This is a genomic window from Chloracidobacterium sp. (assembly GCA_015075585.1).
In the GTDB taxonomy this organism is placed as follows: Bacteria; Acidobacteriota; Blastocatellia; order Pyrinomonadales; family Pyrinomonadaceae; genus OLB17.
Genome location: JABTUB010000001.1, coordinates 1794556 through 1852226, shown reverse-complemented (window position 1 = coordinate 1852226; position 57671 = coordinate 1794556). Strand labels below are relative to the sequence as shown.

Sequence of the window (57671 nt, the reverse complement as noted above, 5' to 3'; positions counted from 1 at the left end):
GGCCAAATAACGATCTGATCACTTGAAATGCCGCGTAATCATCGAGCCAAAAGCTGTTATCGTGAACAAAGGCCTCGAACGCGTGGCGGATGCCGCTGTCAGGAAGGTCCCGGAAATTGTAGTAGGCCTTTGAAAGGACTTGTCCTTTGAATTTGAGTGCGGCATCAAAATCGACCTTGTCTGCTGTATATTGCGCCGTGTCGCTTAGGTCGGATCCGTCGAGCAGGCCGTCATCAACAAGCCTTTCCGGCGATATCAAGAGAGTATTTCCCGCAAACGCCGAGAAGCACTGATACGGCGAATTTCCCTCACCTGTCGGGCCGAGCGGCAGCATTTGCCAATACATTTGACCCGCAGCGTCAAGCAGATCGACAAAGCGAAATGCGGCGTCACCGACATCACCTATGCCAAATCGATTCGGCAGCGATGTCGGGTGAAGCAGCAACCCGGAAGCTCTCGGAAAGGTCATTTGTTACGGTGCGGCCGATCTCCTATTTTGACGGCGACGGCGACGGTTTTGCCTGAGTTGCTCCGACGATATAGCTGTCGCGTGAACGGACGACCAAATTCGGCCTCCGAACGCGTACACGGATCTGCTTTCGCTGGCCGGCGCGTCCTTCTTCTTTCGGAATATAGCCGATGTTATATTGTCGCCTGAGCTCTTCCGCGATGCCTTCGAACGCCCTCTGAAGGCCACCCGGCGTTGCTTCGGGGCGAAAGACGCGCCCGCCGGTATAGGTAGCAAGGTCTTCCAGATATTTGCGGCCGAGTGCGTATTCTTCGGCTGATTGGCCGCGAGCAGAGCGGCCCAGAATATTCGGCCAAGGCAGGCCGATGCTGCCGCTATTCAGCGGCTGTTGCCCGAAAGTATTGTAATAGATCGGAAAGATCGGTGCGTCGGCCTCCTCGGCAATGTCCAGGCTGCTTTCGTAGGTAGCTTTGCGTGATGTAGTGTCAACGCCGTCGGTGAAAAGGACCACCGCCTTCCGGCCTTCGATCTTGCCCAGCCTCTTCCGCAGCGTTTGATCGACCGCATCATAGAGTGACGTGCCGTTGCCGAAGCTTGCCTTCTTGATCGCCTTGTAAATACGTGATCTGTCCGTCGTGACGTCAGTAAGGACATGAACGCTGCCTGCGAACTCGATGACAATGACGCTGTCAACGGGTTTAAGGTTATCTACGAACGCGATGGCTGCATTCTGTATGTCATCGATCCGGTATTCGGTCGATGGGCTGGTGTCAAGCAGAAGGACAATGGTGAACGGCTTATCAGTGGTAGCGAAGTAGGCGATCTCTTGCTCAACCCCATCCTCGAAAATGCTGAAGTCATCCTCGTCGAGGCCCGACACATAAAGGCCGTTCCGGTCAAAGACCGAGACAGGGATGGTTATCAGATCCGTTTCGACCTTTACAATGTCATCGTCGCCGCCCGCCGTCGCCGCAGTTGTCGGCGTCGGAGTGCCCGTAGCGTCGCCAATACCGGGAAATTTATCCGCCGCGGAGCGACGCCGCGGCGGATTCGGCTTTGATTCGGAATACTGCGGCTGCGCAGGCTTTACAACAGTCGGCGTAGGCGTCGGGGTCGGTACTGTCCGGCGCCCTGATTGAGCCGATATCTCGCCCGCTGCTGCAAGAAGCAAGCAAAACACGGGAACGAGCGACAGACATATTCGATAGCGGTTCATTAGCGTTTTGATGCGGGAAAACAAAAAATGTTCGCCGGCCTCCATTGCCTTACAGCATAAATCCACATCATCTTGCACGCTGCTTCGGGTCGAGGTATTCACGAAGTCCGTCACCGATGAAATTGAATGCAAGCACCGTCAACGCGATCGCAACTGCGGGAAAGAACATCACGTGCGGGGCGATAGCAAGAATATCAAATCCTCTCGACTCGTCGATCATCGTTCCCCAGCTTGGCGCCGGCGGCGGAATTCCAAGGCCCAAAAAAGACAGCGACGCCTCGGACAGCACTGCTCCTGCCATTGCCAATGATGCCTGCACGATCAGCGGTTGGATCGAATTCGGCAGAATATGCGTGAATAGTATCCGCATATCTCCCGCACCAAGTGCACGCGCCGCCTGCACAAAATCATATTCCCGAACCTTTAGCACCTGCCCCCGCATAACTCGTGCATACCCGACCCACCCGATAATGCAGAGTGCGAGGATCAGCTTGCCGAGGCCCGCACCAAGGAAGGCCACGAGTGCGATCGCAAGGAGAAGGCCGGGAAACGCCAGAAACACGTTGAATACATAGCCCGACAAGATGCGGTCAACGATGCCGCCGTAGTATCCGGCGACAGCGCCGATCAGCACACCGACGATGCCGGAAACGAGCACTACCGTGATCCCGACCTCAAGTGAGATCCGTGCCCCGTAAACAACGCGGGAAAACAGATCGCGGCCCAGCGCGTCCGTACCGAACCAATGAGCCGCGCTCATCGGTGCATAGCGGAGGTCGAGGTTCTGAAGCGTCGGGTCATGCGTTGCGATGAACGGAGCAAAGATCGCCGCAAGAATGAACAATCCGGCGATAATGATCCCAATGTACGCAAGTCTCGGCATATCAACATTCAGAATAATTGGCCTAACTCAACCTGATCCTGGGGTCGAGCTTGCTGTAAACAAGATCGGTGAGCGTATTTGCGATTATAAACGTAACGCTTATTACAAGCACACAACCCTGGACGAGCCTATAATCGCGCTTGCCGATACCGTCATCGAGGAGCAAAAGGCCGAGGCCCTGCCAATTGAATATCTTTTCGGTGATTATTGAGCCCGCGAGCAGCACGCCAAGCTGGAGTCCCAGGATTGTAACGACCGGAATGAGGCCGTTCTTTAGGACGTGCTTAAGAAGCACGACGCGTTCGCTCAGTCCTTTTGCTCGAGCGGTGCGCACGTAATCTTCGCCAAGCTCTTCGATCACGCTCGAACGGATCATTCGAGTAAGTATCGCTGAAAGGGCCGCACCGAGCGTAACGGCCGGCAGCACAATGTCCTCAGCATACGCACTGCCGGTAGCCGCGAACCACCCAAGCTTGACCGAGAAAATGTAAACGAGGAACGGGCCTATCACGAAGGTCGGCAGTGAAATGCCCAAAAGGGCGATGAACGACGCAAGGTTGTCGATGATCGAATTCTTATGAGCGCCGGCTAATACACCAAGCGGCAGAGCAAGCCCGACAGCCACCAGCATCGCCGCGATCGCAAGTATTATCGTGAGCGGATAGCGTTCGACGATCATATCGAACACCGGCCGATCCGTTCTGAAAGATCGGCCCAGATCACCCGTCATCAATCCTCGCCAATAATCGAGATAGCGGTTATCAGTGCCGTTCCACCTGAAGCCCTGTTCTTTGTCGTACGAAAAGAAAAACGCAGGGCGGTCAAGCCCGTGCTTTTCGTTGAACAAGCGGATCTGCTCATACGTCGCCGTCTCGCCGAGTATCACGGTCGCAGGATCGCCCGGCACGATCTCTATAAGTAGTGTTACGAGCGATACGACCGTCCAAATGACGAGAAGCATTAACGCGAGCTGTCGAATGAAACTGATCAGCCGATATTTCATCAAGCCAAGGCGCGAAGCAAAATGATTTTACCAAACTTCAGGCCTTTGTGCCCGTATGAACGGCAGCGATGCCGCCTGTGAGATCAACGTAGTTGACATCGGAAAAGCCGCACTGCCCGACAAGTTCAGCGAGCGCCTGCTGGTCGGGAAATTTCGAGACCGAATCCGGCAGATATTCGTACGCACTTCGCGAACGGCTCACGGCACCGCCGATCCGCGGCAGGATGTGTGAAAAATAGAAGTTGAACATCGCGCCAAAACCCGGGAGCCATGTCTTTGAGAATTCGAGGATCACCAGACGGCCTCCGGGCCTGAGTATGCGGTGCATTTCTCTCAGCCCGTTCGCAAAATTTGGCAAATTTCGAAGCCCGAATGCGATCGTGACCGCATCGAAAGTGTTGTCAGCGAAAGGGAGAGCCATCGCGTCTGCCTCTACAAGGGCCACTTTTGGCAGCTTTTTTGCGGCGATCTCAAGCATCGGGCGGCAAAAATCGGTTCCGGTTACGGCCGCGTTGCCTTTGGATGCAAGCTCGATCGCAAGGTCGCCGGTTCCGCACGCGATATCGAGGATATCTGCGTCAGGGTTCGCGAGGATATCCTTCAAGATCGCAGAAACACGCCGCCGCCAACGCTTATCGATATTGAGCGAAAGCGTATGATTCAGCAGATCGTAGCGGTTAGCGATACCGGCGAACATATCGTGGATCGCCGCGCGCTGGGCCTTCTCTTTTTCGGAGAGCACTTGCAAATCAGTTGCCGCCTTTTACGATGACCGCTGCGACAGGTTCCTTCGCGACACGATCAGCGACCGCCCTGACATCTGCGAACGTAACGGCATCAGCGATCTTTGCCTGCGATGCTGCATCACCGGTTTTGAACGTATCGGAATCGAGCCACAGTGTTGCCGCGTCGTTCTTAGCCCATTCTTTTCGGAATTCATCCCTTGCCGCCGCAATTTCGGTATCCGTGATCGGTGCCGAAAGGAGGTCTTTAATAAAGTTCGTCATGTCGAGGCTGCTGTCTGCGATCCCGGCATTTGGCATTGTAAAACCAAGAAAGAACGCTCCGGGAAGCACATGAGGCTGCATTTCCGCGAATACTCGTTCAATTTTCGATCGTCCCGAGCGGGCTTCTGTCCGTTCCTTCATAATTCGGGCGAGAACCATCGCCGGGCCAAAGTCCTTATCCGATCGGCTGACCCCACGCAAACCATAGCGAACAAATTGGTTAGAGGCTCCCGCGACAGTAACGGTCTGCACCTCTTTCGGCGGATCGTCGGGCTGTTTGAAGGTTGGCGGCACGGTCTTGTCTGCCTTCGCCCATGACCCGAAGAGCCTTCTCGACGCTTTAACTGCAAATGAAGGGTCAAAATTGCCGCTTATCGCGAGTGTTGAATTATCCGCCGTCAGAAAGCGTAGTTTGGCATTGATCAGGTCTGCAAAGTCTATCTTCGCGATCGACTCGGGGCTGCCGTTCATCGGCCTGCCGTATGGAAAAGTGCCGAAAAGCCGTTTTCTCAGCTCGGCATCTGCAATTTTTGCCGGATCGGCCGCGGCGGCCGATACCTCGGCCGTGAGTTCCTGTTTCAGTTTGGATGTTACTTCTTTGTCGATGGACTGTGAGGAAACGGCGGCAGCTACCGTTTCAAGCAGCTGCAGAAGCGTATCAGACCGCCCTGAAGCATCGATCTCGATATAGTCGTAATTTGTGACGACATCAAGGCCGCCGCCGAGTTCGTCGCGAAAGTACTCCCGAGCTGCTTGGTTCGGAAAGATGCTGTCGGCTGTCAACCGCATAACCCCTTCTTTTCCTTGAGGATCGAAAGCCGCACCCGAATTTATTCGGAGGCGGATCGAAACATCCTTCGCGTTATAATCGCGCCACATCAGGATCTTAAGTCCGTTCAGGAGCCTCTCCTGACGCGGCTGAGCCGCAGCGGAGGCCCCAAAAATAAAGGCCCCGAAGATCACTGCGAAAGCGATAAGTTTCAAATCGAACAGATAGTGGACTTTCATCGTAATTAAAGCGGAATTCGTGTGCAGCCGGACATTTAGTTGCATTATAAGCGGTAATTGTTGTAAACACGCGAAAAATCCTTTGAATTATGACGCGGGAACTAAATTGAGATTCTAGTAACAGGCAGGCATCGCGTCAAACGTATGGCGCATCTATCAGTGCAGGAGCGGGCATTGCTTCACGCGTGTCCGCATAGCGTTTCACATTGCTTAACATACGTTAACGATTGGCGTTATAATCACACGGCATGTCTTCGGCGTACCGCTCGGACGCCGAGATAAGAATGAGGTTGAAGAAATGGGAAAGGTCGTAAAGTTTTGCACCTCGTGCGATGAAAGTTTTGCGGAGAAGTTCAGCTTTTGTCCGACATGCGGTACATCGCTTCAGGCTTTTGAGCTTAATCCGGTCGCTGCGGCCGAACGGGAAGCTGAACCGCTTTTGGAGGCTGCGCCGCCGGCAGAGCACGATGTGCCCGTTTTGAAGGAAACTATTTCGGAACCGACAGAGGACCCCGAAGCAGTGCTTGAACTCGAAGCGGCACATCCGGCGGAGCCTTCGGCCGAGGAGACCATCGAAGCTTTAGCTGCGGAGCCGACAAGAGAGGTTGTCGCCGAACCGGTCGCCGAATCTGAGCGATCCGTGCCGCCGGCACCGGTGTTCATCCGGCAGTCAGCGGTTGATGCGGATGCCGTTCGCCCTGCGGCCAACTCAGTTGCGGTGCCGCTCGCGGATGACGGATTTCACGTTACGGTGATCGAAGAGAAGAATAACGGCGTCCGCAACTCGCTTCTTCTCGGAGCTTTCGTGTTCATGGTCAGCGTAATGGTGCTCGGCCTTGTTATCAACATTTTTAGTATGGATGTGAGTGTCGGAGCGATCGACGACGGCATTTACACAGCTATGCTCCTTGATGATCCGACCACAATATTGGAAGAAAAGGAGCAGCCGAAGGATGGTAACAAAGGCGGCGGCGGAGGAGGCGGCGGTAAGAATGAGCCCGACCCCGCATCGCAAGGTGCACGTCCGCCAATGCTTCGCGAACCGCAGTTCGTTCCGTCCGCGCATATGGAGCGTTTGACGAATCCCGACATCCCGATCCAGATGGCGATAAAGGGTCCGGTGAATGAGACCTCAAAAGACCCTGATCAACGCTACGGTGTCGATACGACCAAATACGGCACGATCTCCGACGGTCCGGGTTCCGGCGGCGGCATCGGAACGGGTCGCGGTACTGGCGTGGGTTCGGGAAGCGGTTCGGGAGCAGGCAGCGGTTCGGGCAGCGGTTTAGGTAATGGGCGCGGCGACGGCATAGGCGACGGTGACGGGCCCGGAACCGGAAGCTCCGGACCTCCGCCCGCGGCCAGGACCGGCGTAACACAAGCATTGCGGATCATCTCGAAGCCGAAAGCGACATATACTGATGCAGCACGGCAGAATCAGATCCAAGGGAACGTTACCTTGAAGATCACGTTCAATGCGAATGGTTCTATCGGTTCGATAACACCGGTCAGCGGCCTCGGCTACGGTTTGACCGAGCAGGCGATCGCGGCCGCAAGGCGTATCGTATTCGAGCCGGCAAAGATAAACGGAGTTCCGCAAACGGTCTCAAAGACGTTCCAATATTCTTTCACGATCTATTGATCGGTCAAACAGAAAAACTGATGAGCGGGCGGGCGTAATGCCGGCCCGTTTTTTATATGAATACCACCGATTGGGATGACGGGATCTCGAAGCGCTTTCGGCAGCGTATGTTTTGGCAGGCGAGCATGTCGTCGATGCGAACCAAGTAATCGCGAGACTTCTCGAACTGTGAGCGGTCGCGATCATTCATTTTTGCGGCGACGTTCTTCTTTTTTGTACGCTTGAGCCAGCGCACATCGTAATCATACCGCTCACGGCAAAATGGACACGCGTACGATGCCCGTTTGGTTTCCTGTTTCTCGTTGAAAATATCGCACTCACGCATCTGTATGAGTTTATCACAATGAATTATGACAGCGATAAGAGATATTGAAAGCTGAAGATCCCTCCTTCGTGACCGTCCGAGAAGACAAAGTTCAGCGCATAACGGCCGACCAACGCGGTGGATCTGATCGTCAGGCCGTCGTCCACATTGTCATCATCAAGCAACTTCTTGCCGGTCCATTCATCACGGCAAAGGGCGCATGGGCAAGCGCGGCGAAGCTGTGCCGCATTGTATCGTGTTTCTTTCCCGTCAGACCATGCGATGGTCAATTCGGAATCAGATTCTTCGATGATCTGCGTAGGCTGTATCATTACCACCAAGTTTACGCGGCAACGGGCGGAACGTCGAGTTCGCCTGCCCCATCGAGGCGAGGAAATATCCTTCTGTAAATGACAAGCAGCAGAGCGGTCAAGATCGGGATGGTGAAGTAAACACCGACACAAAAAGCCATCATTCCGGCAAGCGAAATACCGATCTGCAACGCCATAAAGCCGCCGACACCGCGCAGATTCTTTATCACCGCACGAAAGCTGAGTTTTATCGCATCCCAATTTGAAAGGCCGCGGTCGATGACCAGCGGAAAGGCAAAGATCAGGACCGAGTGGATGCAGACCATTATTATCGCCACCACTAGCTCGACCGCGACGCCAAGAGCGAACGCTGCCAGAAGCTCTCCTCCGGAGACCCGTTGGCCTCGAACGGCTGAAATTATCAGCGGCAGATATACGGTGATCGTCATCGCAGCAACATAAGCGATGATCGGCACGACGAACAGTATGACAATCAAGATCGTTTGCTTAAAGTACTTGAAGCCTGCGAACAGGTCGTCGAAAACGACGCGTCCGCCATCGACCTTGCGCAGATAAGCCAAAAAGATGCCGCACACCATCGGCCCGAGGAGAATATACATGGAGATGCCGGCGATCGTCGCGCCGACGATCGAGAGGGCGAACAGTATCCAATACTCATCCTTGATCAGTGCCCAGCCTTCTTTCAAGCATTCGACGGGGCGGATCTGTCCGACCGTAAATTCAGTTCGCTCCATAAGTTATTCACTCGCCGTAAATATCATGAAGATATTGGCTCACCATTCGGTCGCTTGAGAATTGCGGCGTAAGCGTAGCGATTGCGTTCCGCATACGCTCGATCCAGCGGCGGTGCATACCTTTTTCATCTGTTGCGTAGTACTCGGGAATGATCACGTTCTCAAGCGTCGAGTACAAAGCCTCGGCATCTTCTGAGTCCATTTGATTCTCGGCATCGACCTCCGTATCGCCGATCTCAAAACCGTTCTCGCCGTTGTAGCCCTCGATCCACCAGCCGTCGAGGATCGAGAAGTTGAGGACGCCGTTCATTGCTGCCTTCATACCGCTCGTGCCGCTTGCCTCCATCGGACGCCTCGGCACGTTCATCCAAACATCGACGCCGTGGACCATATATCGTGCGATCTCTTGATCGTAATCTTCGAGGAAGACGGCCCGCCGCTGCCAGTTCGAGTCGTGGTCGATCGACATAAGCTTTTGGAGCATCGTCTTGGCTGTCGAATCCTGCGGATGCGCTTTGCCGGCAAAGACGAACTGCACGGGCCGCTCGACCGCATCAACTAGCCGGAGCAGCCGCGGCAGGTCGGTCAGGATAAGATCCCATCGTTTGTATGCAGCGATGCGGCGGGCGAAACCGATGGTAAGGATGTCTTGTGTGAACAGCCCTTGAATATTCTCGTGTTCGTGGATCGTTTCGATGCCGCCGGCGTCCTTCACGGCTGTTCGTTCGCGAATAAATGCTATTAGCAGGCCCTTCAATTTTTGATGCGTCTCCCAAAGGTCGCGATCTGAGATCCCTGCGACAGCGGCGGCCCATTCATCTTTTTGACGGATCAAATGATGCCAATCAGCACCGATCTCACGCTCGAAAAGCGAGCCGAACGCCGGTGCGATCCAGCTTGGCGGATGAACGCCGTTGGTAACCGACGTGATCGGTACGGCGGACGGATCGCTGAGGTCAGGGAACATCTTGAGCCACAGTTCACGTGAAACCTCACCGTGTTTTTCGCTCACACCGTTCGACGAGCGGCACATACGGATGGCGAGCGGCGTCATGCCGAAGAACTCTTTATCATCCGAAAGGTTGGCGCGGCCAAGCGCGATGAATTCGTTATCGGTAAGCTTTAGCGAACGAAGGAAATCTTTGCTGAAACAATCGAGCAAAAGCTTCGGGTCGAATGCGTCATTTCCGGCCGCGACCGGTGTATGTGTTGTGAATACACATTTTTGGCGAACTGCGGCAACTGCATCGGCAAAATTCGCGCTTGCATTATTTGCAAGATACTCGCTCGCAAGTTCAAGCGTACAGAATGCGGCGTGGCCTTCGTTCAAATGCAGAACATCCGGGTTGATGCCGAGCTTTCGCAAGAGACGAACTCCGCCGATGCCGAGCACCTTTTCCTGCACGATGCGCGTTTCGGCGTCGCCGCCGTACAGATGTCCCGTAATAAGGCGGTCAACCTCGGCATTTTGATAGATATTGGTGTCGAGAAGATAAAGTGAGATGCGGCCGACATTTGCTTTCCAGACGCGTGCGGTAACTTCTCGGCCGCGAATGTGTACGCAGACCGTAAGAAGCTCGCCGCCCGCATCTTTTACAGGCGTCAAGGCGAGCTGCGAATCGAAAACGTCCTGATAGCGCTCTTCCTGCCAGCCTTCGTGAGTTACGCTTTGCCGAAAATAGCCGTAACGATAGAGAAGGCCGATCGCAACGAGCGGAACGTCGAGGTCGCTCGCGGACTTGAGGTGATCGCCCGCGAGTATGCCGAGTCCGCCGGAGTAATTCGGCAGCGAATTGTGAATACCGTATTCCGCACAGAAGTAAGCGATACGCGGCGGATGATCCGCAACGTCGAGATACGCGGACATCTTTGCTGCAAACTGTTCCAGACGTTCCAGATACGGCGAATCTGCTGCGCGATGCCAGAGGCGGAAGTTCTTAACCTTTTGCAGGAAAAGCCGAGGGTTTTGTTCGCATTTTTCCCAGAGAGCCGCGTCGATGTCACGGAAAAGATCGGCTCCGTCGGCTTGCCAAGACCAATAAAAATTGCGCGAAATGCGTTCAAGAGCCTGCAGATCGGGCGGCAGATTGCGGGTCAATTCAAAATCAGCTCGGATATTAGGTGCGGGTCGCGGCTTAGTTGCGATGTCGTTCGATTCCTCCATGGTTTTGCGGGGAGCACCAACCGAATATAAACGATGAAACGGCTGACGGCAATTTCCGCTGCGATGTAGTTGAGCGGCGGCAATGTGTTCGTTCGACACCGGATGCCGCATTGAGATCGCTGCGGGCGGCGCCTACCGATTTCTGCCCGCGGCATTCATTCGCTATAATCTTTGCTTTCGCAAAGCTTTGCGCGATGCGTGTTCATTATGAAATTGGAGATCATTCCCGTGAAGTGGTCGGACGAAGGCGTGCTGATGCTCGATCAGCGGCTGCTGCCGACCGAAGAGAAATGGCTGACGCTCAAGAGTTACGGTGAAGTTGCGGCCGGCATCAAGGATATGGTCGTGCGCGGAGCTCCTGCGATCGGCGTCTCGGCTGCTTACGGCATCGCGCTTGCGGCAAAGCAGTTTGTCGGCACGACAGCGGATGACCTCGCGGATGATCTCGAATACGCATCGGAGGTTATAGGTGCGACGCGGCCGACCGCAGTTAACCTTTTTTGGGCGCTCGAACGTATGAAACGTGCGTTCGAGAAGGCACGCGGCGAAGGCCGTTCGGTGAGCGAGATCAAGACACTGCTAATTGACGAAGCAGAGGCCATCCACGACGAAGACATCGAAGCACAGCGGCTTATTGCGCAGTACGGCGGCGAATTGCTGCACGACAACGACACGGTTCTGACGCACTGTAATGCCGGAGCTTTGGCGACCGGCGGTGTTTGGGGCACGGCGCTCGGAGTGATACGCGGCGCGGTCGATCAGGGCAAGCACATAGCCGTTATCGCCGACGAGACGCGGCCGTACCTGCAGGGCGCGCGGCTTACGGCCTGGGAATTGATGGAAGACGGCATCCCCGTAACGCTTATAACAGACAATATGAGCGGCCACATAATGAAGCAGGGGAATGTGCAGGCGGTGGTCGTCGGGAGCGACCGCATCGCGGCGAACGGCGATGTCGCCAACAAGATCGGCACCTACATGGTCGCGGTGCTCGCAAAGCGCCACAACATTCCGTTCTATGTCGCGGCTCCTTTGTCCACGGTCGATCTAAATTGTCCTACGGGCGACGACATTCCCATCGAAGAACGCGACCGCACCGAAGTCACGCACGTCAAAGACATCCAGCTCGCGCCCGACAACGTCGGCATCACGAACTACGCCTTCGACGTAACGCCGAACGAACTCGTCACCGCGATCATTACCGAAAAAGGCGTCGCCCGTGCACCTTACACCGAAACCTTAAAGGCTCAGTTCAACAGTCACGCTATATGAATTGCCACGCTATTTAGAGCGTGGTCTGGATGCAAATAACTTCTCGGGGCTTTAGCCCAACAGACTGTTTGCACTATTGGGCTAAAGCCCAAAACATTTATTGCAATTTACCCACTAGCTGAAGCTAGTGGCAATTCTGTAGAAGTTTTAGAATTGCCACGAGCTTTAGCTAGTCGAGAGAGAATGGCTCAACTCACGAATTCTCTACAAACCGCTTAGATCACCTTGCTTCCATGCGGAGTTTTTGAAGTAGTAGATTCGGCGGCCGGGTTTCATTCCGTCTAGGAGGCCTTCGTCGAGCGAGATGCCGTAGCTGCCGCGGCAAAGCGGTTCGATCCAGTCGTTGCCGTTTCGCATATAGGTGCGGATCTTTTCGCTGTCCGCACCCATTTGGAACGCCATCGGCACGGCTTCGTCAACAGGGAAGTCATTGAACCATGCATCGCCGGTGCACCAAGAGGCGAGCGAGGTCATGGTCAGCGTGGGGTGAATGGCGGGTGGCGAGTGGTGAGTGTTGGTACGCTCGTTAACACTCTCATTTCCGTCCGTGTCTTCTGATCCGGCATTCTGACCGCCCGCTGACGCAGGCGGTTCTGACAAGAGCCGCCGCAGTTCGAACATCATTTTGCGATAGAAATCACGTTCCGAGACGACCGCATCGAAATCGACCTGAACGCCGCGCATGTTTGGCAGCGTTCGCGTCGCCGCGATGAGATCGGCGGTCTTGGCGGCCATCTCGTCGTCAAGTGTCGGCCGCTTTGCGGTGCTTTTGTTCGTCTCGATGCGTGTTACCGCGATGATATACGCGCCGTCCGCCGTTTCAAGCGGCTGCATTCGCGGCTTGCGGTTTATACTGCCGTTCTCGAGAAACAGCGTTTGTGCGAGGAACGCCACGCCGAATTCCTTCGCGTCAAACCCGCTCAGATCCTCGGGCCGCTCCCACGCCCAGATGATCCGCCGCGGCATCTCAGCGTCGAGCCGTGCGTTCACCGTGTTCTTTTGCACGGCGCAGGACGACAAGATCGCCGCCAAAATGAACGCCGGAATGATCCTTACGAACATGGTAAGCAGTTTAACAGCATAGCCGCGTTGTGTTTAGGCGGTTTTGCCCGCCGCCGTATCCGCGGCTTGCCGGACGATGCGTGCAAAGAGCCTTTTGCCGCATATTGATGTTTAGACACACGGCATTTAGCTGATATAATTGGCTGACTGAATGGTGATTCATTTATGAGCGAACGTGAACAAGTCCCGATGGATGTGGTCTTTGTCGGTGCCGGCCCCGCAAACCTCGCCGGTGCTTTGCATCTGAAACGCGAGGCAAAGCTGCACGATGAAATGATCGACAAAGGTTTCAAGACCGGCCGCAAGATCGGCGAACTCGAGATCGCGATCGTCGAAAAAGGGCCTTTCGTCGGTGCTCACATCCTCTCGGGTGCCGTTATGGATCCGCGTGCGATCCGTGAGCTGATGTCCGATTTTATCGCCGAAGGCTTTCCTGTCGATACGGTCGTTACCGAGGATGCCGCATGGTATTTGACCGAAAAAGGCGGCTTTAACGCACCGATCGTTCCGCCGCCGCTCAAGAATAAGGGCAAATATATCGTAAGCCTGAGCAAAGTTTGCGAGTGGCTTGCCGAGAAATGCGAGGCGGAGGGCATCAATATCTTTCCCGAATTTCCGGCAGCCGAAGTTTTGTATGACGAGAATGACGCCGTGATCGGCGTGCGTACCGGCGACAAGGGCATCGACAAAGACGGCAAGCGGAAGCCGAACTTCGAGCCGGGCGTCGATCTGCTCGCAAAGGTTACCGTTCTCGGCGAAGGTTCGCGCGGTTCGCTTGCCAAGCAGGTAATGGCAAGGTTCGGATTGTTGGAGGGCAAGGAGCCGCAGGTTTTCTCGCTTGGGGTCAAAGAGCTGTGGGAAGTGCCCGAAGGAAACTTTCCCGAAGGCAAGGTTGTCCACACGCTTGGTTTTCCCTCGGACACACGGACCTATGGCGGCGGCTGGATCTACGGATTTAAGAACAACATCGTAAGCATCGGTTACGTTACGGGCCTCGATTACGAGGACCCTATGATCGATCCGCACGCGGAGTTTCAGAAATTTAAGACGAATCCTAAGGTCGCCGCGATCCTTAAAGGCGGCAAACTCGTCAAGTATGGTGCGAAAACGCTCAATGCCGGCGGCTGTTACACGATGCCGAAGCTTTATGCGGACGGCGTCCTGCTCGTGGGCGATTCGGCTTCGTTCCTCAACGGCCAGCGTATTAAAGGCATCCATACCGCGATGAAGTCCGGCATGCTCGCAGCCGAGACCATAGTTTTTGCCCTTGCTCAGGAAGATTTTTCATCTGAAACACTGCGGCACTTTGAGGAAAAGGTCAACGTCAGTTGGATCCATGACGAGCTTTATAAGGTGCGGAATTTCCACGCCGCGTTCCAAAAAGGGCGTTGGGCCGCGCTCATCAATTCGGGCCTGCAGTACATTACCGGCGGCCTCGCATGGGGCTTTATGCCGAAAGAACATCACGTCGCGGGATACGAAAGAATGCTCAAGTTAACGGAAAACGGAAAGCGGAAAACGGAAAATGCCGGCCGTTATTCCGGCATTCCGTTTGATAAGGAACTCACGTTCGACAAGATGACCGACGTTTTTTACGGTGCGGTCGCACACGATGAGGATCAGCCTTCGCATCTTCACGTCCTCGATACCGAAATTTGCGCCACGCGTTGTGTCGAGGAATATGGCAATCCGTGCCAGCGTTTTTGCCCGGCAGGCGTTTATGAGATGGAGTATAGTGATTCGGCCGGCCGCAAGGAACTAAAGGTCAACTTTGCCAACTGCGTCCACTGCAAGACGTGCGATGTTGCCGATCCTTATCAAATAATCAATTGGGTAACGCCCGAAGGCGGCGGGCCGAACTATAAGGGAATGTAAAACAAAAAAAGGCTCGCACGACGCGGGCCTTTTTTGCGATCGCCGGTCTGAACGGCCTAGTGCTCAAGTATCTCGAAGTTGACCTTCCGCTCTTTGATCTCTTTGAGTGCGATCCGCGTCGGTTTTGTTCCCTGAACAGCAACATCAACCCTCGGTTTTGCACCGCGTTGAAGCTGCTTGCTGCGTTGTGCGGCCAGGATGATCATCCGGTATTTCGAATCGATCTCGGGCGGATCGATTATTTCTTCTTCCTCAACTTCATCGATCGGATCAATGTTCTCGTTCTCGTTTGCCATAATGTTCGGCTATTCTCCTTCAAAAAGATGCCTCGAGGCATCGAAACTATCAAGGATACTCTGAATCGCATCGTTTTGTCTATTCGTCGCCTGCCTTGAGGCCAGAATAACAGAGGCAAGTTGCCGAACCGCTGTGGACAGATCCTGGTTGACGATGACGTAATCGAAGTTCTTGTATTGCAGCACCTCGTCGAATGAGTTCTGAAGCCGCATATGCAGTTCGGCTGCATCTTCCGTCGCTCTGGCGGTCAGGCGGGCCCTCAGCACCTCGAAGGATGGCGGTAGAATAAAAATGCTGACGCTTGCGTCGGGCTGCCGCTTCATTATGCTCAATGCGCCTTGGACATCGACCTCTACGATCAGGTCCTTGCCGGTATTGACCGCCTTTCGGCTTTCCGCTATCGAAGTGCCGTAAAGATGGCCGTGCACTACCGCATATTCGAGAAAGTCGTTCGCCGCAATGCGGCGACGGAACTCATCTTCAGAGATGAAATAGTACTCGCGGCCTTCCTCTTCACCCGCACGCTTGGGCCGTGTGGTGTGCGAGCATGAATAGCCGAGATCGGGAAGCAGCTTGCGCACTTCCGTGATCAATGTACCCTTACCTCCGCCTGAGGGAGAGCTGATGATTATTAACTTTCCTGCCGCCATTATTCGATGTTCTGTACTTGTTCGCGCAACTTCTCGATCTCACTCTTTATAGCCAGCGCATTGTCTTTGACCGTCAAGTTGCCGGTCTTTGACGATATCGTGTTCGCCTCGCGGTTCAGCTCCTGCGTGAGAAAATCGAGACGCTTGCCGACGTCTTTTTCGTCAGCCATTATCATCTTGAAATGCTCGATATGAGCACTGAGTCGTGCTATCTCCTCCGAGATATCAGATCGATCGGCAAGATACGCGACTTCCTGAGCAAGCCGAGCCGGATCGACCTCGATCTTTGTGCCGGCTTTTGCAAGGATATCACCGATACGCTTTTCGAGCCGTTGACGGTATTCGTCGGTAATGTTCGCCGATTCGGCCGTTATCGCTGCAAGACGGACGGTGATCGTCTCCAATCGCGTATTTAGGTCATCAGCGAGCAGCGAACCTTCTTTTGCACGCATCGCGTCGAGGTCTTCAAGCGCGTGTTTGAGCGTCGCGGAAACAAGTTCGGCAAAAGCCGGCGAGACCTCAGCTCTCTTGACCGAGACCGCATTCGGAAGCCGGACGATGACATTCATATCAGGCTCGCCGCTAAGCCCAAAGGTGTCGCGGATCTCCTGCATGGCATTAACGTATGCCGTTATAACAGGCAGATCGATCTCATACGCCGAACTGCCGCTGCGGTCGTATTGGAAGCTGACCTCGATACGGCCGCGTGCAAGCCGATCGGTGACGCAGCGCTTCAATTCGGTTTCAAGCTGCTGAAGTTCGGAGGGCAGCTTCAGATTTATATCGAGATAGCGATTGTTTACAGTTTTTATCTCGACGGTAATGTCGCCTTCCTCGATGCTGCCTGAAGCACGGCCGAAGCCTGTCATTGATCTCATAAAATCGCATCCTCATCGAACTGCAGGCCGTAAAGCCGTGTATAAATACCGTCAAGGGCGAGCAGTTCGTCGTGTGTACCCGTCTCAACGATGTTTCCTTCCTTCATTACGACGATCTTGTCGGCTTTTCTGATGGTCGAAAGCCTGTGGGCGATCACGATCGAAGTGCGGTCTTTCATTAAGTTCGCTAATGCCTGCTGAACAAGATATTCGCTTTCGTTATCGAGTGCCGAGGTGGCCTCGTCAAGGATAAGCACCGGAGCATCGACAAGTATCGCACGCGCAATGGCGATACGCTGACGCTGGCCGCCGGAAAGGATCGTGCCGCGTTCGCCGACGATAGTTTCGTATCCGTGCGGCAGTCTGTCGATGAACTCATCGGCAAGTGCCACTGCGGCGGCTTCGGCAATGGCTTCAGGAGCAGCGTCGGGCCGGCCGTACGATATATTGTATGCGACCGTGTCGTTAAAAAGAACGGTCTCCTGACTGACAAGTGCGAGCTGCCGATGCAGGCTTTTCAGCCCTGCATCACGAAGATCGATGCCGTCCCAGCGAACATTGCCCGATGTCGGGTCATACAAACGCTGTACAAGCTTTACAAGCGTTGACTTACCGCCGCCGCTTTCCCCGACAAGCGCGACCATTGAGCCTTTTGGAATGGTCAGATCGACGTCCCGGAGGACTTGTTTATCGCTGTGCCGATAGTGAAAGCCGACCTTTTCTAGCGTGATCGCGTCCTTGAGCGGCGCGAGCTGAACGGCGTTCGGCTTTTCGATCACAGGCTCGTCGTCATCGAGTATTTGCCAAATATCCCTCGCAGACGCCAAGGCCCGCGTTATCTCGCTGTGCTGACGCGAGATCTTGCGCATCGGGTCATAACTGCGTAAGAGGAAAAAGACAAAGGCGAAGAACTGAGCGGCATCGAGGCGTCCGATATGCACCTCGCGAAGCCCGAAATAAAAGAGCAGGACGACGGCGAGTGTGCCGATGATATCGATCGTAGGCGGCGAAAAAGCAGCAAACTGCTGTGAGCGCAGATTCGCCTTCGCTATCACGCCCGCAACCTTTTCAAAGTGCTTCATTTCGCGTTCCTGCCCTTCATAGGCATTTACGACGGCGTAATTTGAAAGCGTTTCTTGCGTGCGGTCGCTCAACGCTTTACTGCCTTCGACGCTTATCTCACTTTGCTTGCGTATGCGGCGGCTGAACTCAGTCGTCAGATAGGCAATTATCGGTGCGAGCACGATCGCGCCGAGCATCAGCCGCCAACTGTAATAAAATGCGGCCGAAAAGAAAAAGATCAGCAGGATGGATTCGCGTAGAATATCGCGAAGATTGGCGGCAACTGCGAGTTCGATAGCCGCGCAGCTGACTACGATACGCGAGACGAGGAAATTCGTACGGTGGCGTTCAAAGAATGATGCCGACTGCCGCAGCAGATGCGAGTAAAGCTCCTTGCGCAGATCAAGAACTGCCGTTTGTCCGATCTTTGCCATCAAATATGATGAAAAGTATTCGGCGATCGCTTTTGCTGCCGTGAAGGACAACAGCATGATCGAGATGACGATCCATGCTTTGTACCAGTCGTCGAGCGGCACGATGCCCGAAAGATCGAAAGGCGTTTTCGACTTAACCGGGTTCGGCATGAACTGATTGAAGATCGGTACGAGCAAGGCCGTCGTGGCCGTTTCAAAGACGGCAACGCAGAACATGGCAAAGACAGCCACAACAAAGGTGACTCGGTGCGGCTTCAAATAGCCAAGCAGTCTTCGCAGATCGTTCATCGCGCGTCGTAAAGAGTTGAATATACTTTACTTGTGCTGCTTGTGTCCAAAAAGGTTATTTGCAACTTGTTAAACAGTTGTGGCATCTTTTCCTTGAGTATTATCGTACAGGAGTTATAAATGCCGATCACAATCTTTCGAGCGTTCTCATTCACTATACTTGCGGTCTTTCTGCTGTCGGCCGGCGTAGTTGCGCAAAGCGATATGGCACGCCGAACCACGGCGGTAACATATCCGTTGGACGAGACCGTGCAGCTTCAATTTCGCGGGACGACTCGGTTTCCGCGAATGAAGGGCGAGGCGCGGATCAAGCGCACAAGCCGAAACGGTACGGAAGTGGATGTTTCAGTGTCGAAGATGCCGCGTCCGTTTGAATTGGGTGCTGGATACGCTACCTATGTCCTTTGGGCGATCTCACCGGACGGCCAGGTCGATAATCTTGGCGAGATCAAACGTCGCGGTTTTTTTGAGTTCGACTCGAAGATAAGCGTTACGACGCGACTCCAAACCTTTGCGTTGATCATCACCGCGGAGCCTCATTTTCTTGTTCGCAGGCCCAGCCAGGCCATAATGCTTGAGAATCTGAATCCGTACACCCTTTCCGGCAAGCCGATCCAGACGACGACAGCGGTACAGTATTTCGGCAATTCGAGCGATTTCTTCCGCGACCCCAAAACGCCCGAGATCGCTGAATTGGATTACTCGCACACGCCGTCGGCAATATTGCAGGCAAAACAGGCTATCGCACTTGCCAGATTTGCGGGAGCAGAACGCGACGCGGCTCAGGAGCTTAATGCCGCAACGGTACTTTATGACAATGCGGAGAATGCATGGCGTGCCGGACGTAAGGAGGAGCAGGTCGATATCACGGCGCGGCAAGCGATCAGTGCGGCTGTTAAAGCCGAAGATCGGGCTATTGTCGAGCGGCAAAATCGGGAGAAGCGCAACGAAAAGACGATGGCGGACGCAGAGGTGCGGCGGGCCGAGCAGCGTTATGCCGACTCGCAGAACCGAATTTCCGATCTGGAAGATGAACTCAGCCGAGAGCGCCGAAGCCGTGAACTTGCCGAACGCGATGTTGCGAATTTTTCGAATCAGATCAAAGAACTGCGTGAAGAGAACGGCCGGCTTCGCGAGGAACTTGGCCGTGCAAAACTCGACGCAGAGAATGCAAATGCGAAAGTCCAGGCGATAGAGGCGCAAAAACAAGCAGCAGAGGAGGCTCAGGCAAAGGAGGCGAGGGCAGCGCGTATAAAGGCCGGCGAGAAGCAATTGATGACCGATCTCAGGCGTTTCGGGACGGTTTCCAAGATACAGAATTCGATAGTCCTCGTCTTGCCGGAGAGCTATTGGCAGGCGGCGCGTTCATCGACCTTTGCAATGCAGTCTGACGGTAAACTGACCTCGATCGCCGAGATCCTGGTAAATAATCCGGATTACAAGATCACCATTGAATCGCACACCGATGATGTCGGTGAGGCGGCGACGCTTGAGGCCCTCACTGATCAGCGGGCTGCCAGGATAAAAGCAAAATTTGAGTCGCTTGGTATCGGTACACAGCGGATCAGCGCAAAAGGATACGGCGGTACGATACCTGCCGTGCCGGGAGCGAAAGGCGCGGCTAAGGCGAAAAATCGGCGTGTCAATATAATTCTCGACGCCGACCTGAGTTAGCTTTTTAGAACATTAAGGCGATGCGGCGGCATCGCGATCATACATTCGTCGCCGACGTTCAGGCCAACCACGCGAAATACGCGTGCAAGCAGTTCCAAGCCGCTGCAATCGAGCGAAACGAGCGTAGTCGGTCCGTGAAATCGTATGTCGCGAACGATCCCGCGAATGACGTTATCCTCAGGAAAGGACGCTTCAAATGAGATCGAGACGTGTTCGGGGCGTATCGCAAGCGAAACGCTCTGATGTATGGCGCCGAGTTTTCCTTTTGCGGTAATGCGTGCCGTGAGGCGATGGCCGCCGTCGATGGTCTGAAACTCAGGCAGCTCTGCATTTGTCGAGGTCAAGCGGCGGGCCTCGATCAGATTACATTCACCGGTTAGTCTTGCGGCGGCAACATTTATCGGATTCTCATATACCTGTTGTGTAAAGCCAGCTTGTATCAGATAGCTTCGGTCGATGATAACTATCCGATCGCAGACCGCCGCCAAACGCTGAAAATCCGACGAGGCCATGACGATCGTCTTCCCTGAATCACGCAGTTTCTTTGCATAGAATGCCTGAATGAATGCATCGGCAGGGGCAAGCAGGTCGTCGAGCAGCAGGATAGGTGCGTCGGCTTCCAGAGCAGAATCGAGGGCTTGGCGGCGGGCCTCACAGTCGGAAAGCGATGTTTTGTCCGCACCGAATATACCGGTTTTGCGGATCGGCGTCGGAAATATAAAGTCCTCGGGCGAAAGCCCCTCGACCTTGCCTCCGTTCGAGCGATCCATGCCGGCAATAAGCCGGAGCAAGGTCGTCTTTCCGGCGCCTTCGCCGCCCAAAATGCCGATGCGCTCGCCGTCAGCCACCTCGAACGAGATATCACGGAGGACCCATTTTCCATCCGTTACTTTAGATAGTTCCTCAACCGTAAAGCCCATAAGAGTAAGCAATTACCGCAACTTTATTTCCGAAGTTTCGTGCAAAGAAAAGTATGCCGTTGTCATCGTATCATTGCAAGGGTAAACTCGAAGCGCGTGTGATGGCAAAAGGTGATTCGGTAAAACGCAAGATCGTAAGGGCCGGCGGATGGCAGGTCGCACGGCGTGCAGCACGGTCTGTACCGTTCGGCGGCACTGTCCTCGCTGTGGTACTCGTTGGCACCGATGTTCGTAAAAAAGGCCTTCTGCTCGGGCTGATCAATTCGGGGATCGATGCTATTCCGATAGTCGGATTGGCAAAGAATTCAATTGAACTGTTTCGCGGCGATCTGCTGCCGGACAAAGCGGACAGAAAGAAGAGGAAATGAGATCAAGCATTCTGTACACGTCATTATTGGCCGCACTGTTCGTTGTCCTGTCGATCGGGACAGCCTTTGCACAAACCAAGCAGCAAAAGAAGCCTATCAAGCGAACGGCTTCGAAAACGGCACCGACACGTACCCTTACGGGTGCCGAGATCATAAACCAAGGCGGCGTTCTGTATGACCCGGCAGATGTGCAGCAGCAGGCAGAAGAACCGCTGTCGGAACCTCCTTCAACAGATGACAGTGCCGCAAAGATCAAGGAGCTTAGCTCTCGCATCAAGAAACTCGAATCATCACGGCCCGATCCGTACGAAGAGCAGCAGAAGCGCCTTCTGACAAATTTGGATATTTTGACGCGTGCTGAGCAGCGTAGCGAGAGCCTCCGCCGCCAGATATTCGATCTCCTTGACCGCGAGAATAGTGTTAAGCTTCGGCTTGACCAAATATCAACTGCGATCTTGCCTGAGGCTATTGAGCGTGAGGTCGCAACTGCCGGTTCGCTGCGGCCTGAAGTGCTCCGTGAGCAGCGGCGCAAGTCCCTCGAAAGCGAGAGGCAGAACCTTCAGGCACTGCTCGCGGAGATCAGCGCGACAAAAGATAACCTGCAACAGAGCCTTCTCCGGTCAGACCAGCTTGTCGAAAAGCTTCGAAATCGCCTCGAAAAGGATATCGATACCGCGATCGCCGAACCTGACGAAAACTGAATTATTTTCTGCAAGGCAATGCAACCCGATCCGTTCTGATGGTGTCTCAAAGAGAGACCAAACCGGTAACGAGATCGTGGAGAGGATCGTCAAAATGAGAAGATATCTGTTTTTATTGCCCGCAGTTGCGAGTATTTTCGGCATATTTGGTGCAATGCGGACGCTGGCCCAGGGTGTGATCGTTCCGATCATTTGCGACGTAAGACCGTGTCGCCCTATGCCACGGCCGCCCGTGCCGCTCCCGAACGTCCTTCCCGTAAGCTCGGTTCGACTTGATACCAAGATCGTCGGGCAGGTAGCCACAACCCACGTCGAGCAGATATTCCGCAACGATACTGATATGAGGCTTGAAGGGACCTACTTTTTTCCCATACCTGAGGCAGCGTCGATCGTTGAGTTCGCTATTTGGGAGAACGGAAAGAAGCTTGTCGGCGAAGTTCGCTCACGCGAGGAGGCGCGGAGGATCTACAACGAGATAGTCCGCCGTCAACGTGATCCGGGGCTATTGGAATACGCAGGAAAGGATCTCTTCCAAGCATCGATCTTTCCGATCGAGCCGCGTTCGGATAAGAAATTAGAATTGACATACAGCGAGGTGCTTCGGGCTGACAGCGGAACGGTTGCGTATCGCTATCCGCTCGGCATGGGAAGGAATATATGGCGTCCGGCAAGCCCGGAGCCAGCGTTGAATTCGCAGTCGCCGCAGCAGGTTGGGACCTTTTCCGGCTCGATCGAGATCAATGCGAATGGACCTATCCGCAATATTTACTCGCCGACCCATCAGATCGACACGAAGCTGAAGGGCGATAAGAGTGCGAATGTTTCGTTCGAAGCAAAGAACAACACTTCCGACCTCCAGCTTTTTTACAGCCTTTCCGATAAAGACTTCGGAATGTCTTTGATAACGTATCGAGAACCGGGCAAGGACGGCTATTTTCTCCTCACATTGTCGCCTAAGGACAAGTTGACCGAGACCGAATACCTCAATAAAGACATCGTCTTCGTGATCGACACGAGCGGTTCGATGGCGGATGCGGGCAAGATGGAAAAGGCCCGAAAAGCGTTGCTGTTCGGCATCAAGACACTTCGTGACGGCGATCGCTTCAATGTCGTCAGTTTTGCGGGCGAAGAGCACTTGATGGAAGCAGGCCTCATCGCGGCAAATGACGAAGGCAAACGGCGCGGAACGTCCTTTGTCGAGCGTCTGAGGCCGTCAGGCGGCACTAATATAAATGACACACTTATTGCCTCGCTCAAGCTGTTCGAGAAGAACGACCGGCCGAAGATGCTGGTTTTTATGACCGACGGCCTGCCGAATATCAGCGAAACAAAGCCCGAGCGGATAATCGCTAATTTGCAGGCAGCGAAAGGTTCTGATATCCGCATATTTCCGTTCGGATTCGGTTACGACGTTAATACAATGCTCCTCGACCGCATCGGTTCGGAGAATTCGGGTATCTCGGATTATGTGCAGCCTACGGAAGATCTCGAGGTTAAGGTCTCGAATTTTTTCGCTCGAGTAAGTTCGCCGGTGCTGGCCGACCTGGATATTGACTTCGGCCCTGTGCTTCCGGAACTGATGTACCCGCGAAAGCCGACGGATATGTTTCGCGGCACTCAGATGACGATCATCGGACGTTACAGGAATACGAGCGATCTTCGCGGTGTCGTCCTTAAGTTGACCGGAAGGGTCGGCCGCGAAACGCGAAAGTTCGAATATCCAGGGCTCGATTTTCCGGCTCGTTCGGAGGCGAACGACTTTCTGCCGCGGCTTTGGGCGAGCAGGCGTGTCGGTTGGCTGCTCGAACAGATAAGGAACAACGGTGAGTCAAAAGAAACGCGCGATGAGGTCGTTGAACTTGCTTCGAAGTACGGACTTGTTACGCCTTACACCTCGTATCTGGCGACGGACGGCTCAATGGCGAACGTGCGGAGCTCAGCGCCGTCGGCTGCGGTCGCTATCGGCGGAGGCTCGCGAAAGGCCGCCGAGAAAAGCGGCGCAGACGCAGTAAAACTGAGCGTCCAGCAGAACACCATGCAGAACAGTGTCCAGGTATTTTCTGCCGATGGAGCCGGCGCAGATGAAAATACATTCCTGATCGGCAATACAGCGACGAACCGATTTATTGCCAACAAGAGCTTTGCGAATGAATCGGGTGTGTGGGTTGACGTTGAATTCAATGAGAATGCAAAACTACCGGTCGTTACGGTTAAATTCGGCAGCAATGAGTACTTTGATCTTGCCGCAAAGGAGACCGGGCTTGCACCGTATCTATCGCTCGGCGAGCAGGTTACGGTTGTCTATAAGGGTAAGGTTTTCCGCGTCATAAAGTAGAACGCTGCAAACTCTTAGCAAACGAACGGCATCGGAAAAGGTGATTTTTGGCAAAGGAAACCGTATCCTATTAACCAAAAGATCACCTTTTTCGACCTTTGTCTTATGCGTAATTCCATTTCAGCAGCTTTTATCGTCGGTCTTGTTTTGTTCTTCGCGAATGCGGGGCGTGCTCAGTCGGGCTGGTTTCGCCAAAGTCCCGAGACAACAAGCGATCTTGTTGCGGTCTATTTCACATCGGCTTCTCGGGGATTTATCGGCGGAGACAACGGCTATCTTGCATCGACCGATGACGGCGGCAGAACGTGGCAGAAGATAGCACTGAACACAAAGGAAGACATCAACGAAATATACTTTCGTAATGACAAGAACGGTTATCTCGTTGCGGGCCGGTTGATGTTCATCACGGAGGACGGCGGCCGCACTTGGGGCGAGACCCGTATCTATAGGACGTCGGATTTTCGCAGCGGAACGCCGGTATTCTCGAGTATCCGCTTTTCGGATAAGAAGCACGGCATCGCGATCGGCTCATTGGTGAACAAGGATGACGAGATCATCGATTCGCTGGTGATGCGCACGGAGGATGGCGGCGATACATGGCAGCGGGTTATTATCCCTACAAAAAATGAGCTGTTCCACTTGGATTTTAACGGAAATTCTCACGGCTGGATCGTTGGCGACAAAGGGCTTGTCCTCGCTTCGACCGATGCAGGCAAGACGTGGAGTACGCAGAATTCGGGTGTGCCGCGTGCGTTATTTGCAGTGAACTTCCGGGATGACAATAACGGCTTTGCGGTCGGCGGCGGCGGGACGATAATCCGTACGACTGACGGCGGCAATACATGGATAAAGGTCGAGAATGCCTTTCCTGATACGCTGAAACGCGTATCGTTCGCTGATGATAAGAACGGCTGGGCGGTGGGGCACAATGGTACGATCCTTTTGACGTCTGATAAAGGAAGAACTTGGGTGAAACAAAGTTCAGGCGTAAAAGGAGACTTTTACGGGCTTTTTATATCGAAGAAATACGGTTGTGCGGTCGGCGAAAAGGGAAATGTCGTAACATACAAGCGGTGATCTCGAAGCTGCCGTTACTTGTGCACGGCCGCGATGCGGGCCATCTCGGCCGCACGCGGCAGTAGTTCTAGGCCTTTTGCGGCAACGGGATCGCTCTCCAGAAGTATTCGATCGGCAGCAACCGTTCCTTTTCGCGAAAGTTCGAGGTTGTAGCGTATTCGATCTGCAATGAAGCCCCAATTCGCCGACAGTTCCACGTCACTCGGCATTGAAACCCTATTTTTCGTCAAATACTTCGAGAAAGCCGCGATCAGCGCCGCGCGATCCGCCGCATAAAGCTTTTGTGCGGGAGCCGCAACCGAAACGAACGGAGTTGACGACAGCAAAGGATCGTCTGCGCGGCCGTTGACCGCATCTTTTACAAAAAAGAATATCGGGTCGAGAAGCGCGGCCTGCGAATCGGTAAGATCTTTCGCATCGATTACCTCGTCGGGCAGTATTCCGTCGCCGCCGAGCACCTTTCGGTTGCCCAAGGTGCGGGCTTCTACGTGCGGCTGATCGATAGCGGCGGACTGGCCTGTGTGATTGTAATAATCATAAAGCCCTGTATGCGAATAATCGCGTTGTATCGAGCGTCCGGACGGCGTCAAATAACGCGCGGATGTGAGTGTAAGGCCTGTTCCGTAAGGCAACTCGATCACGCTTTGCACCAATCCCTTGCCGAATGTCTTTGCGCCGACGATAAAGGCCCTATCGCGGTCCTGCATCGCTCCCGCGAAGATCTCGGAAGCCGATGCAGTGTCACCATCAACAAGAAGCACGACCGGAAGGCGTTCCGGTGCCGCGTTGTTCGAGCGCCAGACGCGGTCATCGAGTTTTGTACGGCCGCGTTGGGTTACGATGACGGCGCCGGCCGGCAAAAATGTCTGCGCAACCTTTACTGATTGATCGACAATACCGCCGCCGTTGCCGCGAAGGTCAATAACCAGCGAGCGCATCCCTTGCTGCTTCAAACGTCGAAAGGCTGCGCCGAACTCATCTGCAGTTGTGTATGTGAATCCTTCCGTCAGAGCGATGTAACCAACGCCTGAGCGGAGCATATAAGCATCAGGCACGGACGGCTGCGGAACGATCGAGCGTTTTAGTGCAACTGTAACGACGCTGCCGTCAACTGCGCGTTCGACGGTGAGTTCCAGTGTCGTGCCGTCAGGGCCGCGCAGATGGTTTCGCACGTCTGTTGCAGCGCTTTCCGAAAGGTCTTCGCCGTTAACAGCGAGTATGCGGTCGCCGTAACGAAGTGAAGCACGCGCGGCCGCAGATCCTTTGAAAGCAGCTAGGATAAATGTGCTTGTGATACCGTCTTTCGTGTAGCTTGCGATCGATGCGCCGATACCGGAATAGCCGCTCATCTCTTCATCGAGCAGTTCTTTCCACTCGGCAGCGTTGTAGAAGGCGGAATGCGGATCAAGTGTGCCGAGGGCTCCTTCCAGAGCTGATTCGGTCAGTTTTTCGGCGGAAAGTCGTCTTCCGAAAACGTGATAACGACGGATAAGTTCTTCGGCATCCGAGATTTCGTTCGCGATACGCGGCGCCGCGCCTGTTTCTGCGGCCGGTGAAGCTTCGGATGACGGCGATGCAGCGAATGAAACTCCCGTTCGAAGTTGAAAAGGATCGGACGCGCTCTTAGATGAATGCTGTATCTGCGCAAGGGCCGCGGCCGCAAGCACGCAAGCTAGGATCGGAGCGACGAAAAACGATCGAAACGGCATCATCTTCACCAAAGAACAGGGCAATGGCCGCGTTGCAGCCGAATATCTCAAAACAACCGGCGTGGCGTTAGCGGCACCTTACGGCCACGCCGGTTCAATGTTCGTATGACGCGATGATACTCGCAATACGCTTGCAATTCCAGCAAAAGAATGTGGTTGATTCAAAAGTCATTTTGCTTCAGAATCAGCGTATGTCCGAAGTGAACAAAGAATTACCGGCAAGGCTGCGGCGCTTGATCGAGACGATCGACCTCGCGAACCTTTTGACGCAGCCGATCACGGCTTCGATCGATGAATTACTGACGTCGGCGGCGGCGCGACTTCATTCGGCGGACGCATCGGTGCTTGTGCGCGAAGGTGAAACGGGAGATCTGCGGTTCTTATGTGCGACGGGAAGCGTCGCAGATCAATTGATAGGGATGGACGTGCCTGCGGGTAAGGGAATAGCAGGCTTTGTGCTTATGTCAGGCCAGCCTGTTGCGGTTTCGGACGTCGGTGAAGACACGTCATTCTACGCTGAGGTCGATAAACGTACGGGTTTCTCGACGCAGACGCTCCTTGCGGTTCCGCTTCGATTCGGTGATGAGATAATTGGCGTCCTTGAATTCGTAAATCGTACGGGTGCGCCGCCGTTCGAGCCTTTTTCTGCAGAAGAGATGGATACTGCGGTGATCTATGCTGAAGCTGCCGCGGCGCTTGTCAACGCATACAACGCTGCGGTGCTTTTACGCGGATTGAGCAGCCGCATTATTGCGGATACGGATGAAACTGATCTCGCGGCGATACGAAGTTGGCTGAATGAGATACGCGGATCTGCGGCGCATCGCGAGCGTGCGGAGCTTGCACTGCTTATTCGCGAGATAGCAGATCGCGGTGAAGCCGAACGTCGCCTTTGTCGTGAGATATTAGAGGCTGTTGCGCGGCATACGGACGGTTTTGGCGGGATGAATATCGCGGATACGAGAGATGAGTTCTGAAGAGCGGCAATTTATGCAGACGATGTCGCAGCAGTTCAAGCCGCTGCACGATTGGCGGCAGGCGACGGGACGCGGCGTAACCGTTGCGGTGATAGACAGCGGCATAGATACGCGGCACCAGGAGCTTTCGGGACGCGTGATCGAGTCGGTAGAGGCACGCATTGCCGGAAATCGCGTAATATTCGAGCCATCGACGGCCGGCGACAGTGCAGGTCACGGAACCGCGTGTGCAGCGATAGCAGCGCGGATCGCACCGCATGCGAACTTCGCGTCAATAAAGGTACTCGGGGCCGGAGGTTTGGGCGACGCACAGGCATTCCTGGCGGGCCTCGAGTATGCGATAAAGAAGCGTTACAAAGTGATAAACCTCTCACTCGGGACTACGAAGCCGCAATTCTTCGCTCCGCTGCACGATATGCTCGATAGGGCATATCAGGCCGGCTGTGTCGTTGTCGCGGCAGCGAATAATCTGCCGCAGCCAAGCTTTCCGTCTGTATTTTCTTCCTCTTTGATATCAGTGATAAAGAGTGCCGAGACCGATCCTCTGAAATTCGGATTCCATTACGGCGAAGTTATCGAACTTACCGCTCCGGGCGTGAATATAAGAACGGCTTGGCTCGATAACGGCTACAAAACGCTCACCGGAAACAGCTTTGCGTGCCCGCATATTTCCGGTATCGTCGCGCGTATCGTCGAAGGATATCCCGATCTTACGCCTTTTCAGGTCAAGACCGCCTTATATGCCATCGCACGCGACAATGCGCAAAGCACTGACGCCGCCGAATAAACACATCACGCCATTGCGCGGATAATTCGTTCGAGTGCGCGGCGAGCAGAAGGCTCTTTCGATACGGTGAATTGTTTCGCGCGGCAGCAAAATGCGATAATCTGTGTGCAGATCAGCGGTTGTGAAGCCGCGCTTCAAAAATATGCCACATTCATTCTCTCTGCCGCCGTTAGAGATAAAAGAACACAAGTTGCAGAACGGATTGCGGGTGATCCTAAACCCTGATAATGCGATACCGGTCGTTTCGGTCGCGGTCTATTATAACGTGGGTTCGCGCAATGAGCGTCCTGACAGGACGGGCTTCGCACATCTGTTCGAACATATGATGTTTCAGGGAAGCGAGAACGTGCCGAAAGCCGGACATTTTCAGTATGTGATGAAAGCGGGCGGCACTATGAACGGCACGACCTCGACCGAACGCACAAATTATTACGAAACGCTCCCCGCAAGCCAGCTTCCGCTCGCACTTTGGCTCGAATCCGACAGGATGCGTTCGCTTGCGGTAACGCAGGAGAATCTTGATAACCAGCGTGAGGCCGTAAAGGAGGAGAAAAGGCTGCGTTATGACAATCAGCCTTACGGACAGATCTTCGATCTTATAAGTGAGATGATCTATCAGAACTTTGCGAACGCACATTCGACGATCGGCTCGATGGAACATCTCGACGCGGCCTCAGTAGAGGACGTGCGCGAATTCTTTCGTATCTATTACGCGCCGAATAACGCCGTTGTCGCTATATCGGGTGCGTTTGATGAGGACGAAGCCGTGAGTCTGGCAGAGAAATATTTTAGCGATATCGACGCACAGCCGCTGCCGCCGCCGCTTGATGTGAGCGAACCCGCTGAGGTCGCCAAAAATTACCGCGAATGGCAGGATGCACTCGCACCGTTTCCCGCTTTTCTCATCGGTTGGAAGATCCCGGAAAGGCGAACTCACGAATTTAACGCACTGTACCTCGCCGGAAAGATACTTTATGACGGTGAAAGTTCGCGGCTCTTTCAAAAACTCGTAAAGGGCGACGAATCAGTGATACAGCTCTTCGGTTTTACGGATGAAAGACGCGGGCCGTCGAGCATTTTCGTCGGTGCCATCCCGAAACCTGACGAAGATCTCAGCAAGATCCGCGAAGCTATAATGCACGAGATCAATGATCTCGCGATAAATGGCCCCACCAACGGAGAAATGGAAAAGATCGAGAATCAACTCGTAAATGACGCCGTGCGAATGCGCCAATCTTCGATGGCAAAGGCTCAGGCCATCGCGGAATTCGCATTGTATGACGGCAATGCGGCGTTGATAAACACCGAACTCGAAGAACTGCTGGCCATAACGGCAGAAGATATCCGAATGGCCGCCGCGCATTACTTGAATACCGAAAATCGGGCACTGCTCGATGTGGTTCCGGCATCATAATTTATATGACTATTGATGAGAAACGCTTCGCGCCCGCGCCGCTTGCCGCCGCGCCGTTCGATGTGCCGAAAGCTTCGCAGACAACGCTCGATAACGGCCTGCGTGTCGTCGTTTTTGAGAATAAACGCCTTCCGCTCGTAAATTATCGTCTCGGTTTTTCGTTCGGTGATGTCAATGATCCGGCGGATTCCCGCGGTATGACGTCGGCAATGGCTTCTATGCTCACCGAGGGCACCGAAAATTACAACAGTGCACAGTTCGCCGATAAAGTTGAACGCCTTGGCGCATCGCTTCACGCCGCTGCATCGGGTGATTTTTTCACTGTCGCAGCGTCGGCCCTTTCGTTGTACAGTTCATCCATCCTTGAACTGCTCGCAGAGGTCATTCAACAGGCGACATTTCCTGAAGCAGAACTCGACCTTTACAGAAGGAACACCGTTGAGCACTTGCGCTTTCAGCGTTCGCAGCCGCCGTTCCTCGCATCAGAGCAAGCTGCACGGCTGATCTATGGTGAACATCCGTATTCGCAGATCGCGCCAAGCCCTGCCGATGTTGAAAAACTCGATCGCGATGCAATGGCTGAGTTTCGCCGCAAAATGCTCGTGCCGAATAACGCGATCCTTATCGCGGTCGGCGATGTCGAACGCGATCAGTTCATCGCCGAGGTCAATGAGCGTTTCTGCAACTGGCGGCAAGGAAGCGCACCGGGCGATATCTTCAGCGCGCCGCCGGCACGCTCGAAACGCACTCTCACCATCGTTGACAGGCCCGGCTCAACGCAGTCGAATATCGTCATTGCCAACACTGCGATCGAACGCTGCAGCCCTGATTACTTTGCGGTGCTCGTTATGAATCAAGTGCTGGGAGCCGGCGCCTCGTCACGCGTTTTTATGAATCTGCGTGAGGAAAAAGGCTATACATACGGAGCCTATACACGGGTCGAAGCACGCAAATTGACCGGCGGCTTCGAGGGAACCGCCGAAGTGCGAAGCTCTGTTACGGGCGATTCGCTGAGGGAATTCTTCTATGAATTCGAGCGCATAAGGGAAACGAAAGCGTCTGCCGACGAGATCGCCGATGCCAAGAACTTCCTCACCGGTGTCTTCCCGATACGTGTCGAAACGCAGGAAGGATTGACCAATCTGCTGGTCAATCAGTTCCTTTACGGCCTGCCCGATGACTATCTGCAAACTTATCGAGCGAATGTCGAGGCCGTTACCGATGATCAGATACTCGATGCCGCCCGCAAATACGTCCGGCCTGACGAAGCTGCCATCGTTATCGTCGGTGATGCGAGCCAAATGATCAGTCAGGTCGAGAGCTACGCCGATGAGATCGAAGTGTTCGACACTAACGGCGCGAAGAAAAACTGATAGCTGAAACGTCTTTATTCTGAAAGGTTTCGGGCTGTGAGCGGGAGCGTTTCGCCTTTGTACGGGGAAAGGCTGAAGGGCGTTGCACAGCTCGAAACCTTGCGAAGTGCTTTCACATCGAAAGCACTTAACTTGCACGGCGAACAGGAGCCGATCGCACTATCACCTGCAGATGATCGATCATCGAGGACGCCGAACGCTTTGAAAGTTCCTTGATCGAACAGCCGAATTTCTCCCTGCACACGGCCTCCACATCGACGTCATGCTCGCGTCCTGTAGCGTGGATCATCCCAAGTTGTTTCGCCGAGATCATATCACCGAACGTGGACGCTCGCGGATCGCTGCTCTTTTGCTCCGGAACGGCCGCAACGGCGGCATTGTCATCCAGCTCGTCAAATTCCTTCTTATAAAGCTCGCGTGCAATACCGAATTTGACCGCCGCACGCTTCAAAGCGTCGTGTTCGGCCTTCTTGATACCTGTTTCGCTGGCAGTCTTGCCGGTGCCGACACCTTCACGCGTAATACCGTCGATCGTGATCGCTACCGTAACGGTGATGATGTCGCCGATAGCCCGAATGTCCTTCACACTGTGGCTCCAATCAGACGCGTATTCATCGAGGATGTCAGCGACCGTGTGCCATTCGACGTATTCGACCATATGCACGTTACCGTTGCGGTCACGCCTGCCGGTGCGCTGGCGGACAAGATGCGGATCGACCGTCTCTCGGAGCCGTTCCAATTTTGTTGAGAAGGTAAGCACGTTGTTCTGCTGAGCGCCGTTGTCATTCGTTGCGATGTCGTTCGATGTCTCTTTCATTTCCTTATCTCCAAATGTGTATTTGAAAAGGCAGGCCGCCGACCGTTTAAGAAAGGTTCCTGTATGCCTTTCGACCGGCGAACTGTCCTTAGCCTGTACGCCGCGGGACAGGTCACGCGACTCAGTGTTCTGCTTTCAAACGCTGCGGCTGCCGAAGGTTTCGGCGTTGCAGCTATGAAACACTGTATCACGAGAATTTGTTTGTTGCAAGTATGAAATTTAGTGTTGCATTCAAAAAATTACTGTGCTATGTTTTATCTGTGAAATGCGGAGTGCATCTGTGGCACTCGGATCACAGGAGGACCAAAGGAGAATATGGCATTTAAGAATGAGAGCCTTTTGAGCACGCTGGAGCTCGGGAAAGCGATCAAGCGGCATCGCGAAACTCATAAGCTCAGCCTTCGTGACGCTGCCGACCAAACAGGCGTTTCTGCATCGACGCTGTCCCGTATCGAAAATGGTACCGGGCGTCCCGATGCCGATAATATTGCGCGTCTTTCGCAGTGGCTGAATATGCCGGTCGATCGGATAATGAAGCCGGTGTCGGAAAGCGGCGTCGAACCCGTTGTGTATTATCCGCACGAAGCCACGCCTGAGATCGTTGAGGCACATTTGAGGGCTGATCCTAAGCTCTCAGCCGAAACGGCAGAGGCCCTTGCAGAGTTATTCCGCGTTGCATACCAGCAGTTCAGCAGATCGGATAATTCGACGCCAATGAAGGATCGAGAACATAGACTTAAGGTAAAGTAATGGATCACGAGAGCACCAACACATATCCGGGCGGTACCACCGTCGATACGACGATCGTTCTTTTTCTGCTGGCAGCCGAGATCGGCGTTTCGGCCGTGAGTGTTTCGATCGAGATGCTTTTGCTTACGGTGACGACACTGATGGTGATGGTGCTGCCGTTCTTTCTGCACGCATGGGAACCCGGCAGATTCCTGAGGTGGCTTGGCGTGAGAAGCTTGGTTCTTCTGGCGGGCGTCGCGGCGGGATATTCGCTTCAGGGGCCGCTCGAGTATCTGCCGATGACGCTTCTGATCCCCGCCGCGATGGTCAGCTGCTACCTTCAGTTTTATTTCATACTTCGGCCGCATCCGGCGAAATAGGCAAAAGGCGCCGGGAGCTGCCAAAAAGATCCGTACATTCCTTGATCAGGAGTGTACGGACTTTTCATTTGTTCTCGATCACGCCGCTGCCACGGTCGGCACCGGTTCGGCCAACAGTTCGTTGATCGCAGTTACCTGTTGGTAAAGGTCAATGTATTGTTCGATCGTCAATGCCTGTGCGCCATCGCAAAGTGCTTCTTCAGGACGAGGATGCACCTCGATGATAAGGCCGTCTGCACCGACCGCAATGCCCGCACGCGCGAGCGGAGCAACCATATAGTTGTGGCCTGTCCCATGCGACGGATCGACAATTATCGGCAGATGCGTGAGCTTATGCACGGCCGGCACGACCGACAGGTCGATCGTGTTACGTGCGTGATCGGCAAAAGTACGAATGCCGCGTTCGCACAGGATCACGTTGTAATTGCCCTCGGCCATAATGTATTCAGCGGCGAGCAGCAGTTCGTCGAGAGTGGCCGAAAGCCCGCGTTTCAGCAGGATCGGCTTTTTCGCACGTCCCGCGTACTTTAGCAGCGAGAAATTCTGCATATTCCTCGCGCCGATCTGTATGCAGTCGCCGTACTCTTCCACCGCGTCAATTCCTCGTTCGTCCATCGCCTCGGTAACAATATTGAGGCCGTACTGCTCGCGTACCTCGGCAAGCATTTTCAGTCCGTCAACACCGAGGCCTTGGAAGGCGTAGGGCGAGGTACGCGGCTTGAAAGCTCCGCCGCGAAAGAACTTTGCACCGCTTGCGGCAACCGCTTCCGCGGCCGTAAAAAGACGCTCACGATCCTCAACGGCACAGGGCCCGGCTATGATAGCAAGCTCAGGCCCGCCAATGGATGAATTGCCGACCTTTACGACAGAGCGTTCGGGCCGCAGTTCCTTCGATATTAGCTTGTATGGCTTTGTTACACGGATCGCCTCGGCGACACCCGGAAGATTCTCAAAATGGACAGGATCGATGGAGCCGCGATTACCGGTAACGCCGACAGCGGTACGGTTCTCGCCCGGCATCGCATGCGCGCGAAAGCCGAGTGCTTCGACCGTATCAAGGACTTTTTGGAGGTCGCCCGTCGTCGCGTCCGGCCTCATTACTATAAGCATAGTTCTATAAGCTCAACAATATCTAAAATTACAACTCTATGTTCACAAGGTTCGTTTTGCAACCGCAGGAAGAATGCCGCGAACGAACTCTGCAACGTTCTCGACAGCATTGTCCGGCTCTGAGCTTTCGATGACACTGACGATAGCCGAGCCGACGACTGCGGCATCAGCATATTCCCAAACCCGCTTTATCTGATCGGAAGTTGAAAGCCCGAAACCCACAGCAATAGGAAGTACCGTATGCGGCCGGATCCTTTCTACAAGCCTTTGAGCCTGCTCAGCGGCATTGTCGCCGACGCCGGTCACGCCGGCACGCGAGACTGCGTAAATAAATCCTCTTGCCGTCGAACAGATGTCGGCAATGCGCGCTTCGTTAGTCGTCGGAGCGATAAGCGAAATGAGGTCAATGCCGGACGTTAGAAGCATTTCCGAGATCGTAAGTGCTTCTGCGTCAACAACATCGGTCAAGAGTAGTGCGTCAATTCCCGAATCGGCGGCTGCCTGAACGAAATTCTCAATACCGAATTTGAAGACCGGATTGAAATAACTGAACAGTACGAGCGGCACGTCGGTCCGGCGTTTGACCTCGGATGAGAGCTTCAATACGTCACGAAGCGATGTTCCGTTAGCAAGTGCCCGCGCCGAAGAACGCTGAATGGTCGGCCCGTCGGCGATCGGATCGCTGAAAGGAACGCCCAACTCGATCACGTCGGCACCGCTTTCTGCCAAAGTTACACAAATATCGGTCGAAGTGCGCAGATCGGGGTCGCCCGCCGTGACAAACGGGATAAATCCCTTGCGCCCCACGTCCCGCAGTGCATTGAATCTTTGCAAGAGCTTAGTCATCCTCAGTCCCGTTGCCAAAAGCTTCGCGCACAGTGTTCATATCTTTATCGCCGCGGCCTGACAGATTCACTATCATTATCCGGTCCCGATCCAGGGACGGCGCGGCCCGAACCGCGTAGGCGACGGCGTGTGAGGACTCAAGAGCCGGAATGATGCCTTCGGTCTTGCACAACAGATCGAATGCCGCGAGGGCATCAGTATCCGACACTGAAACGTACTCTATTCGCCCGGTGTCATGCAGAAATGCGTGCTCCGGCCCGATCGATGCATAATCAAGTCCTGCAGAGATCGAATGCGTTGCAGCAACCTGCCCATTGTCGTCCTGAAGGAGATAACTTTTTGTACCATGGAGAATACCGACGCCCGTGTCTGAGAGGAATCGTGCAGCATGATCGCCAAGGCCTTTACCGCGGCCGCCTGCCTCAACGCCTACCATTCGCACGTCTGTATCGCTGAGGAACCGATGGAAAAGCCCGATCGCATTCGATCCGCCGCCGACGCAGGCTGCCAACAGGTCGGGCAGCCGCCCTTCGTGTTCAAGTATCTGCTCGCGGGCTTCGCGTCCGATGACGCTCTGGAATTCACGCACCATTAGCGGATACGGATGCGGCCCCAGAGCGGAGCCAAGAAGGTAGTAGCTCGAACTGATGTTCGAGACCCAGTCTCGTAATGCCTCATTTATCGCATCTTTGAGAGTGCACGAACCTAAAGCAACACCTTTAACATCGGCACCTAACAGCTTCATACGAAAGACATTAGCTTCCTGCCGCCGCATATCTTCTGTGCCCATGTAGATCACGCATTCAAGGCCGAACAAGGCACACACGGTAGCCGTTGCCACGCCGTGCTGCCCGGCACCCGTTTCCGCAATAATGCGGCGTTTGCCCATTCGTCTTGCGAGCAGGATCTGACCGATGCAATTGTTTATCTTATGAGCGCCCGTATGGTTCAGATCCTCGCGTTTGAGATATATTCGCGCGCCGCCGAGCTTCTCAGTAAGCCGGTTTGCAAAATATAGCGGTGAAGGCCGGCCGACATAATTCAGAAGGAGATCTCTAAATTCAGCCTGAAATTGAGCATCATCGCGGTGTGCAAAGAATGCTTCCGTCAATTCATCGATCGGCGCGACAAGCGTCTCCGGCACAAAGCGCCCTCCGTATTCGCCCCAAAAACCATTTTCATTCGGCTCGTAGTTCATCTTTGAATACCCACTCTGCTTAGACTCGGCCAACCTTTCTGACCGCGGTGATGAACGCCTCGATCTTTTTCCGGTCTTTCTTGCCGGGAGAAATCTCAACACCGCTGGCAACATCGACCGCGAACGGGCGAACGTCTCGAATGGCCTCCGCCGCATTTTCCGGTGTAAGGCCGCCTGCAAGGTATATCGTGTAACCCTTGGCAACGAGTTCAACCGCGGTCGTTCGATCGACGGCCCGGCCGGTGCCTCCGTATTCGATCGGCGAGAAGCCGTCGAGTAGGAATGCGGTGCAATCGAAACGACCAAGGAACGCTTCATTCATTTGATCCGGTTTGCGGATCGCCTTTATAACACCGGCGTTGCACATCTTCGAGACAGAGGCCGCTTGGGGCGGCTGCTCGTCGCCGTGCAGCTGAATGAGGTCAAGGCCGACCTCATCGGCGATGCGTCGGATCTCATCCGGTTCTTCATTTACAAAGACGCCTGCAAAACGCACGTTCTCGGCAAGCGGGCGAATCTTCTGAACGATCTGCTTTGCGATCTCCGGTTCGAGATACCTCGGGCTTACACTGTAAAAATTCAGGCCGAGTACGTCCGCACCGCAACCGGCCGCGAAGATGGCGTCATCAACGTTCGTGATCCCGCAGATCTTGATCTTAGTCAACGGCCGCCTCCTTCTTTTCATCCCGAAGCCGCGTTATCAGATACCAAACGACAAAGATATTTATCGAAAGTATCGCTATGCGGGTCATAGTAAAGTGTTCGTACAACTCATAGAATTCTACAGGAATGAACAAAGCGGTCGCTGATGCCGTCAGGTATTCTGCCCAACGCTTTTGCAGCCACAGGCCGACGCCTTCGAGATAGAGCAGGCCGGCGTAGCAGAACGCCGCGGCGCTCAATTCGTATATCTCGGTATTGCCTACACCTATGAGCCGTGCGAGAACGGCCTGAACATAGCGGTTCGCTTGATCGATACCGTGGCGGACGGCAAACTCGACAGCCCATCTATGTACATCACGACCGAGGAGCGACAGAAGCTTGAATGTGAGAATGACGGCGACGGTTGCGCGCAGGACCTTTTCGACGGCGATCAGGTGGATCATCCACGTGCGTTCACACGGCGTCTGTTTTCGGTACCGAAGATGAGGTTTATGCACCAAATTCCTCCAATTTGCCGGCCGGATCGCCGCTTTTCATCAGTGCTTCGCCGATCAGAAATGCGTCATAGCCGAGACCGTGAAGCTCGTCGATCTCGTGCCGCATGGAAATACCGCTTTCGGCGACGAAGATCACGCCATCGGGTTTCATCACGCCGAGTCTGCGAGCGACATCAAGAGAAACGTCAAGCGACTTCAGGTTGCGATTATTCACGCCGATGATCATCGAATCCGCGTCAACAGCGCGTTCGAGTTCATATTCATCATGTATCTCTACGAGAGCATCGAGGCCGAACTCGTTCTCGGCAAATTGGCGCAGCCGCAGCAATTCTCTGTCGTCAAGTGCTGCTGCGATAAGGAGTACAGCATCGGCACCTGCGGCCGCGGCTTCGAGTATCTGAAACTCGTCCACGATAAAGTCCTTGCGAAGGATCGGTACGCGGATAGCCGTTCGCGCCTTTACGATGTCGTCGATCGAGCCGCCGAAGTGCTGCGGTTCGGTCAGCACTGAAACAGCCGCTGCTCCGCCGCGTTCATAACTTAAGGCCCTCGCGGCAACGTCGATCGAGGCGTTTATCACTCCTTTTGAGGGTGACGCGCGTTTGATCTCAGCGATTATATTGGTCCGACCTTTGCCGGCCAATGCGGTGCGAAATCGGTGGCTCTTTCGATCTAATGCCGCGTGCTGAGCCTTTCGGCGAAGTTTTTCCGAATAATGACCGCTTTTGACCCGAGCGACCTTTGCCCTCGTCTCGTCGATGACCTTATTGAGGAAGGTTGAATTCATTTGCTGCTCCTCAGCGCGTCCAATTTTCGCAGTGCGGCTTTTGAACGTATGCTTTCTTCGGCACGCTGCATAGAGTCGGAAAGAGCCTCGCCTGTAACCAAAGAGATCGCGGCCGCCGCGTTTATCATGACAAGTTTCTCAGCGGCTGCGTTTGCGGTGCGGGAGTTCAAGATCTCCTCAATTAGTGCGGCGCTTTGTGCAGGGTCATACCGTAAGCCGTTGCCCGCAATGGCTTCTTTACCGTATTCGCGGGCATCCACCGTTGTTTTTGAAATGCCTTTGTTGTGGATCTGCATAACGTCCGTTTTTACATCAAGTCCTATTTCATCAAGCGTGTCGGCATTGTTGATGATCCACGAACGCTTAGTTCCGAGCCGTGCCAAGGCTTTCGCCATCGGTGTCAAAAGGCGAGAATTCCATACACCGATAAGCTGGTGTTCAGCAAAGGCAGGATTTGCCAAAGGGCCGATGCAGTTGAAGATGGTCGGCTTGCCCACTTGTTTTCTGGCCTCTGCCAACGCCGGCGACAGCGAATGATGACGCGGAGCGAACATAAAGCAGATACCATGCATCTTTAGATGTTCTTCTGCTTTGGCAGGTTCAATATCAACTTCGACACCCAAATGCGTCAACACGTCAGCACTTCCGGAACTGCTTGTGGCCGCCCGATTGCCGTGCTTTGCAACCGGCAGTCCCGCTCCTGCAGCGACCAAAGCGGCGGCCGTCGATACGTTGAAGGTCTTTGCCGAACTGCCGCCGGTCCCGACGATATCGACGCACGCAAGCCCATTCGTGTCAATTCTTTTTACGCGGTCGCGAAGTATTCGCGCAAAACGAAAGATCTCGTCCTCCGTCGCCCCTTTTGCCGCCCACGCCGTTAAAAGTGCGGCCGTGCGGGAAATCTCGGTCTCGTTTATCAAGGCGTCGAAGAGCGTCTCCGCATCATACGGCGAGACATCACGGCCGGCTCGGAATTCATTTGTGTAATGACGTATGGCCTCGTTCATTGCCGGCCCTCCGCAATGTCTATTGCCCGTAAGATGCCTTTTGCCTTATTGACTGTTTCTTCGTATTCCGACGACGGGACTGAATCCGCGACGATCCCGGCTCCGGCCTGGATGCGTGCTACGCCATTCTGCAGCACTACAGTGCGTATGGCGATGCAAGCATCAAGATTTCCCGAATGGTCGAAGTATCCGACCGTGCCTGCATAGACGCCGCGCCGATCAGGCTCAAGCTCACGAATTATCTCGATCGAACGTACCTTCGGAGCTCCGGAGACGGTTCCGGCCGGAAAGCAGGCTGCAAGTGCATCGAAACGGTCGAGGCCGTTACGGAGCGTTGCCGAAACCGAACTTACCAAATGCTGAACGTGCGAATATTTTTCTACATGCATTAGAGAATCGACGGAGACCGAGCCGTACTCAGAGACGCGGCCCAGATCGTTGCGACCGAGATCGACAAGCATCATGTGCTCTGAGACCTCTTTCGGGTCCTTCCGCATTTCTTCGGCAAGGCGTGCGTCCTCATCGGCAGAAGCACCGCGGCGGCGAGTGCCGGCGATGGGCCGATATTCTATCTTTCGACCGGTAACTCGTAGAAGCATTTCGGGCGAGGCTCCGATGATCTGCTTATCGCCGAGATCGAGAAGGAACATATACGGCGATGGGTTTATTGAACGTAATGCGCGATAAATACTGACCGCATCAGCGGTCGTTGGGCGTGTAAAGCACTGCGAAAGAACGACTTGATAACATTCGCCCGCAAGGATCATTTCTTTTACCGCTTCAACGGCCGCCTCAAGGTCATGACGTGCCCAATTCGATGTTATCCGCGGGACATCATCGGCTGCCGCTGCGTTGGGTGCGAGCGCGGCGGCCGAAAGGCCGGCCGAGAGCAGTGCCTCGCGTACTTTTGAATTTCTTTGTTCTGCGGCATCGATATCACCTTCTTCGGCAAGCGAGATGATCTTGATCAACTGTCTTGCGTGGTCGAACGCCACAACCGTCCGATAGAACATGAACGCACATTCACCGTCAGTTTCGGCGGGCTTAATTCCTTGATCGAACCACTCGCAGGCGTCAAATCCGAGATAGCCGATAGCCCCGCCGATGAATGAAGGAAGATCGGCAGCGGCTTCGACGAAGTATTCTTCTACTTGAGCCCGCACTTGCTCGAACGCTTCCTTGCCGCCTGCGGCCACACTCTCGGGTTCAGAGCCAATGAATGAATAACGAGCGAGCGCTTTACCGCCTTCAACGGATTCGAGCAAGAAGGAACGTTCGCTCTTAGCTGAGAGTATCAGATACACGGCAAGCGGTGTCAGGAGGTCGGCCGCCATTGTGTCCACGGCTGTTACAAGTTTTTTTCGGCCGGTTGGTGTCATCGATCAATATCCAAAAAAACAAAAACGCCGCTGAAAAGATAAATCTCAGGCGGCGTCATTACGAAAATACTTTTGTATTCCTATGCTAGTTTCCGTCCGGACGCGCGAGTATCCGCCACCACCATGTGAGCAGACCCGCGTTGCTGAATCGGACGTTCGTTCCCATTGCTGTCAATTAAACCGAAAAACCAAGCCGCAAGTCAATCGTCCAAAGACGCTTTTTCTTCAAGTTCGCGATACTCGATCAAATGATACTCGACCGGCGATCGCTCCTCGGATGCATGACACGTCAAAAATGCCTTCCGATCCGAACGGCGAACTTCAAATGTCACAATGTAGCGGCGTCGCATATCTGCGGACGAGAATTGTACCGTCCAGAGCGCCTTTTCGCGATCTGCCTTTGCGGAACGGCGGAGCAGGGCATCGGAAGCACGTATGCCGCTCTCGCGCCGGATGAAATACTCGCCGACCTGACTGTAGCGGCCATAGCATGTGCGGCCGCGATAATTTTCAAGGAAAATGTCGCCGCGCTGCTCAGCCGCAATTATAAAGAGGGCGGCCGCATCGTCAACATGGCCGTAATAAACGCCTGTGGGAAAGCTGATCACGTTGCTTGCAAAGCGGTCTCCGCCAATGTGCGACGTTTGCCAGACACTTCCGGGGTCAGCATCGTGCATAAGCTTGTAGGTCGCAAAGCCATACTTTGCACAGCACTTATCATGCTTTCCGTGCGTGCATACGAGAAACAGCGGCGAGCGGAATTCCTCATATTCGATCTCGATCTTATCGTTCAGCAAGCCGTCGGAACTTAAGGTGAGAAGTTCTCGGTGATCATTGACCAGCAGGCTTGCGATACGCTGTTCTTTCTCCTTCGTAAAGGCAACGAAGATATGATACGGCGGGTCCGTTCTGGGATCGCGTTTTATGAGGAGAACGCGGATCCTTTTCGACGCTTTGGCGAGCGAATTCAGATGCGCTTTGACCTCGCTCGGTAATGAACTTCCTTTAACGGCATCACGTTCCCACGCTTCCGGACACTCGACGAGCAGCCAAATATCGGCGGTTACACCGGTGCCGAAACAAGCTTCTTCGGCAAGGCGGGACGTAAGGGAACAGAAGTATGGCGAGGCTGTCATCGTTTGCTTGACGCTATTTTGCCGGCGGTAGGGCCGTGATGATGCCGTCGGTGAGGAGCTTTTTCAGTAATGATGAAACGCCGGTCGCATCAATAGTGCCGGCCGCTGCCTCGACGAGGTCTGCCATTGACGTGGGTTTTCGATGGTCCAGCGTTTCGAGCACAGCACGAGCCTCAACGGGGAAGCGAAATTCTTTCTTGTTCGCTTTTATCATCAGTGAATTGCCGTTCGTTGCGACCTTTAGTTTCCTTGGCGTTGCGAGTATGAATGACCGATCGAGCAGGTTGTCAATGTAATTTTTTGACGCTATGTCCGGCAAATTCAGTCTAATACGCGGCGAAGCGTTACCGTCGTGTTCGGTCCAGTACTCGGCGATAAGATCGTCCGTGAACCTTTGTTTCGCCGTGTCGAAAAGGTGTTCATAATGAGCCTTTCGATCCTCATCACTCTTGAATTTTGGCAGGTCTTTGCGAAATATCTCCTCATTTCTCAATTGGCGGGCGAACCAAGTGAACAGATCAACTCCCGTGCGGTTGGGTATCCCGAACGTCAGGTGCAATGACGGCTCGTCAAGAGGCGTCGCTACGTGCCAAAACCCGCGCGGCAGATAAAGCAGGTCGCCGTCGGAGATAGTTGCTTCCCATATCGGCTTCTCGGGCGGCGTTTTATCCTTGACGACATCATTTGCGAGAGGGTGCTTTCTGGTCTCGCCATATACGGCCCACGCCTTTCGTCCTGAAAGCTGCAAGATCAGAACATCGTGATCGTCCCAATGAACATTGAATCCCGGCGAAGTATGCCATCCGGCGTAGAGATTGACTTGAATGTGCTCTTTGAAGACAAGCTCAAGAGCGGCGGCCAGATCGGTGAGCGGATCATAGAGTTCATCGACCGCATCGACGACAAGCGTCGCGCCTTTCTGCAGCTGCGAGATCAATTCTGCGGGCATCATACGCGAAACGGTCGAACGTGATTTGCGGCCCGTATTGGTCTTAAGGTACTTCGATGACGGGACAAGTTCGCCGTTGCGAAAGACGCGCAGTCGCGGATGATGAAGCCGGTGCTGCCGCAGAACCGTATTCAACACCTCCCAGGGAAAGAGGCCTGAAAACTTTCCTTCGACGCCCGGCACGTATATGAAATTCTCACCAAAGAGATCAAAAAAATCCGATAAAGAAAATGGCTCCAACAACTCCTCGAGAGTAGTTGGAGCCGTTTGTCGTATTTCCTGCGGGCTAGTCTGTCCCGTCTGAATCATTGTCGTCGTCTCCATCGGTTCCGTCGCCGTCAGAGTCGTCCTCTCCGTCGGATCCGTCACCGTCCGTGCCGTCGCCGTCAGAGCCGTCGCCGTCCGTGCCGTCGCCGTCCGAGCCGTCGCCGTCAGCGTCGTCATCATCGCCGTCGGTTCCGTCGCTGTCTGACGCTTCGTCATCGTCACCGTCGCTTCCGTCACCATCGCCGCCAAAACTGAATTCGTTCTCCACGTCTTCCGAAGACCCAAATGTCTCTTCCGCTTCAAGCTCCAATACTTCGTCCATTGTTCAGCTCCTTTTTTATAATTCCGCAAAATCTATCCGGTTTCGGACAATGAGATTTTAGCACCGCGTGATCGGCAAGTACAAAGTTTGGAACCGCTTGCCGGATTTTACATCTTCTCCGGCACATCAATGCCCAACGTGTTGAGTGAGGCCGTTAATGAACGCCTCGCCGCGTCGGCAACAGCGATCAAGACCTCTCGCTTTGCGGCGTCAGGTTCCGAAACGATCTTATGATCGCGATAGAATGAATTGAACGCTTTGGCGAGATTGAAGGTATATTTTGCCAAGATCGCCGGTTCAGCCGCCTTTGCAGCCTGCCGAACTGTCTCATCAAGCCGACACGCCAGCACCAATAGCGCCCAAACATCAGTTTCCGGATCGCCGGACAGAACACCGTCCAATTGTTCGCGGCTGAGGCCGGTAAGCCCTTTATACCCGCCTTCTGCGGCAAGTTTGCGGAAGATAGAGTTCGCTCGGACCGCCGAATATTGGCAGAAAGCACCGGTCTCACCGTCAAATGAAAGGGCTTCGTCAAAGTCAAAGACGATGACGGTGTTTCGCGTGAACTTGAGCAGAAAGTAACGCAATGCGCCGACCGCGATCTGATGCGCGATATGCTCTTTCACAGCGAGAGAGTCTTCGGGATTCCGCAGATCTACCTCTTTGAGCGCGTTGGCTTCGAGCCGGTCGATCAGGTCGTCAGCTTTTACACCGAGTCCTTTGCGGCCGCTCATCTCGATAAATGTCCGCTTGCGGTCGTCGTCCGAAAGCTCAAACCCGAGCTGCTCCGCTGCAGCCGGCGAAAGAGCCACCATTTCGTATGCGAGATGTACGCTCGCCTTTTCGCCGCGTTCGGGCGAGATCGCCGCAACGCCCTTTTTTACGATCTCTTGCGGGTAAGATTGCCGCGTGTCTATGACGTTGTAGATCGATTCGCCGCCGCCGAAATCGGGCGGTGAGCCCGCATCTTTGTTGTTTGCCGGCGGTATGCTTGTCGTGATCCAAACCTCTTTGCCGTCTGCATAACGGAAAAATCGCCGGTAGTTGAAATCAAGGCCTAAAATGCCCAGCTTCCACATCTGATAGGCAATGTCCTTACCGGTGTAAGTAACTGTGCCGTTTGACCTTACAAGGATCTTGTCTGTTTCGTGCTCATCCGTTCCGGCGTGCTCTTCAAAAGGCATCACCCAACAGCCTTTCTGCTTGCCGTCCTCTACAAAATAGATCACGCCGAGCTGCTTCATCTGTTCAAAAGCTTTATCCCAGAAGTGCAGGTGCAGGATCTCGCTCTCGCGCGGCAGCAGGTCATATCGTATCGAGAGGCGTTCCATTGTGTCGAGAATGCACTCAACATTGCGCGTTGCCACATAGTCGGCAAGATCGGCGGTCGCATTGCCCCCTTCTTCGATCAGGTGAAGTACCTCGGCCCGCTTTGCCTTCAATTCTTCGTCCTCAAGATAGGCTTGACCGACCTTCGCATAAAGATCCCAGCAGTAGTAGTCGAATGACTTTCCGGCGGCCTTTAGTTCAGCATCGAGCGCCTTTATTGCATCGAGGTCGCGATCCTCGATGTACATAAAACCGACCACTACATCTGCGACCTGCACGCCCGTGTTATCAATATAGTTTTGCACTTCAACCTGCTTTCCCGTCGCGGTTAGAATGCGTCGGAAGGTGTCGCCGAGTACTGAATTTCGTACGTGCCCGATGTGAGCAGCCTTATTCGGGTTGACCGACGTATGCTCGATACAGACCTTTGCCGAGTTCCTGCCGATATCTGCCAATGGTGCAGCATCGGCATTTTCGGTAAGGAAAGACGCACGGTCGAAGAAAACGTTCAAATAGCCCGGACCGGCGATCTCTGTATGGCCGATCATAGAGAGGCCGTCGATCGCGGCCTTCAGCGTTTCGGCGATTGCTCGCGGATTTTGCTTTTCGCCGGTCTGCTGCTTGACGATCTTTGCTATCTCGAATGCCGCGGGGAATGCTGCATCGCCAAGGCTCGCATTCGGCGGCGTTTCAACAGCCACGGTTGCGAGATCGATATTGAACGCCTCCCACGCAGCGGCCTTCACGGTCTTTTGAAGTATCTCTTGTATCTCTGTGATGGTCATTGTCAAAAAAAGCCTAGTAAAATGAACGCTAATTATAGCGATTTGCCGTCAAAACCGCTAAACTCAACTATTCGATATGGCAAGAAAGAATGTTAAGAAGGTTGATCTAAAGAAGATCGCAGACGGTGTTCGGTTGATGCTTGAAGGCATCGGTGAAGACCCTGACCGAGACGGTTTGAAGCGGACGCCGGAACGAGTCGCAGAGTTTTATGCCGAATTGACGGAAGGCATGTGGGTCGATCCGAGCGAATTCATCGTGCCGTTGCCGGGCGATTCGCACGACGAAATGGTGCTCGTGAAGGATATCTCGATCTCGTCGATCTGCGAGCATCACCTTGCCCCGTTCACGGGGAAGTGCCACATCGCGTACATTCCGAAGGACGGCCGTATTGTTGGGCTTTCAAAATTAGCTCGGATCGCCGAGGTCTTTGCCCGCCGACTGCAGGTACAGGAACGGCTTACCCAGCAGATCGCGAAAACACTTTTCGATGAACTCGCTCCTGTCGGCGTGATGGTCGTTATCGAGGCTGAACATACCTGTATGACGCTTCGCGGAGTTAAGAAGCCGGGATCCAAGACAATAACCTCAGCCGTTTTGGGCGGATTCCGAAAGGACCCGAGAACAAGAGCCGAAGCGATGGCGCTGATAAAGGGCTAACCTAGGCTGTAAGAATAAGTTATGTATAGATCATTCAAGTGGTTTATCACTGTCTTTTTGCTTGTTGTCAGCGTCGCTGCTCAGGACCTGACATCTAAGTTTGATAGTTCGAGAATGAGAGAGAGGGTAAAGACCCTTTCTTCCGACGAATTTCAGGGGCGCGGACCGGGAACCGAGGGCGGTGACCGCGCTGCCAAATTCATCGAGCAGAACCTTAGGGCGACAGGTGTAAAAGCTGCAAATAAAGGCAGTTACTTTCAAGAGGTTGGGTTGATCGGTCTGAAAGCCGATCCGGATACTCGACTTTTGGTTAAAGGATCTGCGGGCGGCGAAGAGTCAGAATTCAAGTTCGGTGATGATCTTGTTGCATCGACCGAGGCCCAGATAGGCGAAGTTTCCGTGAACGCGGAAATCGTATTCATGGGTTACGGTATCGACGCTCCGTTATACAAATGGCACGACTACAAAGGTGCGGTCGATCAGTATAAGGGCAAGATCTTGGTGATATTGGTCAACGATCCGCCGGCGACGGCAGATGAGCCTGACCTTTTCGGAGGTAAAGCCCTAACTTATTTTGGCCGCTGGACTTACAAGCTTGAGGAAGCCGCACGGCATGGTGCTGCCGGCGTCCTCCTTGTGCATACGAACAGTTCCGCAGGCTACGGCTGGAATGTTGTACGCGCTTCGAACGGCGGTTGGCGATACGAGATACTTCGGGAGCCGGATGACAGGAAGCCATTCTTGAAAATGCGTGCGTGGATCAGCGAGGCTGCCGCGACGCGGCTTCTGTCGTCAGCAGGGCTCGATCTAAAAGAGCTACAAAATCAAGCAAAGCACCGCGATTTCAGACCGGTCGAGACAGGGCTGACGGCGTCTATCGACATCAAGAGCGAGGTCAAACGGATCAGTTCACCGAATGTTGTGGGCATTGTCGAAGGAAGTGACCGGACACTGAAACGCGAGTTCGTTATCTTCTCGGGGCACTACGATCACCTTGGTATCGGCGAACCGGACAGCGCGGGCGATAGGATCTATAACGGAGCGTATGACAATGCATCCGGCGTCGCGGCCATGCTCGGCATCGCGGAGGTTTTGGCGAAGACGCCTGTCAAACAGCGGCCGAAGAGGTCTTTTCTCTTTTTATTCACGACCGCCGAGGAGCAAGGGCTTCTCGGAGCGGAGTATTATGTTTCTCATCCGCTGGTTCCGTTGATTAAAACCGCAGCAAATATCAATCTGGATGGCGTGAATTTCTTCGGTAAGGTTCGCGACTTCATACCTCTCGGAGCCGACCGATCGTCGATCATCGCGCAGATCAACGATGCGGCAAGAGAACGAGGCCTTGAGCTTCAAGCAGATCCAAGCCCGGAGCAGGGGCTGTTCTTCCGCTCGGATCATTTTCCTTTTGCGAAGGTCGGAGTTCCTGCGGTCAACTTCGAACACGGTTCTGGATTTATTGAAAAGCCGACCGCCGAAGCGGAGGCTTTCGGACGCGATTATGTGGCGAAGCACTATCATCAGCCGTCGGATGAATATTTCGAGTGGTGGGACACTTCGGCGATGATACAAGAAGCCGAATTCGCTTTGGCATTCGGCATCAAGATCGCGAACGCACCTAAAATGCCGCGTTATAATGCCGCTGACGAGTTTTCAACTGCGGATAAGCTGCGATTCAGATGACTTAGCTAATGTCATTGACCTAATTAGCTAAGAATATGACAATATGCTGTGGACGCGGTAAAGATATGACAACTGTCAACATACATGAAGCGAAATCGCAGCTAAGTAAGTTGATCGAACTTGCCTTGAGCGGCCAGGAAGTTGTCATTGCCAAGGCCGGCAAACCAAAGGTACGCTTGATCCCGGTTGAGAGTGAAGAAAAAAGCCGGTTCGGAATGGACAAAGGGAAGATATGGATGGCAGATGATTTCAATGAACTGCCGGAAGATATCCTTGAACTCATGAGCGACCCGAAAATATTTCCTGATGAGACTCGGTGCAAAGGCGAATGAAATATTTGGTTGATACGCAGGTATTTCTATGGTTTCTCTCGGGCCGGAGCAGCATTTCGTCGAACGCGAGGGCATTTTTAGAGGACACTGATTCAAAGCATCTTTATTTATCGGATGCTTCTGCATGGGAAGCGGCGATCAAATACGGTTTGGGAAAGCTGAAGCTTCCGGAGATCCCTGAGATCTTTTTTGCCGACCGAGTCCGGCAATCCGGATATCGGCATCTTCGCATTGACCTGTGTCATGTTACAAGGGTTCATTCACTTCCTCAGAAACATCAAGACCCTTTCGATCGCCTTCTGATAACGCAAGCAATGGTTGAGGATATGACGATCATTTCGGACGATAGGGTCTTCAGCGAGTACGACGTCAAAAGTTTAACCTTAAAAGATATTTCTTAATGCCGGAAACGTTTTACATTACAACTCCGATCTATTACGCGAACAGCCTGCCGCACCTTGGTCATCTTTATACGACAATGGTTGCCGACACGATCCGCCGTTACAAGCGGCAACGCGGGTTCGATACATTCTTTCTCACAGGCACCGACGAACACGGCATCAATATACAGCGTGCCGCCGAAACACATCAACGCTCGCCGAAGGAACAGGTCGATCTGATCTCAAGTGAGCTCAAGCGAATGTTCGCGGACTTTGGGCTTGATGGCGTGCACGGCGGCTATGACATTTTCATGCGAACCTCTGAGCCGTTCCATTATCAAGGCTCGCAGCACTTTTGGCGTGAGATCGCTAAGAATAAGACGCCCAAGGGCAACGACACTATCTACAAAGGTTTTTATGAAGGATGGTTCTGCGCTCCGTGTGCCGAGTTCAAGACCGAGGATGGGATGTTCACACCCGACGGCTCTGACGTTCCTTTCTGCCTGATCCATGAACGTACGTTGGAAAAGGTTGCCGAAGAGAGCTATTTCTTCAGGCTTTCCGACTACGAAGAGTTCCTGAGCGAGCTGATCGGCCGCAAACCGGAACTGGTACGGCCCGAGGCCCGCAGGAATGAGGTGCTTGCTTTCATTGGCCAAGGCCTTCAGGATCTTTCGATAAGCCGACAGAAGAGATCGGTCGCTTGGGGCATTCCGGTTCCGGATGATGACGAACATGTAATGTATGTTTGGCTCGACGCTCTGTCGAATTATATCACCGCACTTGGGTACGGCAATGCTAATGCCGTTCCTGACGCAATGGAGAAGTATTGGACGAACGTCTCGCACATTGTCGGAAAGGATATTTTGCGGTTCCATACGGTTTATTGGTTCTCGTTCCTCAATGCCGCCGGCCTTGCGATACCGCAGACGGTCTTTGCGCACGGAATGTGGCTCGACGCGCGGGGACGGAAGATGGGTAAGACCTTGGGCAATGTTATCGAGGTCGATGTGCTGCACAAATACTTTCAGGTGGATGCGGTTCGATACTTTGCTCTTCGTGAGATGGTCTTCGGGCAGGATGGCAAGTTCGGATACGAGAATTTGATCGACCGTGCGAACGCCGACCTTGCGAGCGGCATCGGCAATCTCGTGAGCCGCACGTTGTCGATGATCGTAAAGTATTGCGGCGGAATGATACCGGACGGCACGATCTCGGCGAATGGGAGAGAGGCGGCCAAAGACGCAGGAATCGATATTGATGACAGTAAACTGCAGTCGCTGCTTAGCGATGCACGCGATGAATATCTGAAGCGGTTCGATAGCTTTGACCTCAGCCGGGCACTCGAAACTGTTTGGTCCGTCATCGCACACGTCGATAAGATGATCTCGGACGCTAAACCTTGGAATTTGGCAAAAGATGATGTGCAGGCCGAATTGCTGAACGCCGTCCTCTATCGCTCGGCGGAGGCCATTCGCTGGCTGGCCGTGCTGATTCATCCTGTGATGCCGGATTCGTCGCGTAAGATTTATGAACAGCTTGGGCTTGCCGATGACGTCTCAAAGATCGATCCTGCGGGACTTAAATGGGGCGGCCTCCTTAAGGATACTGCGGTCGGAGAAGTTGCGGGCATTTTCCCGAGGTTGGATAAAACAAAGATTATGAATGAGATCAAGTCAGAACCGCCTGCGTCAGTGGGCGGCCAGTTAGTTGGCTCCGCACAGCCTGTCGAGATAATAGATAATTTCATCACCATCGATGATTTCCTGAAGGTTGAGTTGCGCGTCGGCGAGATAAAGGTCGCCGAACGTATCCCGAACGCGGACAAACTCCTGCGTTTTGAGATAGACCTCGGCGAAGAAAAGCCGCGGCAAATACTCGCGGGCCTCGCCGAATATTACGAACCCGAAAAACTCGTCGGCCGCAAGGTCGTCGTCGTCGCGAATCTAAAACCGCGTAAGATGCGCGGACTCGAATCCCAAGGAATGATCTGTGCCGCCTCGCTCGAAGACAACTCCGGCCCCAATCCGGCTCTCGCAACCTTCCTCGAAGACGTCGAGATCGGAGCGAGGTTGAAATAAATGGAATTTGATTGGGACGAAAACAAAGCGGCCGTCAATTTCAAAAAGCACGGTGTCACATTTGAAGAAGCAATGACCGTTTGGCAAGACTATTTTAATATTGAGCTCATCGATCATAAACACTCTCTTGAAGAAAAGCGGTTCTATATGATCGGTGAGTCGGAACAAAATCGTCTTCTTGTTATTTCATTCACAGAACGAGAAAACAAGGTTAGAATTATTAATGCAAGGCTTATGACGCCGAAGGAGCGACGTGAATATGAGCATGGAAACTATGATTGAAGATATTGAACCGGAAATTGATTTCACGGAATACAAAGTTCGACGAGTGGGAGAAGGGCGTAAACTGATGAATCAGATCAGGTTAGATGTGGACGTGGCTCGGATATTTCCGGATTCCGATGCTGTTAATGAAGCTCTTCGCACACTGATAAGAATTACGGAGCACCACAAATCCGAATTGGTCTCTAAATAAGATTAGGGGCAGGCCGAAGGTTCGATCAGAAGGAGTGACATTTTCGCGGTCAATGCGGAACCTGACAGGGACTTTTGGGAACTGAACGAAAACGGCGATCTGATGTTGTAGGATTTTCGAGTGTATTTTCGACCGGGATCGCTTGACTCTGCAATTTGTTGTTGTAAAATTCCGGGCAATGCGTGATTGCAAAATTTGAAAAATTTAGGCTTCTTTTTTACCCCCAATGAAAAGAAACATTTATCTTGCGATAGCCGGATGCTGCAGTCTGGCGTTAGCGATCTGTTCGTCTCTGTATTCCGCCTCCACGGCCGGTGCGGTTTCAGGCGTGAGCGGTTCAATGTTCGTGACCCGTTCCACCGAGCAGTTAACGACGGAAGGCGGAGCGACGTTCTATCTTACCAAAGTCGGCATTCACCTGAATGGCGGCAAAGCCATCGAATTTCCACGCGATTTCAAAATTCCCGTCGAACAAAGCGCCTATGGTGTTCCGTCCCATTATTCGGATGGACGGCATCAATATGTATTCATTTCCGAGGCTGAGGAAGGCGGCAAAAAGAACGGATGGATATATGAAGTTGACGAAAAGGAACATCTTCAGGCCTATTCGGTATATCAGCAAAAAGATCTCGGCTGGTATGCATTTTGGGGAAAGCCGGTCAACGGAAAGCCTGCACTCTATCATTTTAATCTTGATGATTTTTATATGACCCAAACGGCTTTCCGTGACGGAAAATGGGAAACCGACCGCATCTACGGCACCGTGCCGTCGGAGGCTCTTCAATTATATAAGTCTCAGGTCGAACAGGCCGACTATCCGAACCAGAAAGATCCGTTCAATTATGAATGGTCTGTGCAGCCCGACAGTTTTTACGAGTTTCTCAAAATGACACGCAGTTTTGAGGAAAGTGCCGGAAACGGCATTTCAGATACGGTCGGGCCAAAGCCCAGTCCGACGCCGTATAGCCCGAATATGCCTGGTAACTTTTCGAATCCATTTGTCCCTATCTACTGCAGGGGCGATGATCTAAGCCGAGCAAAAACAAAACCGACAATTCTCTACGAAGAGGTCGCCGGCACTCGCGTCGAGATACCTAATATGCCAGCTATTAAAACCCAGGATGAACTGGGCGAATGTCGAGCTTTTAGTATGGCGGCATTAATGCAATGGCATGTCTGTAATTATGATAAAAATGATATCCTTGATTGTAAAAATCCGCCAGCAAATTGGTCGATTTCTTATTTTGGTGCCATGATGTACACACACCAAGATCTAGATAAAGATAAAACATTTCAACCAGAGCAATCAAAATCGCGCAGTATGTATGATATTTTAAATGAAGTGAAGGATAATGCTGGAAAGTTTATTCTCGACTCCTGTAAACCATTTGATCGTTTAGTTAACAGTTTTCGCACCAGTGGAGCCGCTGGAGTTCAAAAAAAAGATCAATTTTTTACTTATTTAAAAAAGATGTATGAGTCTAATAAAGGGAAAACCGAGGCCGACATTTTAGATTGTCCAGAGTGTATTAATGAAATTAACTCCAAAGCCGGTGTGAACGCTGATATAGCTAGCCTTAAGAGGGCGCTGACTAAAGATTCCTATGATAAATTTTTATATGCTTTATTTTTTCAAGGATGTGATTTCCAGAGGTTTCCGGCATCTTATCAGACTATGGCGTATCCAATAGGTGGTGTTGATGTTGGCCCTCAGGATGTAAAGAAGAAAATTATCGATGTTTTAAAAAGTGGGAAGCCTGTATTGTATCCCAAAATTTGTTTTGATTTCAGAGCAGATAAAAGTTGTGAAACAGGGCACTCCGTTGTTGTCTCTGGGTACAAAAAAGTTTGCGAAACGAAAAATAAAAGCAGCTGTAAAGATGTCTTCAAAATTCATAATTCTTGGGGCGAGGAATGGCAAAAAATTAATAATGATGGATGGCTGGACGCAGATTTAATAGTAAATAGTAACTATAGGGATGAAGATAAAACAGGAAAAATGACTCGAATCGAATCTGGCAGTATTCTCTGGCTTGATTAGATTATTAATTTTTAAATTTACAAATTACATGGTCCGTAAAATGAATAAAGCCAAGATGAACTTACTCATCTTGGCTTTAGAGCTTTCGAACGCTCCTTCACGAGAGGAGAATCCGAATGACGAACATTTACCACGCCCGAAAGGGCTTGCTACTGTAAGCATCCCTTCCCCTCATTCTAAGACATTTTCTTGTCCCGTTTCATTAGACCCTTCCAATATGCCCTTCGGGAAAAACACCAAAACCGGCCGATCATCCGCAGGCGGCCAGTTCCGCAACCGATCAGAAAGCATCTGCCATAGGCCGCAAATAGCCGAGGCATCATTTATAATCATTGTGTGCAATTAGTCGATTCTCATTGTCATATTGACGGGCCGCAGTTCGATGAAGATCGGGATGCGGTCGTTGAGCGCGCGAAGGAAGCGGGCGTTGCGGCGATGCTGAATGTGGGGACGGGCGATCCGCACAGCGGTGAGATAGCTCGGGCGGTTGCCGTCGCGGAAAAATACGACAACGTGTTCGCGGCGGTCGGCGTTCATCCGCACGATGCAAAGCTGTACGATGACGACGCGGAAGCGCATTTGATCGAGCTGGCAAGGAGTTCCGAGAAGGTCATTGCGTGGGGCGAGATCGGGCTTGATTATTATTACGACCACAGTCCGCGGGACGTTCAGAGGGAAGTTTTTAGGCGGCAGATACGAAAGGCAATAGAACTCGGCTTGCCGGTGATAATTCACAGCCGCGATGCGGATGATGAAACTGTCGAGATATTGACGAACGAATTCGGGCGGAGCTGGGGCACTCCTGTCCCAATTTGTGCGAAGCACGAAAGCGATCTCGCCGGAGGAACCGGCGATGCGGACAAGAGTGTCCGCGTTCCGGGAGTTATGCATTGCTTTGGCGGCGACGCTCGAATGGCTAAAGTATTACTTGAAGTTGGGTTTTATATCTCCTTTGCTGGCAACATTACATTCAAGAAAGCTGATAAATTACGTGAAGCCGCACGTATCGTTCCTTTGGACAGACTACTGGTCGAAACCGACTGTCCCTATCTTACGCCCGTTCCGTTTCGGGGAAAACGAAATGAGCCCGCAATGGTCGTCCACACTGCGAAGTTCCTCGCTGATCTTTACGGCGTTTCGTTCGAAACCGTGGCGGAGCGGACGACGCAGAATTTTCTCGATCTTTTCGGAGTGAGTCCGGCCGCCAACTGACGATTCGCAGCCGAAAAAGTTCGCCCCGTGTAGTTCGTCTTATTCATGCATTCGTGGCAATATCATTGTTATGGCAAAAGAGAATTCATTTGATATTGTCTCCAAGACCGATTACGCAGAGGTAACCAACGCGATACATCAAACCGTGAAGGAGATATCGCAGCGATTCGACTTTAAGGGAAGCAAGGCTTCGGTCGAGCTGCAAAGCAAGGATCTGCTGCTCACGGCTGAGGACGAAACCCGACTGCGAAATATGAACGACATTCTGCAGACAAAGCTCGTGAAACGCGGCGTTTCGCTCAAGGCACTTGACTATCAAAAGGTTGAGTCGGCGGCCGGCGGAACAGTGCGGCAGCTCGTCAAGATCCAACAGGGAATTCCCACCGATAAAGCAAAAGAGGTAGTCAAATTTATCAAGGATGGTAAATTTAAGGTGCAGGCGTCGATACAAGGCGAGACCGTGCGTGTCAGCGGTAAAGATCGCGACACTCTTCAGCAGGTTATCAGCGCTCTAAAGGCGAAGGATTTCGGCATCGATATGACATTCGACAACTATCGTACGAACTAAAATGACCGACCGAACCGCAGCTATAAAACAAGAGGCGATGTCGCAGGCCGGCGGCATCCTCGGTCTTATTGAACGCGAAATGAGCCTCGTAGATGTCGAGTTCACACGGCAGGCGAGTTCGAACATCTCGATCGTAGAGCATCTTGGCGAATACATCCGCTCGTCGGGCGGCAAGCGTATCAGGCCGGCCTTGATGATCCTCAGCACTTATGCCGCAGGCGGTGAAGGCAGCCGCGAAGGCGTGATTCGCATGGCAACAGTGATGGAGATGCTACATACGGCGACGCTGGTTCATGACGACATTATTGATAATGCTGATACGCGTCGCGGCCGAGCCTCGGTCAATGCCCGCTTCGGAAATCAGTTAGCCGTTTTAATGGGCGACTGGCTCTATATGTCGGCATTTGAGACGAGTTTAGGCGAGCGTTCGCTCCGTATTCTCGACATCCTGACGCGGCTGACCCGCAAGATGACCGAAGGCGAACTGATACAGCTTACTGTCATTGGCAATGCGGATATCTCTGAGGACGCGTATTTTGATATCCTTCGGCGCAAAACGGCGTATCTTTTCTCGGGTTGCTGTGAGATCGGGGCAATAATGGCAGGTGCTTCGGACGAAACAGTCTCAGCAATGCGCGAGTTTGGAATGGATCTCGGCATTGCATTCCAGCTTGCCGACGACCTTCTTGATGTAACGAGCGAAGACGACACGATCGGCAAATCAGCGGGATCAGATCTGCTTGAAGGCAAGCTCACATTGCCGTTCATTCGTTTGATACAGAAGCAGCCCGCATCGCGTGCTGACCTTGATCGCGTGATGAATGACGGAAGTTACGAAAGCATCTCGCGCGGCGAACTTGTACGCCGGCTTTACAGCGGCGGCATTATTGAGCAGCTTCAGAGCGAGGCTGACTCTTATTTGGCCCGCGCAAGAAAAAGTCTTGAAGTTTTACCCGAAACAGAGTATCGTTCTGCATTAGAGGCGATCTTAGTATTCGTCGTTCAACGAAATTCGTAACGATCTTCATTCGGAAAAAACACCGTTCACACCGCTGAACTTCTTTCATTTCCTAACATTATGGTAGACGAAAATCTCATTGCAGCCCTTGAAAGCAGCCTTCAACAAACTCGGAATGCTCAAAGCCGGCTTACGAATAAGCTCCAGGAGATCCAGAGGGAAGTTCTGGAGGTTCGCGAGCAGATCGCGGCCCACGAGGAAGCTGCGACCAAGACCGAACAGGCGATCTTTGCACTGCTTGTGAGCAGCGGGTCTGCCGATGGTTCGCATCGTCCGACGCGGCTCTCGATCGATGATGAATATCAGATCGGAAATGTATCGGGACGCGCCGATCGAGATCGGGACAATATCGAGCCAAAGGGTAGTGTTGCTTATATGAATCAGCATCGCCGCCCGCCGCTTCGCCAAGTTGATTTTGAGCCCGTGAGCGAGCGTTTCAGCGACCGCACCATCACACAGGCGTGTACGCTCCTGCTGCGTGAGGCCGGCCGTGCAATGCATGTGAATGAACTCTATAACGCTTTGATCGCAGGCGGGATGAAATTCAAGGGAAACAATCCTACGATCTCAGTTGCGGTAACACTCAGCCGCAACACTCGCTTCAAAAAGGTCGGCCCCGGCAGGTTCGAGTTGGCAATGCGCGATGAGGCCGAACGTATGGTCTCATAACGCGGCCTGAAGGCAGGAGAATTACGGTAAAAGCCGCATCCGGAGTCGGATAGCGGCTTTTGCTTTTTCAGCAACAGTATCGTTCGAGTATTTGTCGTGATGTTGCTTGACTTTTCAGCGTTTGCACCTATCATCGCATTATGAAACTGGACATTACCGTGAATGCCGGAACGCTGGCGGGGCAGAGCTTTGACCTGCAAACAGGTTTTATGACCATTGGGCGGAGCGAGGCCTGCACGGTGAGGTTCGATCCGTTGGTTGAGAGGATCGCCTCAAAACAGCACGCATTTATCGAGGCACGGTCCGACGGATTTTACATTACTGACAATCAGAGTACCAACGGCACTTTCGTGAACGGCTCAAGGATAACCACCGCCAGACTCAATAACGGCGATGTTATTCAGTTCGGCTCGAACGGTGTAACTGCCAACGTCCGTATTG

The 57671-nt window shown here is 53.3% G+C and carries 57 protein-coding genes (2 of these 57 only partly in view); 27 read left to right on the top strand and 30 right to left on the bottom strand.

The genetic code is table 11. From position 1 onward, the window contains the following. From malQ to HS105_08525, 6 genes are all read right to left on the bottom strand, one after another. Nucleotides 1–469 carry the 5' end (the start) of a 4-alpha-glucanotransferase gene (malQ, locus tag HS105_08550; GenBank protein MBE7516639.1) on the bottom strand. The gene continues 1055 nt to the left of window position 1, outside the view, so only the first 469 of its 1524 coding nucleotides appear in the window; it begins with the start codon at nt 467–469; the stop codon falls past the left edge of the window. 22 nt (nt 470–491) lie between these two features. Next, nucleotides 492–1685, bottom strand: a complete 1194-nt coding sequence (locus HS105_08545; GenBank protein MBE7516638.1) for a VWA domain-containing protein — start codon at nt 1683–1685, stop codon at nt 492–494. Between the two features lie 67 nt (nt 1686–1752). Then, the gene (locus HS105_08540; protein ID MBE7516637.1) at nt 1753–2568 is read right to left on the bottom strand and encodes an ABC transporter permease; all 816 of its coding nucleotides are present in this window, start codon (nt 2566–2568) and stop codon (nt 1753–1755) included. Between the two features lie 22 nt (nt 2569–2590). Continuing rightward, on the bottom strand, nt 2591–3571 hold the full coding sequence (locus HS105_08535) for an ABC transporter permease (protein MBE7516636.1): 981 nt from the start codon (nt 3569–3571) through the stop codon (nt 2591–2593). Nucleotides 3572–3608: 37 nt separating this feature from the next. Continuing rightward, nucleotides 3609–4319: a bifunctional demethylmenaquinone methyltransferase/2-methoxy-6-polyprenyl-1,4-benzoquinol methylase UbiE gene (gene ubiE, locus HS105_08530; protein MBE7516635.1), complete on the bottom strand. Its 711-nt coding sequence runs from the start codon at nt 4317–4319 to the stop codon at nt 3609–3611. A gap of 1 nt (nt 4320) precedes the next feature. Beyond that, on the bottom strand, nt 4321–5562 hold the full coding sequence (locus tag HS105_08525) for an insulinase family protein (GenBank protein ID MBE7516634.1): 1242 nt from the start codon (nt 5560–5562) through the stop codon (nt 4321–4323). Nucleotides 5563–5884: 322 nt separating this feature from the next. Between HS105_08525 and HS105_08520 the strand changes: the two genes are divergently transcribed. Next, nucleotides 5885–7228, top strand: a complete 1344-nt coding sequence (locus HS105_08520; protein MBE7516633.1) for a TonB family protein — start codon at nt 5885–5887, stop codon at nt 7226–7228. A 52-nt stretch (nt 7229–7280) separates the two neighbouring features. Here the strand turns inward: HS105_08520 and HS105_08515 are convergent, their stop codons facing one another. The 4 genes from HS105_08515 to glgP are packed head-to-tail and all read right to left on the bottom strand — an operon-like array spanning nt 7281 to nt 10762. Then, complete coding sequence (locus HS105_08515) at nt 7281–7553, bottom strand: hypothetical protein (GenBank protein MBE7516632.1); 273 nt, start codon at nt 7551–7553, stop codon at nt 7281–7283. Nucleotides 7554–7576: 23 nt separating this feature from the next. Next, nucleotides 7577–7864, bottom strand: coding sequence for a DUF971 domain-containing protein (locus HS105_08510; protein MBE7516631.1), 288 nt, complete (start codon nt 7862–7864; stop codon nt 7577–7579). Between the two features lie 11 nt (nt 7865–7875). Further along, the gene (locus HS105_08505; protein MBE7516630.1) at nt 7876–8598 is read right to left on the bottom strand and encodes a hypothetical protein; all 723 of its coding nucleotides are present in this window, start codon (nt 8596–8598) and stop codon (nt 7876–7878) included. Nucleotides 8599–8605: 7 nt separating this feature from the next. Beyond that, nucleotides 8606–10762: an alpha-glucan family phosphorylase gene (gene glgP, locus HS105_08500; protein ID MBE7516629.1), complete on the bottom strand. Its 2157-nt coding sequence runs from the start codon at nt 10760–10762 to the stop codon at nt 8606–8608. Nucleotides 10763–10969: 207 nt separating this feature from the next. Between glgP and mtnA the strand changes: the two genes are divergently transcribed. Beyond that, the gene (mtnA, locus tag HS105_08495; GenBank protein ID MBE7516628.1) at nt 10970–12034 is read left to right on the top strand and encodes an S-methyl-5-thioribose-1-phosphate isomerase; all 1065 of its coding nucleotides are present in this window, start codon (nt 10970–10972) and stop codon (nt 12032–12034) included. Between the two features lie 204 nt (nt 12035–12238). On the opposite strand, the gene HS105_08490 is transcribed toward mtnA, so the two are convergent. Next, a complete protein-coding gene (locus HS105_08490) occupies nt 12239–13096 on the bottom strand; it encodes a hypothetical protein (GenBank protein MBE7516627.1) in 858 nt (285 codons plus the stop codon). 165 nt (nt 13097–13261) lie between these two features. On the opposite strand from HS105_08490, the gene HS105_08485 reads away from it, so the two are divergent. Next, nucleotides 13262–14971 carry an electron transfer flavoprotein-ubiquinone oxidoreductase gene (locus HS105_08485; GenBank protein MBE7516626.1) on the top strand — a complete coding sequence of 570 codons (1710 nt, stop codon included), beginning with the start codon at nt 13262–13264 and terminating at the stop codon, nt 14969–14971. Nucleotides 14972–15027: 56 nt separating this feature from the next. Here HS105_08485 and rpoZ read toward each other — a convergent pair whose 3' ends face one another. From rpoZ to HS105_08465, 4 genes are read right to left on the bottom strand one after another with little or no spacing between them, the layout of a single operon-like run. Further along, nucleotides 15028–15267 (bottom strand): DNA-directed RNA polymerase subunit omega, encoded by a 240-nt coding sequence (gene rpoZ / locus HS105_08480; GenBank protein MBE7516625.1) that lies wholly within the window; start codon nt 15265–15267, stop codon nt 15028–15030. 9 nt (nt 15268–15276) lie between these two features. Continuing rightward, nucleotides 15277–15918: a guanylate kinase gene (gene gmk, locus HS105_08475; GenBank protein MBE7516624.1), complete on the bottom strand. Its 642-nt coding sequence runs from the start codon at nt 15916–15918 to the stop codon at nt 15277–15279. Next, nucleotides 15918–16796 (bottom strand): YicC family protein, encoded by an 879-nt coding sequence (locus HS105_08470; GenBank protein MBE7516623.1) that lies wholly within the window; start codon nt 16794–16796, stop codon nt 15918–15920. Before HS105_08470 ends, gmk begins: the two co-directional genes overlap by 1 nt. Then, the gene (locus HS105_08465) at nt 16793–18580 is read right to left on the bottom strand and encodes an ATP-binding cassette domain-containing protein (GenBank protein MBE7516622.1); all 1788 of its coding nucleotides are present in this window, start codon (nt 18578–18580) and stop codon (nt 16793–16795) included. The genes HS105_08470 and HS105_08465 overlap by 4 nt, the downstream gene beginning before the upstream one ends. Before the next feature lie 120 nt (nt 18581–18700). Between HS105_08465 and HS105_08460 the strand changes: the two genes are divergently transcribed. Next, nucleotides 18701–20254 (top strand): OmpA family protein, encoded by a 1554-nt coding sequence (locus HS105_08460; protein MBE7516621.1) that lies wholly within the window; start codon nt 18701–18703, stop codon nt 20252–20254. On the opposite strand, the gene HS105_08455 is transcribed toward HS105_08460, so the two are convergent. Continuing rightward, the gene (locus HS105_08455) at nt 20251–21174 is read right to left on the bottom strand and encodes an ATP-binding cassette domain-containing protein (protein MBE7516620.1); all 924 of its coding nucleotides are present in this window, start codon (nt 21172–21174) and stop codon (nt 20251–20253) included. The genes HS105_08460 and HS105_08455 overlap by 4 nt on opposite strands. 53 nt (nt 21175–21227) lie before the next feature. Here HS105_08455 and HS105_08450 point away from each other — a divergent pair, with 53 nt between their 5' ends. The 4 genes from HS105_08450 (at nt 21228) to HS105_08435 (ending at nt 25655) form a co-directional block, all read left to right on the top strand. Then, nucleotides 21228–21542, top strand: a complete 315-nt coding sequence (locus tag HS105_08450; protein ID MBE7516619.1) for a hypothetical protein — start codon at nt 21228–21230, stop codon at nt 21540–21542. Further along, nucleotides 21539–22243 (top strand): hypothetical protein, encoded by a 705-nt coding sequence (locus tag HS105_08445; protein MBE7516618.1) that lies wholly within the window; start codon nt 21539–21541, stop codon nt 22241–22243. The genes HS105_08450 and HS105_08445 overlap by 4 nt, the downstream gene beginning before the upstream one ends. A 94-nt stretch (nt 22244–22337) precedes the next feature. Continuing rightward, on the top strand, nt 22338–24578 hold the full coding sequence (locus HS105_08440) for a VWA domain-containing protein (protein ID MBE7516617.1): 2241 nt from the start codon (nt 22338–22340) through the stop codon (nt 24576–24578). A gap of 105 nt (nt 24579–24683) precedes the next feature. Continuing rightward, the gene (locus tag HS105_08435) at nt 24684–25655 is read left to right on the top strand and encodes a hypothetical protein (GenBank protein ID MBE7516616.1); all 972 of its coding nucleotides are present in this window, start codon (nt 24684–24686) and stop codon (nt 25653–25655) included. A gap of 14 nt (nt 25656–25669) precedes the next feature. Here HS105_08435 and HS105_08430 read toward each other — a convergent pair whose 3' ends face one another. Then, on the bottom strand, nt 25670–27364 hold the full coding sequence (locus tag HS105_08430) for a S41 family peptidase (GenBank protein MBE7516615.1): 1695 nt from the start codon (nt 27362–27364) through the stop codon (nt 25670–25672). A gap of 152 nt (nt 27365–27516) precedes the next feature. Between HS105_08430 and HS105_08425 the strand changes: the two genes are divergently transcribed. The 4 genes from HS105_08425 (at nt 27517) to HS105_08410 (ending at nt 31915) form a co-directional block, all read left to right on the top strand. Beyond that, a complete protein-coding gene (locus HS105_08425; protein ID MBE7516614.1) occupies nt 27517–28341 on the top strand; it encodes a GAF domain-containing protein in 825 nt (274 codons plus the stop codon). Next, the gene (locus tag HS105_08420) at nt 28331–29128 is read left to right on the top strand and encodes a S8 family serine peptidase (protein ID MBE7516613.1); all 798 of its coding nucleotides are present in this window, start codon (nt 28331–28333) and stop codon (nt 29126–29128) included. The genes HS105_08425 and HS105_08420 overlap by 11 nt, the downstream gene beginning before the upstream one ends. A gap of 142 nt (nt 29129–29270) precedes the next feature. Beyond that, nucleotides 29271–30542: an insulinase family protein gene (locus HS105_08415; protein MBE7516612.1), complete on the top strand. Its 1272-nt coding sequence runs from the start codon at nt 29271–29273 to the stop codon at nt 30540–30542. Between the two features lie 5 nt (nt 30543–30547). Next, on the top strand, nt 30548–31915 hold the full coding sequence (locus HS105_08410) for an insulinase family protein (GenBank protein MBE7516611.1): 1368 nt from the start codon (nt 30548–30550) through the stop codon (nt 31913–31915). A gap of 127 nt (nt 31916–32042) precedes the next feature. Here the strand turns inward: HS105_08410 and HS105_08405 are convergent, their stop codons facing one another. After that, on the bottom strand, nt 32043–32732 hold the full coding sequence (locus tag HS105_08405) for a hypothetical protein (protein ID MBE7516610.1): 690 nt from the start codon (nt 32730–32732) through the stop codon (nt 32043–32045). A 315-nt stretch (nt 32733–33047) separates the two neighbouring features. Here HS105_08405 and HS105_08400 point away from each other — a divergent pair, with 315 nt between their 5' ends. Then, nucleotides 33048–33482, top strand: a complete 435-nt coding sequence (locus HS105_08400) for a helix-turn-helix transcriptional regulator (GenBank protein ID MBE7516609.1) — start codon at nt 33048–33050, stop codon at nt 33480–33482. Next, on the top strand, nt 33482–33841 hold the full coding sequence (locus tag HS105_08395; protein MBE7516608.1) for a hypothetical protein: 360 nt from the start codon (nt 33482–33484) through the stop codon (nt 33839–33841). Before HS105_08400 ends, HS105_08395 begins: the two co-directional genes overlap by 1 nt. A 78-nt stretch (nt 33842–33919) precedes the next feature. On the opposite strand, the gene aroF is transcribed toward HS105_08395, so the two are convergent. From aroF to argS, 12 genes are all read right to left on the bottom strand, one after another. Beyond that, entirely contained in the window at nt 33920–34951 is a 1032-nt protein-coding gene (aroF, locus tag HS105_08390) for a 3-deoxy-7-phosphoheptulonate synthase (GenBank protein MBE7516607.1), read from the bottom strand. A 42-nt stretch (nt 34952–34993) separates the two neighbouring features. Continuing rightward, nucleotides 34994–35797, bottom strand: coding sequence for a tryptophan synthase subunit alpha (locus HS105_08385; protein MBE7516606.1), 804 nt, complete (start codon nt 35795–35797; stop codon nt 34994–34996). Beyond that, nucleotides 35790–36995 carry a tryptophan synthase subunit beta gene (trpB, locus tag HS105_08380; protein ID MBE7516605.1) on the bottom strand — a complete coding sequence of 402 codons (1206 nt, stop codon included), beginning with the start codon at nt 36993–36995 and terminating at the stop codon, nt 35790–35792. The genes HS105_08385 and trpB overlap by 8 nt, the downstream gene beginning before the upstream one ends. A 19-nt stretch (nt 36996–37014) precedes the next feature. Continuing rightward, entirely contained in the window at nt 37015–37659 is a 645-nt protein-coding gene (locus HS105_08375; protein MBE7516604.1) for a phosphoribosylanthranilate isomerase, read from the bottom strand. Next, on the bottom strand, nt 37652–38101 hold the full coding sequence (locus HS105_08370) for a DUF2127 domain-containing protein (GenBank protein MBE7516603.1): 450 nt from the start codon (nt 38099–38101) through the stop codon (nt 37652–37654). Before HS105_08370 ends, HS105_08375 begins: the two co-directional genes overlap by 8 nt. Nucleotides 38102–38147: 46 nt before the next feature. Continuing rightward, on the bottom strand, nt 38148–38942 hold the full coding sequence (trpC, locus tag HS105_08365) for an indole-3-glycerol phosphate synthase TrpC (protein ID MBE7516602.1): 795 nt from the start codon (nt 38940–38942) through the stop codon (nt 38148–38150). Continuing rightward, nucleotides 38939–39949, bottom strand: coding sequence for an anthranilate phosphoribosyltransferase (trpD, locus tag HS105_08360; GenBank protein MBE7516601.1), 1011 nt, complete (start codon nt 39947–39949; stop codon nt 38939–38941). Before trpD ends, trpC begins: the two co-directional genes overlap by 4 nt. Further along, entirely contained in the window at nt 39946–41328 is a 1383-nt protein-coding gene (locus HS105_08355; GenBank protein MBE7516600.1) for an anthranilate synthase component I family protein, read from the bottom strand. Before HS105_08355 ends, trpD begins: the two co-directional genes overlap by 4 nt. Before the next feature lie 200 nt (nt 41329–41528). Further along, nucleotides 41529–42464: a hypothetical protein gene (locus HS105_08350; protein MBE7516599.1), complete on the bottom strand. Its 936-nt coding sequence runs from the start codon at nt 42462–42464 to the stop codon at nt 41529–41531. A 13-nt stretch (nt 42465–42477) separates the two neighbouring features. Further along, on the bottom strand, nt 42478–43653 hold the full coding sequence (locus tag HS105_08345) for a cupin (GenBank protein ID MBE7516598.1): 1176 nt from the start codon (nt 43651–43653) through the stop codon (nt 42478–42480). Between the two features lie 46 nt (nt 43654–43699). Continuing rightward, nucleotides 43700–44002 (bottom strand): hypothetical protein, encoded by a 303-nt coding sequence (locus tag HS105_08340; GenBank protein ID MBE7516597.1) that lies wholly within the window; start codon nt 44000–44002, stop codon nt 43700–43702. 107 nt (nt 44003–44109) lie between these two features. After that, entirely contained in the window at nt 44110–46116 is a 2007-nt protein-coding gene (gene argS, locus HS105_08335; protein MBE7516596.1) for an arginine--tRNA ligase, read from the bottom strand. A 76-nt stretch (nt 46117–46192) separates the two neighbouring features. Here argS and folE point away from each other — a divergent pair, with 76 nt between their 5' ends. From folE to HS105_08270, 13 genes are all read left to right on the top strand, one after another. After that, a complete protein-coding gene (gene folE, locus HS105_08330; protein MBE7516595.1) occupies nt 46193–46774 on the top strand; it encodes a GTP cyclohydrolase I FolE in 582 nt (193 codons plus the stop codon). Nucleotides 46775–46795: 21 nt separating this feature from the next. Further along, nucleotides 46796–48454 carry a M28 family peptidase gene (locus tag HS105_08325; GenBank protein ID MBE7516594.1) on the top strand — a complete coding sequence of 553 codons (1659 nt, stop codon included), beginning with the start codon at nt 46796–46798 and terminating at the stop codon, nt 48452–48454. Between the two features lie 65 nt (nt 48455–48519). Further along, nucleotides 48520–48786: a type II toxin-antitoxin system prevent-host-death family antitoxin gene (locus HS105_08320; protein ID MBE7516593.1), complete on the top strand. Its 267-nt coding sequence runs from the start codon at nt 48520–48522 to the stop codon at nt 48784–48786. Further along, nucleotides 48783–49187, top strand: a complete 405-nt coding sequence (locus HS105_08315; GenBank protein MBE7516592.1) for a type II toxin-antitoxin system VapC family toxin — start codon at nt 48783–48785, stop codon at nt 49185–49187. Before HS105_08320 ends, HS105_08315 begins: the two co-directional genes overlap by 4 nt. Further along, entirely contained in the window at nt 49187–51247 is a 2061-nt protein-coding gene (gene metG / locus HS105_08310) for a methionine--tRNA ligase (protein MBE7516591.1), read from the top strand. The genes HS105_08315 and metG overlap by 1 nt, the downstream gene beginning before the upstream one ends. Further along, complete coding sequence (locus HS105_08305; GenBank protein ID MBE7516590.1) at nt 51248–51529, top strand: BrnT family toxin; 282 nt, start codon at nt 51248–51250, stop codon at nt 51527–51529. It abuts the gene before it with no gap. Then, on the top strand, nt 51522–51722 hold the full coding sequence (locus HS105_08300) for a hypothetical protein (GenBank protein MBE7516589.1): 201 nt from the start codon (nt 51522–51524) through the stop codon (nt 51720–51722). The genes HS105_08305 and HS105_08300 overlap by 8 nt, the downstream gene beginning before the upstream one ends. A gap of 226 nt (nt 51723–51948) precedes the next feature. Next, nucleotides 51949–53763, top strand: coding sequence for a hypothetical protein (locus tag HS105_08295; protein MBE7516588.1), 1815 nt, complete (start codon nt 51949–51951; stop codon nt 53761–53763). Between the two features lie 336 nt (nt 53764–54099). Next, a complete protein-coding gene (locus HS105_08290; GenBank protein ID MBE7516587.1) occupies nt 54100–54975 on the top strand; it encodes a TatD family hydrolase in 876 nt (291 codons plus the stop codon). A 70-nt stretch (nt 54976–55045) separates the two neighbouring features. Next, nucleotides 55046–55543, top strand: a complete 498-nt coding sequence (locus HS105_08285; GenBank protein MBE7516586.1) for a YajQ family cyclic di-GMP-binding protein — start codon at nt 55046–55048, stop codon at nt 55541–55543. Nucleotide 55544: 1 nt separating this feature from the next. Continuing rightward, nucleotides 55545–56561: a polyprenyl synthetase family protein gene (locus HS105_08280; protein ID MBE7516585.1), complete on the top strand. Its 1017-nt coding sequence runs from the start codon at nt 55545–55547 to the stop codon at nt 56559–56561. A 60-nt stretch (nt 56562–56621) separates the two neighbouring features. Beyond that, the gene (locus HS105_08275) at nt 56622–57230 is read left to right on the top strand and encodes a hypothetical protein (protein ID MBE7516584.1); all 609 of its coding nucleotides are present in this window, start codon (nt 56622–56624) and stop codon (nt 57228–57230) included. Nucleotides 57231–57370: 140 nt separating this feature from the next. Continuing rightward, nucleotides 57371–57671, top strand: partial view of a PrsW family intramembrane metalloprotease gene (locus tag HS105_08270; GenBank protein MBE7516583.1) — the 5' end (the start) only. Its footprint extends 1229 nt past the window's final position; only the first 301 of its 1530 coding nucleotides appear in the window; it begins with the start codon at nt 57371–57373; its stop codon lies beyond the right edge, outside the window.

What these genes read in the sequence shown, in the direction of transcription:
- HS105_08545 (MBE7516638.1), bottom strand. Translation starts at nt 1,685, where the DNA reads ATGAACCGCTATCGAATATGTCTGTCGCTCGTTCCCGTGTTTTGCTTG.
- HS105_08540 (MBE7516637.1), bottom strand. Translation starts at nt 2,568, where the DNA reads ATGCCGAGACTTGCGTACATTGGGATCATTATCGCCGGATTGTTCATT.
- HS105_08535 (MBE7516636.1), bottom strand. Translation starts at nt 3,571, where the DNA reads ATGAAATATCGGCTGATCAGTTTCATTCGACAGCTCGCGTTAATGCTT.
- HS105_08520 (MBE7516633.1), top strand. Translation starts at nt 5,885, where the DNA reads ATGGGAAAGGTCGTAAAGTTTTGCACCTCGTGCGATGAAAGTTTTGCG.
- HS105_08515 (MBE7516632.1), bottom strand. Translation starts at nt 7,553, where the DNA reads ATGCGTGAGTGCGATATTTTCAACGAGAAACAGGAAACCAAACGGGCA.
- HS105_08510 (MBE7516631.1), bottom strand. Translation starts at nt 7,864, where the DNA reads ATGATACAGCCTACGCAGATCATCGAAGAATCTGATTCCGAATTGACC.
- HS105_08505 (MBE7516630.1), bottom strand. Translation starts at nt 8,598, where the DNA reads ATGGAGCGAACTGAATTTACGGTCGGACAGATCCGCCCCGTCGAATGC.
- glgP (MBE7516629.1), bottom strand. Translation starts at nt 10,762, where the DNA reads ATGGAGGAATCGAACGACATCGCAACTAAGCCGCGACCCGCACCTAAT.
- mtnA (MBE7516628.1), top strand. Translation starts at nt 10,970, where the DNA reads ATGAAATTGGAGATCATTCCCGTGAAGTGGTCGGACGAAGGCGTGCTG.
- HS105_08490 (MBE7516627.1), bottom strand. Translation starts at nt 13,096, where the DNA reads ATGTTCGTAAGGATCATTCCGGCGTTCATTTTGGCGGCGATCTTGTCG.
- HS105_08485 (MBE7516626.1), top strand. Translation starts at nt 13,262, where the DNA reads ATGAGCGAACGTGAACAAGTCCCGATGGATGTGGTCTTTGTCGGTGCC.
- rpoZ (MBE7516625.1), bottom strand. Translation starts at nt 15,267, where the DNA reads ATGGCAAACGAGAACGAGAACATTGATCCGATCGATGAAGTTGAGGAA.
- gmk (MBE7516624.1), bottom strand. Translation starts at nt 15,918, where the DNA reads ATGGCGGCAGGAAAGTTAATAATCATCAGCTCTCCCTCAGGCGGAGGT.
- HS105_08470 (MBE7516623.1), bottom strand. Translation starts at nt 16,796, where the DNA reads ATGAGATCAATGACAGGCTTCGGCCGTGCTTCAGGCAGCATCGAGGAA.
- HS105_08465 (MBE7516622.1), bottom strand. Translation starts at nt 18,580, where the DNA reads ATGAACGATCTGCGAAGACTGCTTGGCTATTTGAAGCCGCACCGAGTC.
- HS105_08460 (MBE7516621.1), top strand. Translation starts at nt 18,701, where the DNA reads ATGCCGATCACAATCTTTCGAGCGTTCTCATTCACTATACTTGCGGTC.
- HS105_08455 (MBE7516620.1), bottom strand. Translation starts at nt 21,174, where the DNA reads ATGGGCTTTACGGTTGAGGAACTATCTAAAGTAACGGATGGAAAATGG.
- HS105_08450 (MBE7516619.1), top strand. Translation starts at nt 21,228, where the DNA reads ATGCCGTTGTCATCGTATCATTGCAAGGGTAAACTCGAAGCGCGTGTG.
- HS105_08445 (MBE7516618.1), top strand. Translation starts at nt 21,539, where the DNA reads ATGAGATCAAGCATTCTGTACACGTCATTATTGGCCGCACTGTTCGTT.
- HS105_08440 (MBE7516617.1), top strand. Translation starts at nt 22,338, where the DNA reads ATGAGAAGATATCTGTTTTTATTGCCCGCAGTTGCGAGTATTTTCGGC.
- HS105_08435 (MBE7516616.1), top strand. Translation starts at nt 24,684, where the DNA reads ATGCGTAATTCCATTTCAGCAGCTTTTATCGTCGGTCTTGTTTTGTTC.
- HS105_08430 (MBE7516615.1), bottom strand. Translation starts at nt 27,364, where the DNA reads ATGCCGTTTCGATCGTTTTTCGTCGCTCCGATCCTAGCTTGCGTGCTT.
- HS105_08420 (MBE7516613.1), top strand. Translation starts at nt 28,331, where the DNA reads ATGAGTTCTGAAGAGCGGCAATTTATGCAGACGATGTCGCAGCAGTTC.
- HS105_08415 (MBE7516612.1), top strand. Translation starts at nt 29,271, where the DNA reads ATGCCACATTCATTCTCTCTGCCGCCGTTAGAGATAAAAGAACACAAG.
- HS105_08410 (MBE7516611.1), top strand. Translation starts at nt 30,548, where the DNA reads ATGACTATTGATGAGAAACGCTTCGCGCCCGCGCCGCTTGCCGCCGCG.
- HS105_08405 (MBE7516610.1), bottom strand. Translation starts at nt 32,732, where the DNA reads ATGAAAGAGACATCGAACGACATCGCAACGAATGACAACGGCGCTCAG.
- HS105_08400 (MBE7516609.1), top strand. Translation starts at nt 33,048, where the DNA reads ATGGCATTTAAGAATGAGAGCCTTTTGAGCACGCTGGAGCTCGGGAAA.
- HS105_08395 (MBE7516608.1), top strand. Translation starts at nt 33,482, where the DNA reads ATGGATCACGAGAGCACCAACACATATCCGGGCGGTACCACCGTCGAT.
- aroF (MBE7516607.1), bottom strand. Translation starts at nt 34,951, where the DNA reads ATGCTTATAGTAATGAGGCCGGACGCGACGACGGGCGACCTCCAAAAA.
- HS105_08385 (MBE7516606.1), bottom strand. Translation starts at nt 35,797, where the DNA reads ATGACTAAGCTCTTGCAAAGATTCAATGCACTGCGGGACGTGGGGCGC.
- trpB (MBE7516605.1), bottom strand. Translation starts at nt 36,995, where the DNA reads ATGAACTACGAGCCGAATGAAAATGGTTTTTGGGGCGAATACGGAGGG.
- HS105_08370 (MBE7516603.1), bottom strand. Translation starts at nt 38,101, where the DNA reads ATGATCCACCTGATCGCCGTCGAAAAGGTCCTGCGCGCAACCGTCGCC.
- trpC (MBE7516602.1), bottom strand. Translation starts at nt 38,942, where the DNA reads ATGAATTCAACCTTCCTCAATAAGGTCATCGACGAGACGAGGGCAAAG.
- trpD (MBE7516601.1), bottom strand. Translation starts at nt 39,949, where the DNA reads ATGAACGAGGCCATACGTCATTACACAAATGAATTCCGAGCCGGCCGT.
- HS105_08355 (MBE7516600.1), bottom strand. Translation starts at nt 41,328, where the DNA reads ATGACACCAACCGGCCGAAAAAAACTTGTAACAGCCGTGGACACAATG.
- HS105_08350 (MBE7516599.1), bottom strand. Translation starts at nt 42,464, where the DNA reads ATGACAGCCTCGCCATACTTCTGTTCCCTTACGTCCCGCCTTGCCGAA.
- HS105_08340 (MBE7516597.1), bottom strand. Translation starts at nt 44,002, where the DNA reads ATGGACGAAGTATTGGAGCTTGAAGCGGAAGAGACATTTGGGTCTTCG.
- argS (MBE7516596.1), bottom strand. Translation starts at nt 46,116, where the DNA reads ATGACCATCACAGAGATACAAGAGATACTTCAAAAGACCGTGAAGGCC.
- folE (MBE7516595.1), top strand. Translation starts at nt 46,193, where the DNA reads ATGGCAAGAAAGAATGTTAAGAAGGTTGATCTAAAGAAGATCGCAGAC.
- HS105_08325 (MBE7516594.1), top strand. Translation starts at nt 46,796, where the DNA reads ATGTATAGATCATTCAAGTGGTTTATCACTGTCTTTTTGCTTGTTGTC.
- HS105_08320 (MBE7516593.1), top strand. Translation starts at nt 48,520, where the DNA reads ATGACAACTGTCAACATACATGAAGCGAAATCGCAGCTAAGTAAGTTG.
- HS105_08315 (MBE7516592.1), top strand. Translation starts at nt 48,783, where the DNA reads ATGAAATATTTGGTTGATACGCAGGTATTTCTATGGTTTCTCTCGGGC.
- metG (MBE7516591.1), top strand. Translation starts at nt 49,187, where the DNA reads ATGCCGGAAACGTTTTACATTACAACTCCGATCTATTACGCGAACAGC.
- HS105_08305 (MBE7516590.1), top strand. Translation starts at nt 51,248, where the DNA reads ATGGAATTTGATTGGGACGAAAACAAAGCGGCCGTCAATTTCAAAAAG.
- HS105_08300 (MBE7516589.1), top strand. Translation starts at nt 51,522, where the DNA reads ATGATTGAAGATATTGAACCGGAAATTGATTTCACGGAATACAAAGTT.
- HS105_08295 (MBE7516588.1), top strand. Translation starts at nt 51,949, where the DNA reads ATGAAAAGAAACATTTATCTTGCGATAGCCGGATGCTGCAGTCTGGCG.
- HS105_08285 (MBE7516586.1), top strand. Translation starts at nt 55,046, where the DNA reads ATGGCAAAAGAGAATTCATTTGATATTGTCTCCAAGACCGATTACGCA.
- HS105_08280 (MBE7516585.1), top strand. Translation starts at nt 55,545, where the DNA reads ATGACCGACCGAACCGCAGCTATAAAACAAGAGGCGATGTCGCAGGCC.
- HS105_08275 (MBE7516584.1), top strand. Translation starts at nt 56,622, where the DNA reads ATGGTAGACGAAAATCTCATTGCAGCCCTTGAAAGCAGCCTTCAACAA.